The sequence below is a fragment of the Phenylobacterium sp. genome (assembly GCF_036264965.1).
GTDB lineage: Bacteria > Pseudomonadota > Alphaproteobacteria > Caulobacterales > Caulobacteraceae > Phenylobacterium.
The window spans coordinates 1-54,753 of the sequence record NZ_DATAPY010000012.1 but is presented as its reverse complement, the minus strand read 5'-3'; the positions used below and the strand labels follow the sequence as shown (position 1 = coordinate 54,753).

Below are 54,753 nucleotides of genomic sequence, written 5' to 3'. Positions count from 1 at the left end.
GCTCTGGGCGTCCAGCTTGTACGCATAGGACGCCGACAGCTCCATGAAGAGGTCGTGCGGGTGCTGGCGGTCGACGAGCGGGGTCTTGCCGTCGGCGGTTTCGCCGGTGGCCAGCAGCAGCGGATAGCCGGACGGGCCCATTAGCGGGTCGGGGCTCAGCATGGCGCGCAGCTGCAGCGTCCCGGCGTCGCCGACCGGCCGCTGAGCCATGACCATGAACATGCCGGAGGCGAAGCTCTTCTCGTCGCCGCGCGGCCCGTTCTGCTGGTCGTAGACGCCGTTCAGAACGCCGTGGAGCGTCACGCTCCAGTCGCTGAAGACCAACAGATAGCCGTCGATCGGCGAGGCGTCCGGCTGCCAGGCGGTGCCCGAGGCCTCGCGGCTCGTCGCGTAGGGACCGAGGGCTCCGGCCATGCCGTCGCCCAGATACCGGCGCGCCATGTCCATCCCGACCATGCCGTGGCCCATCGTCGCCCGATCCATGGCCGGCGTATCGGCGGAAGGAGTCGCGCCCGCATCGAGGGACAACGGCGCTGCCGGCGCCGGCGCGCTTTCCACCGATTGCGCGTAGGCCGGCGCGGCGGACAGGAGTCCCAGCCAGCAGGCCGTCGCCAGGCGCCGGATCACCGGCCGCGGTATCCGGTCGGGCGCGTCTTCGGGGCCGCGGGCGTCAGGGCAGGAACCGGTGGGGGATCGCCGCGATCTCCTCCGCGCTGAGCCGGGTGAGGGACTTGGCGATCAGGGGTTCGCGGAAGCCTTGGGTGTCGGCCACGCTCAGTTGCAGGTCCAGCGCCGAACAGATGACATCGCTGCCGCGGGTTTCCGAGATGAGATGCATGTCGGACCGCTGCAGGTTCGGCGAGCCCGAGGTGAGATCGACACGGTAGACGTCTCGGCGGTTGATGCGGAGATAGAGGACCATCGGCGAAGGCGACTTCCAGCCCTGCCATTCGTGAATGAAGAAGCAGCTTCTATGATCGGTGTGCGATGGCGGCGCGTCCTGCGCCGCCGCAGTCCCTGACCACAGGCTGATGAGAGCGGCTGCGATCAACTCGAGCCGGCCGACTCCGGACATCTTGAACATGCCGCCCTCCGCTTGCGCGGCCGCCCACCATCCACGGCCGATATCGAACAGGACCCGCTTGGCCGCAGGTTTATTCCCGGGGAACGGCCGCGGAGCGGACGACCCGTCTCGGCGGCTCGGGGCGCGCGAATAAACCGCCTCGCCCAAGTGTCACCTTGGAGCGAGCTGCGAGGCTCAGACGGGAGTGACCCATGCGAAATCACGTCCATCGCGCCCTATTCCCCCGGAGCGGCTCGTCAGGCCCCGCCTCACCCCGATCCGCCGCGACGCACACAGACGCAACGCGCGCGCCCGATGAAGCGTCGTGCGTGATGGTGGCGCGGGAGCAGGCCGCCGAACCGGCGGAAATCATGGGACTTGCCGTCCTCCTGCGCGAGGCCGCCTATGGCCGCGCGTTGCATCGACTGGCCCGCGAACTGGCCGGATGGCTGGCGATCAAGCCGTCTGACGCCGGGACGCGCCTGGATCTCTCGAGCGTCCTGTTGCTTTCTGGAGACCGCAAATCGGGTCTTGAGACGCAGGCCCTGGCCCTGGCGCAGACCCGGGTCTACCGCCGGGTCTTCGGGAGCGGACGCGGGTTGCGCGTGCTGGCCTTCCTGGCCCCGGGTGATCTGACGGCCAACACGCCCTTGGACTACCTGCTCGAGGCGTCGGATGTCGACCTGACCATGGTCTACTGCGACGGGCCGCCGCCGCCGTTCGAGGACCTCCCGGACCACGACGTCGCCATCCTGGCGATCAACCGGACCGAGGAGACCGTGCTTCTTCTGTCGCAACTCCACGGAGCCTTCGACAACTGGCCGCGGCCAGTTGTCAACGGCCGGCCCGAGCGGATCTCCGCCCTGTCCCGCGACAGCCTCTCCGCGATCGTGCCCTGCCATCGGCGATTGGCGGCGGCGGACACCCGCCGGATCTCGCGCCGGCGGCTGCTCGCCGCGATCCGCTCGATGTCGCCGGAGCCGTGGGACGGCCCACTGTTTCCCGTGCTGATCCGTCCCACGGCGGCCGGCTGCGACCGACGGCCAGAGAAGGTCGACGAGATCGGCGGATTGGAGGCCTGCCTCGCCGAGATTCCGGACGGCGACCTCGAGGTCGCCGCCTTCTACGACTACAGCGCAGCCGACGGCCTCTTCCGCAAGTTCCGCATCGCTGTCATCGATGGCAAACCCCACATCAGCCACGTGGCGGTCTCGCCGCATTGGCGTGCGCGCTACTGCAGTTTGGCCAGTATGGATTGGGGCCTCGGCGATCGCACCGAAGAGGCCCGGCTGTTGGCGACGTTCGACGAAACCTTCGCGCTCCGTCACCGCGTCGCCCTCGACATCGTCATCGAGGCGGTCCAGCTCGACTATTTCGACATCGACTGCGCCGAAAGCGTCGACGGGCGCCTGCTGGTCTTCAAGGCCAGCGTGGCCATGCTGACCCACGCGGCCGATCCGCCGAAACTGCACCCCTACCGGGCGCCATTCTCGAGCAGGATTTCGGCGGCGTTCGTAGCGGCCCTGACCGCACGGGCCGCCCGGCCAACCCATCTGACCGCCCCCTCCCAGCGAGCCCGCCAGCCGTCACTTGCCGACGCATCCTCGGGCGCCTTCACCCCGTGAGCGCGTGGAGACCGCGCGGCGCAGGGCCTGTGATGAGGCTCGCGCGTATCTCCCGGCTGGTGGCCACGGCCGCCGTAATGCTGGCCCCGGCCAGCCCAGCGACGTCAAGAATCCGCCTGACCGGTGCCGTCGTGGTCCAAGACGCCTGGGCGCGCCCGGCGCAGGCCGGCGCCAGCGCCGGATATCTGACACTGCGCAACGCCGGCGCCAGGCCCGATCGGCTGATGGGCGCCGCCTCGCCATGGGTTGAGCGGGTGGAGCTGCAAACGATCACCACGACAGGAGCGGTCGTCCGCATGCGGCCGGTGGTCGGCGGCCTGGAGATCGGGCCGGCCGGGACCCTGAAGCTCGCGCCCGGCGGCTATCACTTGATGCTGCTCGGACTGAAGCGACAGCTGGCGCCGGGCGACCGTCTGCCGATGACGCTGCAGTTCGAGACCGCGCGCCCAGTCAAGATCTACCTGGCCGTCGGCGCGCCGCCTGTGGCTCGGGGGGACTGAATGCTGAAATCCAAGAAGGCGGCGGGCGCCCGGAGCAAGGATTCTGGGTTGGAACTGCTGCTCGCCGCAGCCCTTGTGCTTGGCCTACTCGGGGCGGCGGGTTACCTGTTCCTGTCGCACCCCCCGAAGGGCGTCTCGCCCACGGCCAACATCGGCGGCCCGTTTGACCTGGTCGATCAGACGGGCCGGCGCGTGACGAATCGTGACCTGCGCGGAAAGCCCTCGCTGGTCGCTTTCGGCTTCACCACCTGCCCTGATGTCTGTCCCACGACCCTGACCCACATGACAAACTGGCTGCGGGCGCTCGGCCCCGCTGGCGACCGGCTGAACGTGGTCTATGTCACGGTCGATCCGGAGCGTGACACGCCGAAGCAGCTAGGCGCCTACCTAGCGGCCTTCGATCCGCGAATCCGCGGGTTGACCGGATCCCCGGCGAACATCGCCCTGATCGCCCACGAATACCGGGTTTACTATCAGAAGGTCCCGTTGGCGGGCGGCGGCTACACGATGGATCATTCCGCGATCCTCTATCTGATGGACGCCAAGGGCCGCTTCGTTCGACCCCTCGGCTACGACCAGCCGGATGAGGTGGTGTTGCCCTCACTGCGGCGGCTCCTGAATGGTTGAGCGAAACCCAGGCCCGTCCGCGACCTCGAGCTGCGAGGCCGGACGACGAACGCGCGACCCGGCGACTCCATTTCGCCTCGGGAATAAATCCGCGCCCGCCCAGGTCTCCTGATTATGCGGCCTGCCCCGACGGCGGAGCTAAGGACCGCGCCGGAGCCCAGTCCCATGAATGACCTCGCGTGGTCCAAACCGGCCAGCCAGCCGAAGACCGCCGCGCCGCTGCTACGGTTCGACCCGGTTTCTATCGCTCTGCATTGGGCGACGGTCCTGTTGCTGACCGTGATGTTCGCCAGCATCTGGGGCCGGGGCTTCCTCGGCGAGGACACGCCGGCCGGCTCCGGCCTACTAACCCTCCACCGCTCCGCCGGGGTGACGCTTTGGCTCGTCGCCATCGGCCGGCTCGTGTGGCGTCTGACCTTCGGACTGCGGCCGTCTCTGCCGCCGAGCGTCTCGCCCCTCCAGGCGCGCGCCGCCGCCCTGACAGAGGGCGGGCTCTACATCCTGCTGCTGGTTCAGCCGCTCACAGGACTGCTGCAAACCCTCGCGCGCGGCCGACCCTTCGAGCTCTTCATGTTCGAAATCCCCCAGGCCATGGCCCGCGACAAGGGTCTCGCCATGCTCTTCCACCAGGTCCACGAACTCGCGGCCTGGCTGCTCCTCGGCTTGGTCGGCCTGCATGTCGGCGCCGCCCTTCTGCATGGTGTCGTTCTCAAGGATGGCGTGCTGCAGACCATGCTTCCCCGCCGCCGTCCGGAGGGCGCGGCGCGCCGGCGTGCCGCGCCATGACGGCCGCGCCAGGGGCCCGGCCAGGCTGAGGTCACCCCATTCGCCGACGTCCACTGGACGTGGCGTCGGCGAAGAGGGGGCGTCGCTGCCCGGCGTCCCCTCACCCTCCTTCCGAGCGCCCGTTTTGTCGGGCGCGCGGGAAATCTTCGCCGGCCGGGAATAAAGCGCCCGGCTCGCGGGTCAACTTAGCGACAACGAACGGAGAGACCTTCCCATGAGCGACCATGACAACGCCGGCGAAGACCGCCGCGGCTTCCTGAAGTGTATGGCCTGGGCCGGGACCGGCGCGCTGTTCACCGTCAGCGGCGGCCTGATGAGTTCCATCAGCCTCGACCAGGCGATGGCCGCGCCGATGAAGGCCAAGGGCTTCACCTTCCTGCAGATCAGCGACAGCCACGTGGGCTTCAACAAGCCCGCCAATCCGGATTCCAAGGCGACCTATCAGGAGGCGGTGAGCAAGATCATCGCCATGCCGGTGAAGCCGGACTTCATCATCCACACCGGCGACATCACCCAGCTGTCGAAGGACTCAGAGTTCGACGACGCCGACCAGATCATCAAGCAGGCCGGCCTGACGGTCTTCCACGTACCCGGCGAGCACGACATGCTCGACGAGGGCGCCGGCAAGGCCTACCTCGACCGCTACGGCAAGGGGACCAAGGGCGCCGGCTGGTACAGCTTCGACCACAAGGGCGTGCACTTCGTGGCCCTGATCAATGTGGTCAACCTGAAGGCCGGCGGCATGGGCTCGCTCGGCGCCGACCAGCTGGCCTGGCTTGAGAAGGACTTGGCCGGACGGCCGTCGTCGCAGCCGATCGTGGTCTTCGCCCACATCCCGCTGTGGACGGTCTATGCCGACTGGGGCTGGGGCACCGACGACGCGGCCCAGGCGCTCAGCCACCTCAAGCGCTTCGGTTCGGTGACCGTCTTGAACGGCCACATCCACCAGATCACCCAGAAGGTGGAGGGCAACATCGCCTTCCACACCGCCCGCTCCACGGCCTTCCCGCAACCGGTGGGCGGTCAGGGCCCTTCGCCGGGACCGCTGAAGGTGCCGACCGAGCAGCTGCATTCCATGCTGGGGATCACCACGGCGACCTTCGTCCGCGGCTCCCAGCCCATCGCCCTGGTCGACCAGACCCTGGCGACCTGACCCGACACCTGCCTCAGAAACGGATCTACCTATGTTGAAGACCCTAAAGGTGGGCGCGCTGGCGCTCTCCATAAGCCTTGGCGTGGTGGCCGCAGCCGCGATCAGCGGCCCCGGCGCTCATGCCGCGGCGACCGCCGGCCCCACTGTCAACATCGACAACTTCGTCTTCGGGCCGGAGGCGCTCACTGTCACGGTGGGGACCACCGTCACCTGGGTCAACCGGGACGACATCCCCCACACCGTCGTGGCCAACGACAAGAGCTTCAAATCCAAAGTGATGGACACCGACGAGAAGTTCTCCTTCACCTTCACCAAGGCGGGTGAGTTCGGCTACTTCTGTTCGCTGCACCCGCACATGGTGGGCAAGGTGATCGTCAAGGCCGCTTAGCGGCTGTCGGGCGAATGGCGATCTCCGGACGCAAACCCTTCTTCAGACCGCACCTCGCGGTCGGCGGCGCGGCCACGCCTGGCCGCGCCGCCGAAGCGGAGCAGACACGCCAGTTCCGCGAGCTGGTCCTGCCGCACCTCGACAGCGCCTATAACTTCGCCCGCTACCTGACGCGGGACGCCGACGCCGCGGAGGACGTTGTGCAAGACGCCTTCCTTCGCGCCTTCCGCGCCTTTCCGGACTATCGCGGCGGCGCCCCAAAGGCCTGGCTGTTCGCCATTGTCCGGAATTGCTTTTTGAATTCGACGCGCGCCCGCAAGAGCTCAGCGAACGTCCTGGTGGAGGAATGTGAACTGTCGGATGCACAGTCGCTCGCCCTGGCCAATATCTCCGACCCGGATCAGGAGACGCCCGAGGAAGATCTGATCCGTCAGCGCGACGCCACCGCCTTGCGCGCCGTCATCGAGAACCTGCCCGAGCCGTTCCGCGAAACCCTCGTGTTGCGCGAACTCGAGGAGCTGTCCTACCGGGAGATCGCCGCCCTGACGTCGGCGCCGATCGGCACGGTTATGTCGCGCCTCGCACGGGCCCGCCAAATGCTCTGCGACATGTTGCTGCCGGGGGGTGATCCGAGCGCCAGCTCGGGATTCCGGGAGACCCTTCGATGACTGCCTGCCAAGACAAATCCATCCTCCTGCAGGGCCTGGTCGATGCGGAACTCGACGCCGTCAACGCCGCGGCGTTCGAAACCCACCTCAAGACGTGCAATGGTTGCCATGGGGAATATTTGCGGATGCTAGCGCTGCGCGAAGCGGTTACCGCGCCTAGCATCACCTATCGCGCCCCGGAACGTTTGCGCGCCAACATCGAGGCCATGCTCAGCGCCAGCGACAGCCCGAACCTGGCCGACGCGCGACCGACCCGTGCGCGCGTGAGCGCCTGGAACGTCGGCGGGGCCGGCGGTCTGCTAGCGGCCGGCCTTGGCATCATGCTGGTCCTGCCGCAGGTCGCCGACAACGGCCTCGAGCGCCAGCTGGTCGCCAGTCACGTGCGCTCGCTGCTGGCCAACCACCTGACTGATGTCGCGACCGCCGACCAGCACGTCGTACGGCCCTGGTTCAACGGCAAGGTCGATGTGGCCCCGCCGGTGCCGCAGCTTGCAGACCAGGGCTTTCCATTGGTCGGCGGACGGCTGGACTACATAGACGGGCGCGTGGCGCCGGCGATCGTCTACAAGCGCCGCCTGCACACAGTGAATCTGTTCGCCTGGCCGGCCGACGAGCGGCTGTTCAACGGCTCGAAGACGGTACGTCGTGACGGGTACACGGTCGTTGAGTGGACCGCCGGCGGCCTGCGGTATGCGGCGGTCTCGGATATCGATCCAAACGATCTGAAGCTATTCAAGGCCGCCTTCGAGGCCCATTCGCCGGATCCCTCGCACTAGATTTCGGCCGCGGCGCCTCGGACGCGCGACCGGTCACGCGTGAATTGGGGGATCCGATGCGCCGCGCTGCTTCCCGCGAGCGTCGCCGAACTCCAAACCAAATGAGCTCAGGCCTCGCGGCGGATCCTGAACAGCAGACTTGAACCGGAGTCATCCATTTGCGTGCCGTCGGGCTGCAACCCTATCCGCTTCAGCGTGGCGATAGACGGTCGGTTGTCGTGACGCGTCGCACCGACGATCTCCTCGACGTCCAGTTGGCGAAATGCGGTGTCTACTGCGGTGCGGCCGAGTTCCACGGCGAGGCCCTGGCCCCAAACTTGGGGGCGTAGCCGAAAATAGAGATTCAGGACCTCGCGATTCTGCCAGGTCTTCCAGCGCAGGCCGCCGAAGCCGACAACCTCGGCTGGGCCGGCGGCGAGCTCGACGGCCCAATAGCCGATGCCTCGCTCGCTCCAATCGGCTCTCCACCTGTCAAGCAGGCGCGCAGCGCCGGCCAGGTCCCCTAAGGGGCCATCTGGGTTAAATGTATTGGTCTGAGGGTCGCCATGCACGGCGAAAACGGCGTGGAGGTCTGCCGCGTTCGGCTTGCGGAGCCGAAGTCGCAGCGTGCGCAAGTCCGTCCACGTGCTCATAAATCAAGCCTCCGCGGGCTCGCCCCATCGGTCCTCACCCCGGAGTACGATTTTCGCTGATTGAGCATCTGAAGTCTCTAGCCCGCGGCCTTCATAGCCTCGACGCCTCGCGCGCCGGCGGTCGCCTATCGCGTCCGGGCGGAGCGGACGCGGCGCGGGGCCGCTGGGCGGTGCATCTCGGCGGGCTGGTTCGCCATCGCGTCGGGCGTCGCGGTCCCAATCAGCGCCCGGATCGCGTCGAGTTCCTCAAGGGCCTCCTGGCGGCCGTCACTGGCGAATTCGACGAGTTCCTGAACGGCACGCAAAGTGCGCGTCTTGGTCGTCGGTCGTCCGCCAAACCGCCGGTTGAGGCGCCGGGCCCGCTGCTTCAACACGTCGGCGAGATTGGTCTGCTCAAGCCAGATCGCAAGATCCTCGCGCAGGCCCAATTTTGATCCGTTGATCCGCGAAGCGATCCGCTGAACGGCCCCACTCTCGTGGGCGAACTCGATCAGCGCGCGGGCCTCTGAAGCGCACCGCTTGAGAGTAGTGGCCGGGATGCCCCGCTCGACAGCCAGTTCGGCCGTTGCGGCCTCAAGGTAGCCAGCCGGGACAGCGCGCTCCGTCACATCGAGGAACAGCGCGAGTTCAGCGATGTCCTTGGCGAAACTGCGGCTCCGCGGACCCGCGCTGGAATAGATCGCGACGGTCGAGGCCCGCATTGAATGATCGCGCATAACGCGCTGCTCCGGGACGGAAATGCTGCCGTAAAATACCCGCTGAGCCGCTCATCTGTCTTTCAATTTATCTAGTATTTTCATGACTTTATTTCACATTTGCCGGGAATAAATTCTGGAGTGAGCAACGGCCTGTCATCGCCGCTGGCGCCGCGGCGGCGCACCCCCGGCAACGCCCGCGAAAATAGGGGCGGCGGATCGCTCCGCCGCCCCCGTTCCTCTAACGTGTCGTGTGCCTAGAAGTCCGCGCTGAGGCCCACGAAGACGAAGCGGCCGAGCGCGTCGTAGACCTGCGGGAAGGTGTTGCCGCTGCACACCCCCGCGGCGCAGTTGGTGCCCACCAGCGGCGGGTCCTTGTCGAACACATTGTTCACGCCCACCCGGAAGTTCAGGTTGTTGTGGACCGTGAAGTTCGCCGTCAGGTCGATGTAGCTCTGCGAAGGCAGGGTCTGTTCGATGGCGAACGCGTTGCCGGGGTTGACGAGCTGCGGATTGGGGTCGAAGGCGTCCAGCGTCACCTTGGCGAAGTAGCGCCATTGCGCCGAGAAGCTGAGCTGCTTGATCCAGTCGCCATAGCTGTAAGGCGTGCTCCAGGTCACCCGCGAGGTGTGGCGCCAGGCCGGTGACGGCTCACCGCAGGTCAAGCCGTAGAGGCCCTTACAGTCGTGCGACGCGCCGCCCGGCAGGGGCTGGGTGACCAATGTGTCGAGCCAGGTGCCGATCAGCTTGGCGGAAACGGAGCCGTTGTCGCCGAGGCCGATGGCCGCCAGGTCGGTGTGGTAGTCGATACTGAGGTCGACGCCCGTGGTTTTCAGCGAACCGGTGTTCAGCGAGGTGTCCTGCACGAAGCCCTGGTTGGACAGGAACAGCGAGCCGTTCGCATCGCGGTGGACCAGGTTGCAGAAAGTTGGATTGGCGGTGTTGACGCACTGATTGAGGATCAGGTTCTCCCCCAGGCCGGCAATGAACTGCTCGACCCGGATGTTGAAGTAGTCGACCGACATGTTCAGGCCCGGGACGAACTTCGGCTGCCAGACAACGCCACCGGTGTAGGTGTCGGACAGCTCCGGCTTCAGGTTGGGATTGCCGCCGGTCAGGCCGTTGTACTGGTTGGCCGGGTTCTTCTCGATGTTCAGCACCTGCTGGGTGGTCAGGTGGAAGACGTTGGCGCATTGGGCGACCAGCGGGTTGTTGGCCGTCAGGCCCGCGCAGGGGTCCTGGTTGCCGTCGAGGACGACGTTCTGCGGATTGAACAGTTCGTTGATGTTTGGGGCGCGGACGGCGCGGTTGTAGCCGCCGCGGACGCGCAGGCCGTCGATCACTTCCCACTCGCCGGCCACCTTGTAGGTATTGGTGTTGCCGACCGAGGAGTAGTCGGAGAAGCGGTAGCCGAGCTCCAGGGACACGTCTTTGGCGAAAGGCATGTCGCTGATCAGCGGCACGCGGGCTTCGCCGAACAGTTCGTAGACATCGAAGCTGCCGCTGACCGGCGGGTTGGCCGCGCCGTTGCCGTCCACCAGCCCGTTCGTCGACAGGAAATCCGACGAGGAATCCAGGTGCTCGCGGCGGTACTCGGCGCCGAACGCCACGCCCACGCCGTCATTGGCCCAGGCGCTCTTGATCCCGTAGTCGCCGAGCTTGCCGGTGAAGGCCAGGCTGACCACCCGCTCCTGGGTGTTGATATTGCTGAAGCTGGGCGCCTGCAGGAAATTCGCCGCGGCCGAGCTGATGGCCTGGCTGCTGAAGATGTTGATCGGCACACAGCCCGGGTCTGGGTTGGCCGCCGGGTTGCAGATCACTGTCCCGCCCGGACCGGCCACCGCGTTCAGCGACTGGTTCTCGCGCGCCAGATTGAAGTTCCCCGATTGCCGGTTGTTCGCCTGCACGGAGTTGAACAGCATGTAGCCGTCGTAGTTCCAGTTCTTGCCCAGGTCGCCGCGCAGGCCCAGCACGATCCGGTAATCATCGTGACGGAAGGTCTGGAGGCGGCCGGTCCCTTCGCTGGCCAGCAGGCGGCGGGCCACGATCCCGGTGAAGTTGCCGGCCGGGTTGGTGGCGCAGGTGCCACCGCCGACGGCCGGGAGCACGCCGGCTTCCTGGGCGCTCAGGAACGGGTTGGCGCAGTTGACGGTGTGCGTCCCGGCGAAGATGCCGCCCGAGGCGATCTGCTCGGTGGAAGTGTCGTCCAGGAACATGGTGTCCATATAGGCCTCGGCCCAGGGCGCGATTTCGTAGTGGGCGAAGGCGCCCAGGCTGTAGCGCTCGTCAGGACGTACGAAGAAGTTGGTCGGGCCGAAGTTGAAGACGTCGTTGTTCGCGTTGCGCGGCCGCAGCGTGTTGAAGGTGGTGGGGTCCACAGTGAAATTGCCGACCCGCGCCGGGAAGGAGGTTCCGGAGCCTGAGCAGGTGAAGCCGGCCGCCGTCGAGGCGAACGTACAGGCCGAGAAGTCGCGGTCGGCCTGCAGGATCGGGTTGTTCTGACGGTAGGTGGCGTAGGCGGTGATGTTGCCCTTGCCGTCCGGCGCGTTGGCGCCGAGGATGATGGTCACCTGCGAGCCTTCGCCTTCGAACAGGCTCTTCTGCGGAACGGCGAACTCGGACGGGATGATGCCGGTCTTCTGGGCCGCCAGCAGAGCGTTCTGGCCGGTCGCGTTGTTGTTGTCGTGCTGGTAGCCGTTGTACTCGGCGTCGAGGCGCACGCCCTCGAAGTTCTTCAGCATGACGAAGTTGACGACGCCGGCCACGGCGTCGGCGCCGTAGGTGGCCGAAGCGCCGCCGGTCAGCACATCAACCCGCTCAACGAGCGCCGAGGGGATGAAGTTCAGGTCGGCCGGGGTCGGCTGGGCGCGGCGGCCGTCGATCAGCACCAGGGTGCGGGCCGCGCCCAGGTTGCGCAGGTTGACCGTGGCGGTGCCGTTCGCGGCGTTGTTGATCGACGAACCCTGGCCCGCGAACACCTGCGGCAGGGAGTTGGTGAGATCTTCGATCCGCGTGACGCCCTGCGCCTTGATGTCGGCGTTGCCCACCGTCGTGATCGGCGCGATCGAGGTCAGGTTCGGCGACGGGATCCGGGTGCCAGTCACGACGATTTCGGAGACGTCCCCGCCGGCGGCGTCAGCCGCGGCCGCGAAGGCCTGGTTCGCAGACAGGCCCAGGAAGGCCACGCCACAGATCATCGAGGAGGCCAACAGGCGCTCCCGGGTATTTTGCATCTTCAAGATCTACATCCTCCGGCGGCCCGCCCACGACGGCAGGTCCGCTTCCCACAATTTGCCCACCGGAGCCGTGGCGGCGCCAGTTACGCTGTAGGTATCTGCGACTTCAATCGCTCGTCAACGCGCGTTCCTGAGGTCTATCCGCTACAAATTGTAATATGTCGCATATTGGTCACATCAAAATGCCGCATACCCGAAGCATTTTCGCCTCACTCATCCGCGTTTTGCTTATTATGCCGACCCCATTCCATGAATATGAATCTCAATATCTGTTACAATACATAATGTCGAAGTTACATAGGTAACATTTACTTAATTTAACTTCCGCAACATAAAGCCAGTCACCCGCCGCGGCGACAAAAGCAGCGAGGCAGCACTTATTCTACAATATCCAGGTCTCCGACACGTCGATTGAACAATATATTGATTCCGTGACCCGATATTCTTGATATCCAATCATCAAAATAAATATTCCCACACACGGATCAGAACGTTTTCTAATGCCGATGCCGAATAACTCGGGCGCAATAGCCGGCGGGACCAGGGTCAGCCGCGCCGCAACCGCCGATGTGGCGCCGTCGCCGCACCTGCGAGCCTGTCGCGGCCGATGATATCTGGAGGCGCAGGTCGCCGACGGACCGCGATGGCCGGCGTCGGACCACGGCTTATCGAGGACCCGCGCTCACCAGCTCGCGCAGGAGCGACTCATGGCGATCGCGGCTCTCGGCCTGTTCGGCCTCGGTCGCGGCCGGCGCGTGAAGTGGCGGCAGCAAGACGGACCCGACCCGCCGCAGGTATCGTCCCAGGTCCAGCAGCTCGTCGACCCGGCGGGCGGTCAATTCGGGCGAGAGCCGCCGCACCGTCATGGATCGTGCCGCACGCGCGACATGCACCTCGATCGCCCGGAGAAGGTCAATGCATCGGCGCAGCCGCTGGCGGTCAAACCGGTCGAAGCGATCGGGACTGGCCAGTGCAGCGCCGATCAGGCGCGAAAGCACCACCTCCTCCTCAAGACCGGTGGTGGCGGCGAGGCGCTCGAGCAGTCCGACCTGGTGGGCCGACAGGGTGACCTGAACACAGCGGTCCGGCGGGACGGCGTCGTCGCCCAACGCGGCGTCTCCCCTGGCCAAAGCGCCCGACGCGGTTTCGATCCAAAGACGTGACTGCAGCACGATTAGCCTTCGGCCCGTCGGATGTCGGTCATTGGTCTTGGTCCTCCCGCGCGTCCACTCAGGAAAGAGGACTCCCAGAAGGCGCGGGTTATTCCCTATCCACGCCGCCTGAGCTCCCGGTCGGGCCCGTGATCGCCGCGCCTCCGGGGCCGCCAGGGGCCGTCGAGGCGCTCGCCGGGAATAGAACGGCGCGCCCGGCGGTCGTTATGTCAGGCGCCTGGCGGCAGTGTCTGCGGCCTGGTGCGGGCGGTGCTCATCTCCGAGTGAGCCGGCTCGGCCGTCGCAATCCCTGCGCCCGGCCACAAGGAGAAAGGAAACACCATGCGCGTGCTGGACCTCATCAAGATCAAGGGCGACGTCGTCATCACCGTGGTGGAGAGCATCCGCACCCACGACGCGGCGCGGGTCATGCATGAGCACAATGTCGGCGCGCTGGTAGTGACCACCGCGGGCGGCCAGTTGAAGGGCGTTCTCTCTGAGCGCGAAATTGTTGTGGTCGTGGCGGAGCACGGCCGGGACGCGCTTCAACACCCTATCGCGGGACTGATGCTGGCGAACCGGCCCACCGTGGGGCCCACCACCAGCGTTCGTGACGCGATGGCCATCATGACGGAACAACGCGTGCGGCACCTGCCGGTGGTGAATGACGGACGAGTGATTGGCCTGATCAGCCTGGGAGACACGGTGAAGGCGCGACTCAGCGAGAAGATCGCCGAGAACGAAGTGCTGCAGGACATCGCGCGCTGGCCAACCCCCACGGTCGCCTAGACCCTTCCGGCTCAGGCGGAAACACCTGAACCGGATAAGACAGGCCCATCTTCAAAGCCTTAGAGGGCGTCGGACGCCTGAACCGGATCTATTTCAGCCTGAGGCGCACTAGATGTCCCGGCATCGACCCAGGCGCCGGCGCGCTGTGGGCGCCTAGGGTCGTGGCCGTCACCCAAAGACGGCTCCTGCTTACTCGGGCGCACCCTGCCGATCCAAAGGGATCGCCGGGTCTGTGGGGGCAAGAAAAGAGGCGCGGAACTCCCCTGGGGTATCTGGAGTCCCGCGCCAGGCGTCCGGTCCAATAGCTTTGGGGGCAGGCGGACCAGATTGACGGACGATCGGAGGGATCGTCGCAAAGAGATGGCGCAGGACGCCCCGGCGGTTGGCTGGACGGGGGGCGTCCCGCGCCCTACCCGGCCCGAAGGTTGGGACAGGAACGGGCCAGGCGCGGGCTCAGCGATCCGATGGCGGATCGCTCGCGCGCGGCGTCGGGGCGGACCAGCGGAACGCTGACAGGTTGGAAGCGGTCGAAGTCGTCCAAGGTCTCAGCCCCAATGCGATGCTCACTATGCATGACACCCGGCGCGGCGGATTTAGTCCCCACGCCCCGCAATGGTGGCCACCGCGTTCGCCAGACCGTCGTTCCGCCGCCGCCCCGCCTACGCCGGTCCCCCGGGAATAAATCCGCCGCGCCGCGCGTCTAGATGGCGAGGGCGCCTGCAAGGCAGCGCCGCCGCAATCTCCTCGGGAGGGGCAACTTCGACATGAGCGAGCGCAAATCCACCGGTCTTCGTGGCCGCCTCATCTGGGTCGCCGTTGCGGCGATCTTGGTGCTGATGATTCCGGCGGGGCTAGCGCTCTTTGTCTACGGCGGCGTCTATGACATCGGCGCCGACGCGCCGCACACCAAGCCGGTGTTCTGGGCGATCAGCCAGCTACGCGACCGCTCGATCGCGGCTCACGCGCGAGGGATCATCCCGCCGGCGGATCTGACCGCGCCAAGCCGGATCGCCACGGGCGCCGGACTCTACGCCAACCTGTGCACCGGCTGCCATCTCGCGCCGGGCATGAAGAAGACCGACCTGAGCAAGGGCCTCTATCCCAAGCCGCCGCAACTCGCCTACGGCACCGACCAGACGCCGGCCCAGGAATTCTGGATTCTCAAGCACGGCATCAAACTCACCGCCATGCCGTCCTGGGGCCGCACGCACAGTGACGATGAGCTCTGGGCCATCGTGGCGTTCCTAAAAAAGATGCCCGACCTCGACCCGGCGCAGTACCAGGCCGCCGTGGCCAGCGCGGCGCCTGCGAAATAGGTTCAATGGCGGTAGGCTCTCAACCTGGAGCTCAAGACCGACCGCCAGAGGAGCAAATGGCGACACCATGCGCCCGATCTTCCACATTTCGTTTCCTGTCCGCGACCTGTCCGAGGCGGTTTCCTTCTTTCGGGATGAACTTGGCGCCGAGATCGGACGGCATGAGGCTGGATTCGCCGATGTTCTATTGTTCGGCGCCCAGGTCACCCTCCAGAACGACCCTGGCAACGTCCTGAAACCCATGCCCCGAACACGGCATTTTGGCGCGACGATCTCCTGGGCGGATTGGGAAACTCTGGCGCATCGCATGGGTGCGGCCAAAAATCTCGTTGAACCTCCGTGCGTGTCCTATGCGGGCTCGCCGACCGAGCAAGGCAAGCTGATGCTGAGCGACCCCAGCGGCAACCTCATTGAGATCAAGGCGTATCGCCATCCTGAAGTCGTCCTCGGTCAGCTCGCTCGCGAGTGACCGAGATCCAACACCCCCTCAGAACGCGAACTGCATCCTGACGGCGATAGCGCTGTAGGTCTGGCCGATCCGGGCGCCAAAGCCGCCGGATCGGTCGCAAGGGCGGCGAGCGCGAGTGGGCGGACGGGCGCCGCGCGCATGCGCTGGGCTATCTCGGATGACGCCTTCGGGTTCGGCCAAGATCGAAGGGGCGCGCCCTGGCGGACGCGCCCCTGAAGCGTCGAGGATCGACGTGGCTTAGAAGCGGTATTGGAACTCCACGCCGAAGGTGCGCGGCGGGGTCAGCGCGTAGTTGCGCGTGATGCCCTCGGGACCGAAGCCTGTGAGCAGCCCGCTTTGCGACAGGCCGGGGACAGCGCCATTTGTGTTGCCGACGACGGACGGCGCGCCAGGCGTGATGAGCCCCTTCGCCGCGGCGATCGTCGAGAGCGGGAAGACGCCGGTGTTGCGGGTGCCGGTCACACCGCTGTCGTAGCCCAGAGTGTCGAAGAGGTTCTTCACATAGGCGATGACCGTGAAGTGGCTTTCTTTTGCCTTCCAGGTGATGCGCGAGTCGACCTGACTCCAGGATGGAGCGGCGTCGTAATCACGCTTGAAGATGCTTGAGTACTCCTTGTCGCGCCAAACGTAGCTGACCGAAGGGATCAGTGAGCCTCGCTCCATTTCGTAGGTGTAGAGCAGATCCAGCGCCACCTTGTTGCGCGCAGCGTTCGGCAGGACGTTGCCCTTTAGATCCTGGGGACGCTGCACGAAGCCAGTGCTCACGTCGCAAAGGATGTTCGGCTTCGGATTCGCCGCCGTAACGGTTGAGCCGGTGCCCGAGCAGGCCTGCAGCGGCGACAACGGCTTGGCGCCGGCGGCCAAGGCCAGGGGGTCGGTGGGATCGATGATGCCTGAGAGGGTATTGATGCCCGTCGGGTTGAACGAGTAGTTGAGCAGGATGCGCAGGTTGTCGATAGGCGTCCAGGTGGTCTCGAACTCAACGCCCTCGCTGTAGGACTTCGGGACATTCAGGAAGACATTCTGCGAGGGCGCCAAGCCGCCGGTGTTATTGACCACCGTCAGGGGCGCCTGCAGGCCTTGGTAGTCGTAGTAGAAGAGCGCGACATCGGTTTGCAGCGTGCGATTGAAGAAGTCCTTCTTAAAGCCGACTTCGTAATCGTTCAGGTGCTCCGGATTGGTTTCCGGGAACTGGCTGCCGAAGGCCACTGCGCCAACCTGGAAGCCGCCTTGCTTATAGCCGCGATTGTAACGGGCGTAGGCCAAGGTGTCAGGCGCCGGGTTCCACTCGAAACCAAGCGTGCCGGTCGTCGCTGACCAGACGCCGTCGTAGGACCGGTGGCCGAAACCGTCCGGCGTGAAGGTCACGCCGCCAGGCGTGCCCGTCGGCACGACGCCGGCGGGAACGCTGCTCTGGAAAAAGTTCGGACTGGTCACGTCGATAGCGGGGGTGAACTGCCCCAGCAGCTGGGGCGTCACGCCGCAGGCGGTGGTGCCGAAACAGACGTCGCGGCCTGCCTCCGTGCCGAACTCGTGGTCGTGGCTCCAGCGCAGGCCGACCGTGACTTTCAGGGTGTCGGTAAATTTCCAGTCGATCTGACCGAACACCGCGTAGGACTCGTCCTGAATGTCCGGACGGTCGTCGAAGGTCCGGTTCTGGAAGTCCGCGCCGGCGACGGGAAGGCCGGGGATGTTGGCGATCGCGCCGGCCAGTTGCGGCTGCTGCGCCAAGGTCTGGAACACCGGCTGTTGGACGTGTTCCTTATAGTAGTAGAGGCCGCCCAGCCATTGGAACGGGCCGCTGCCGGTCGAGGCGATGTTGATCTCGTGGCTGAAGTTCAGGAAATTTTCCTGATAGGTCTGGATGTTGGTCGGGAACACCGTCAGGCCCGAGCAGCCTCCCGGCGTGCCGAGATTGATCGCCGGGCAGGGCTGCGAGCTGACCGGCAGAAGCGGATTGAAGCTCGCCGGAGTGATCGTGAACGAGCTGATCGAGCCGCCGCCATTATCGGTTTCCAGCTTGTAGTGATAGTTGCTACCGCCGCCGATGTACTTCAGGTCGAAGTTGTCGAAGTGATAGCTGGCCTGGAAGGAAAAATTATAGGCCTCGTCCAGCGACACCGATTGGGCGACGTTCGAGGCGAATTTCCGCGGATCGGTGGAGGCCGGATTGGTACAGCCGAGCGGTGAGGTATTGACCACATTGCTGACCACGCCCCCGGGCGCGCAGGCGAAGCCGGCGGAGGGAATGAGCGCGCCGAACTCGCCGAAGTTGAAGGGCGCGGCCGTATAGCCATTGCGAGCGCCGGGGCCGCCGCCGCCGTTGTTCCAGCCGGTCAGATCGACCTTGCCCCACAGATCCAGCTTGTCGTTGACCTTCGCTTGGAGTTGGCCTTCCAGGAACCACTGGTCGATCACATTGCCTTCCGAGGGCTTCCCCGGAACGACGTTGGTGAAGTAGCCGTCCGTCTGCTTTTCCCAGTTGCCGACTAGGCGGTACTGCAGATTGGGCGCCAGCGGGCCGGAAACGGCGGCTTCCAGCAGGGTCCGTCCATAATTGGCGACGGTCGCGCGCACCTCGGCATAGGGATCTTCCGTCGGCCGTGCGGAGATCACGTTGATCGCGCCACCGATGGAGTTCCGGCCGTAGAGCGTGCCCTGCGGGCCCCGCAGCACTTCCACCCGGTCGGTGAAGATCGGCGTCTTGCCGGCCGGGACCGTCGAGTCGCTGAAGACGCCGTCGTCATAGAGCGCGACGGCGTTGGCGATGGGGTGGGAGTTGGTCAGGCGACCGACGCCGCGGATCGAGTTGCGGTCATTGCCCGAGGAATAGTTCAGGCCCGGGGTGAAGTTGGTCAGGTCCTGAATGGAGTTGATCCCCAGAAGGTCGCGCGTCTTCGAGGAGAAGGCCGTGATGGCGACCGGTACGTCCTGCAGGTTCTGCGACCGCTTTTCGGCGGTCACCACCAACTCCTCGATGGTGCTGCCGCCGCCGGCCGCCGCACCGGCCGCGGCCGATGCGGCGGCGGTGGTGGCGGCCTTCGTCTGGGCCTGAGCCGACGTTCCGAGGGCGGCGGCCAGTAGCACAGCGCCGGACGTCAATAGGCGAATTCTTGTCTGCAACTTGGATCTCCCAAAGGCCATCGAGCCAGGACTCGCTTGATTTTTTCTTTTCCCCTGCCGGAGACCCGGGGAATCGTCAAGCATACAATCATCTCCTTCCGAACTGATATTGTCGACGTTGCAAATTATCCACGATCTCTATCTGTTTTATGTGACATCCGTATTTCATCATGCCGCGCACTATTGGGTTACAACTGGAACTATACTGTAACCTATGTAGGCGCGTGGCGCGGCGAAATCCGGAAAATCGCGGGCCAGAAGGATCGGCGATGCCGAGGCTGGCCTGATGGGTCCCGCTGACGGGCCGGCCTCACCCCTGCCACCGTGACGTCGCGCGTTCGGGAATAAGTCGCGAGCCTGGGGGGTCACACACTCAGGGCCGCACGCCCCCAACCCCAGTTCCGAGACCGAGGTTCGATGACCGCCTTAAGCTTCGCGAACGGCGCAGACCGGAGCGGCTGGTTCGGTTTTGAACGGCCGCAAGGCCGGCAGGTGGTCACCCGGGGCGCGCTCAACGGATACCCGGTCGAAATCACGCTGGACACCGGGGCCGAGCGGACAGTGATCGACGCTGCGCTGGCGGCGCGCTGCGGAATCGCTGCGCTCGGCGACACCGTGAGCGTGGGCCTGACCGGACGCGTCCAGGGCCAGACCAGCGGTCCGGTCCACCTGCAACTGCAGAATCTGGCGATCACGCTCCGCGAAGCGTCCCTGTTCGATCTCGGAGCCTTGAGCGCCGCCAACGGTCGCCCCGTCGGGGTGGTGCTGGGGAACGACCTTTTCGGGCACGCGGCCGTCAGCTTCGACTTCGGCGCCGATCGGATGATGGTGGCGGAGCCGTCGGCCAGGAGGCGGCCCCCGGGCTTCGAGGAAATCCCCCTGACGCGCGAGCCGGAACTTGGCCGGCCGCTGGTCCGGGCCTCCCTTGGGAACGGCGTGGCCCTGGAGGCCGTCGCCGACCTCGGCAACGACGCCCCGCTCTATCTGTCGGCGGAGTTCGCCTCACAGCACCGGCTCCTCGAAGGCCGCCCGGTCTCCCGGTCGATGAGCGCCGGGGCGGAAGGGACCGGCATCGATACCGTCTTCACTATGCCCAGCCTGGAGGTGGGTGGCGTCGTGCTGCGCCAAGTCCCGGCTCGGATTCCCGACAGCTGGACCGCCGGGGCCCCGGCGGTGATCGGCCTGCCGGTTTTCGCCCGGTTCGACCTTACCATCTGCGCGCCGCGCGACCGGCTCTGGATGAAGGCCGCCAAACGGCGGATTGCACGTCCCTTCGGAAAGGATCGCTCCGGACTCGCCCTGACACGGGCTGGGCACAGCCTCGAAATCGCCTTCGTGGCGCCGCGCAGTCCGGCGAGTCGGGCCGGCCTCAGGCCGGGCGATGCAATCACCTCGGTCAACGGCCAGGTCTTCGACAGCGCCGTCTTTACGGACCGTCCCCGGCTGAGCGCGCGCGCCGGAGGCGCCCGGCTGGCGCTCGGCCTGTCCGATGGGCGGGCGGTCTCCCTTACGCTTGCGGACTACTACTGATCCGAGCCGCCGCGCGTCGCTCCTGTGCGGCGTGACGGCCTGGCGGGAATAAACCGGCGAGATCGAGGGTCTAGTCTCCTATGTCCTCGTTTCGCTTCGGCGCAAGCGTCTCCCCTCTCCTGTTGGCGCCCGTTCTCGCGGCCGGTCCAACGTGGGCGCACGATCTGGCGGTTTCGGTGACCGCGCGGGACGGTAAACCCATCGCCGACGCCGTGGTCATGGTCCGGCCGCTCGCCGGCGTCCCCGCCGCGCCCATCAAGTTTTCCTGGACCTACCAAGTGGCGCAGCGCGACCTGAAATTCTCGCCCTACGTCCTCATCGTGCCCGTCGGCGCGGAAGTGTCCTTCCCAAACTTCGACGCCGTCAAGCACACGGTCTATTCCTATTCCGAGGCCAAGACGTTTCGGCTGAAGCTCTATGGCCGCGACATGACGCGGGTCGTGCGGATGGATAAGCCCGGGGTGGTGCCGCTGGGCTGCGATATCCACGACACCATGCTGTCCTACATCCGCGTGGTCGACACTCCCTACGCGGCAAAAACGCTGGCGAGTGGTGCGGCAATCGTCCGCGATCTCCCGCCAGGACCCGCGACCGTCACGGTATGGCATCCCGACAGCCGGGCCGCGAACGGTGAAAGCGTCCGAAGGATCGTCGTGCCGGCCAATGGAACCGCGTCCCTGGCGCTGCAGATGGATGTCCGGCCCTCTCCGATACAGATGAACTGAGGCCCGAGGAGTTCTTCGACATGACAGTCTCCCAGCAACGGACCCCGGGCGCCGGCGACGTCCGGCGGCCCCGTCGCGCGATTTGGCCGACACCCGCCTTCGGGCGGCTGCGCACGCGGCTCACGGTCCTCTACGCGGGGCTGTTCATCGTGACCCTGACCCTGATCCTGGCGGTCATGTACGTAGCGGCGAGCCGCAATGCCCAGCGCACCGTCGGCGCCGAGCTGGGCGCCACAGGCACCGTGTTCGACCGGAACTGGGTCATGCGCACGAATTCTCTCGAAAGCGGCGCGCGTCTGCTGGCGAAGGATTTTGGATTCCGCGGCGCGGTGGCCACTCACGACCGGGCGACGGTCCAATCGGCGCTCGGCAATCTCAACGCCCGCCTGGGCAGCGACGCGGCCTTTCTGGTCGGGCGCGATGGCCTGGTGACCGCCGCGGGGGGCGCGACGCCTCTAACGCTGGACGCCGACGTCGTGTCGGCGATCATGCAGCGGGATCGCGCCTCGGGCGTCTTCACCAGCGCGGGAACCCCCTATGAGGCGGTCGCCGTGCCGATCCTCGCGCCGCAACTGGCCGGGTGGCTTGTGCTGGCCGTCCGACTCGACGATCGGGAAATGGCGGCCTTGCGCCAGCTCTCGGCGATCCCGCTCGAACCCCAGGTCCTCACCCGGTCGGGGAATAGCTGGCGCTCGCGCGCCGGAGTGGCCTCGAGCCAGGAAGGCCAGGCGATCAACCGCTTTCTGAGCGGCCCCGCCGGCGCGCCGGCGGGCCGGTCACAAGGCGTTGTGAGGCTTGGAAAGACCATGGAGGTCTTCCGGTCCTTGCCGTCGATGACCGATGAGAATGCGGTCCTGGTCTTGCGCTATCCGCTGACCAAGGCGCTGGCGTCCTTCCGCGCCCTGGTGGGCGAGATCCTGGCATTGAGCCTGTTGAGCCTTGGCATCATCGCCGTCGGCAGCTGGGCGCTGGCGCGGAGCGTGACCCACCCGCTGCTGGCCCTACGCGACGCCGCACAGCGTATGGAGCGCGGCGAAGACCCCCGGGTGACGGTCGATGGCGCCGACGAGATCGCCGCCCTCGCGCGGTCGTTCAACATCATGGCCCAGAGCATCGGCGAGCGGGAACACGCGCTTGAGCAATCGCGGCGGAAGGCCGAATCGTCGAGCCAGGCGAAGAGCGAGTTCCTCGCCAACATGAGCCACGAGATCCGGACGCCCTTGAACGGCATCCTCGGCATGGCCCAGGTGATGGCCCGCGACGCCCAGGGCGTGCAACGCGACCATCTGAAGGTGCTGCAGACTTCCGGCGAGAGCCTGCTCGGGATTCTCAACAGCCTGCTCGACCTGTCGAAGATCGAAGCGGGACAGATCGAACTCGACAACCATGATTTCGACCTGGCCGAAACGATCGCGACCGCCTGCGATCCCTTGCGCGTCCTGGCGGAGGAAAAGGGCCTGCGGTTCGAAGTGCAGGTCGATCCCGCAGCCGCCGGTCTCTGGTCTGGAGACGCCTTGCGCGTGCGCCAGGTGCTGACCAACCTGATCTCCAACGCCGTGAAGTTCACCCACGCGGGCGGGGTCGCCGTTTCGGTCGAGGGCGTTGCCGATGGAGTCCGCTTCCGGGTGATCGACACAGGCATCGGGATTCCCGCGGCAAAGCTTGAGACCGTTTTCGAGAAATTCTCGCAGGCCGACGGGTCCACCACGCGTCGCTTCGGCGGCACGGGACTGGGACTGGCGATCAGCCGCCATCTGGTCAGTCTGATGGGCGGGCTCCTGAGCCTTGAGAGCCGCGAGGGCGAAGGCTCAACCTTCGCCTTCGAGTTGCCGCTGATCAGACGCGAAGCCCCCTCTGCTAGCAACGTCGCCAGCGTCACGCGAGCGGATTCCGCCGACCTCGGGCGTCCGCTGCGGATCCTGGCGGCGGAGGACAATCCGACCAACCAGTTGATCCTGCGGTCGCTGCTGGCCACACTCGACGTCGACCTGACCCTCGTCGAGACCGGACGAGCCGCGGTCGAAGCCTTCACCTGCGCGCGCTACGACGTGATCCTGATGGACAGCCAGATGCCGGAGATGAACGGGGTCGAGGCGACACTGGCCATCCGGAGGATCGAATCCGATCGCGGCCTCGAACGCACGCCGATCCTGGCGGTGACGGCCAACGTCATGTCGCATCAGGTGGCGGAATACACCGCGGCGGGCATGGACGATGTGATCGCCAAGCCGATCGAAATCCTGGCGCTGCTGAACGCGATCGATCAAGCGTTGGAGCCCCCGGCAGAGCTTGAGGCCGTCGGCTCTGCGGGCTGAGATCAGATCGGCCAAGGCCGCACGGTAGGATCCCGGCCGCCTCGCCCGCGGATGGCAGTCCAAAGCCGAGATCGAGGAAATATGAGCGACTCTCTTGCGACCACGGCGTCGGTTCTGCCCCTGCCCGTCCCTCCCATTGGGATTCTGTCGGTCGCGTCGGAGCTCGGCGCCGACTTGTATGGCAACTTTCTGACGGCCTTTGACCGGCGGCGCGCGACCCGTTTCCGTCGTTCGCGTCGCCGGCCATGATCCGCATCCGCGGCAGACGCGAGACGCGGGCCGCGGTGAACGGAAGTCCCTCATCGAAACCTCGCTCGCCGCCGGCGGTTCTTGGTTCGGTGCGGACTAGAACTGCGCTTCGAGGGTGACGAAGACCTCGGTCGGCGCGATCGGAAAGGCTTGGTAGCCGCCGGCGTTGCTGGTCGTAACCAAGGTCGAAACGCCCTTGATGTTGCCCAAATTGGTCGCGTTCAGGCTGAGCTTGGCCGATTGGACGGGGATGCCGGCGGGAACCGAAAGTTGATAGCTCGCCTCCAGCCCGACCTGGAAGGTGCTGGGGACGGACAGATCGTTCTCATAGGTGGCGAAGCGTTTTCCCACAAAGTCGCCGCTGATCTGGGCCTGGAACGGGCCGAAGTTCGTGCTCAAGATCAGCTTGTTCGACCAATCGGGCTCGCCCGGGACTTCCGTGCCCTTGATCGGCACGATCTGGCCGGCGCTGCTGAAGTTCGAGCTGTAGGTGGAGTGGTTGTACGACAGGGCGTCGTAGAACTGGAAATGCGGCCCGAAGTTCAAGGTGCCCGCGATGTCCACGCCGTTCGTCGCCACCCCGCCCACATTGACCAGAATCGACGGGGGCGGATTGATGAAATTGAACGGAGCGACGTTGAACAGCCGGTTGGAGAAATCCACGTGGTAGACGCTGGCTTGGCCGTCAAATGAGGTCAGCAGGCCCAGATCGAGCGCGTGATGGCTGCGGACGCCAAGCTCGTAGGTCCAATCCATTTCCGGATTGACGGTCTGTTTGAACAGGTTGAAGGCGGCTTGGTTGCCCAGGCTCCAGGGCGAGGCGCCGTAGAAGTTGCCCCCTTGGCTGAAGGGGATGAACTGGCGCACGTTCTGCTGAATATTGGCAAACACCTGCTCGCTGGCGGTCGCGTCCCACACCGCGCCGACCTGCGGCAGGAACCATTTGTTGGTGGTCAGCGAGCCGGTCGGGAACTGGGTCGGATTGGTGTTGGTCAGCGCGTTCCGCTGCTGAATCAGAACCTTGTTGTCGGCGGTCTGCAGACTTGACTTGAAACCGGCTTCTAGCTGCAGCTGCGGCAGGATGCGCCATTGGTCCTGCAGGTGCAGCTGAACTGTGTTGGTATAGAAGTCCACCGCGTCCTGGGTGAAGGCTTGTCCGGTCGGGATATCGTAAGGCGTAGTATCGTTGTTCGCCCCGGAGAACGGATACCAGACCCGGTGCTGGCCCGACTCGTTGTGCTCATACCAGACCCCCGCTTCGATATTGTGCTGACCGAGCGTCCAGTTAAGGGTCGAAATTCCGCCTTCGCGATTGATGTGATATTCGGTGGTCCGCACCGCCAAGCCGGCGCCGCCGAACTGGTTGACGATGTTTTGCAAGGTCGCCTGCTGATTTGCCAAAGGCGTCGCCAGGTTGCTTACCGTCAGACCCGGGAAGTAGACCGAGAACAGAGCGGGTAGGCCGGCTGTGTTCACCGGTCCTGCGACGATGCCGCGACCGTAGTCGTAGTGATAGTAGGCCTGGTTGGACCAGCTTAGGTTGCTGGCGATCTGGTAGTCGTATTTCGCGTAGCTCAGGACGTCATCGCGCTGTTCGGCGCTATGGTAGTTCGAAAAATTGTTGCCCTGGGCCGTCGGCGGGGTGCCCGGCAAATTGCCGTTGGCCGCGCTGGGCGCCAGGCTGGCCTTCTCCTGGGCGAAGTTTGGGAACTGGAACGGCCGGGTATAGGGAATGAAGCCCTGGCCGGCGGCGGTCTGCTGGTTGCCGAAGTTCACCGCGTCTTCGTTCGGATCGATCTTTCTAGACACATCCAGGAAGACGGTCAGCTTGCCGCGCGCATCGTCATGGACATATTTTGCGGTGAACTGATCGCCGCCCTGAAAGCCGTCAAAGTCCCAGGCGCGGGCCGATTGGTGAGCGTAAGAGATGTAAGCTGAATTGCCGTTCCCGAACTCGCCGGTGTCGAGGCGCAGGAAGGTCCGCGTCGCGGCATAGCTGCCGAGGGTCTGACGCACATCGGCGCCAAACACCTTCGACGGATCGCGCGAGAAGGTCTCAATCGCCCCGCCGAGGTTGCTGGTAGACGCCACGCCGAGCGCGCCCGCGCCGGATTCCAGACTGATGCGGCTCACGTCCTCGCTGATCACCGCGCGCGCTGCGCTGAGGCCGTTGTAGTTGCCGTACTGCTGATCGCCCAGCGGTACGCCGTCCAGGGTGTAGCCGAGCTGTTGGGTGCTGAAGCCGTGCACGAACAGAGACTCGTTCTGTTCGTCGTTGCCCCACGGATCGGCCGTTTCGAAAACCACGCCGGGCAGGGTCTCGATCGCCTTCAGCGGGTTGATGCCCGGCAGTGTCCTTTGCACCTCCTGAGCATCCATCGCGACGGACGACTGCGTTGTCTTGGCCATGGTGACGACCACCTCGGACACCTCGGACGCGTCCGCGGCCGACGCATCTTCAGCGGCCTGGGCGGCGGAATATCCTAGCAATGCGGTAAGCGCACAGGTCATCGACAAGGCGGCGCGCGACGCGCCCCTTTTTGAACAGAACATTAAATATCCTCAGCTTCTCGCGCCTGACTTCAGCGCTTGGGGCGGGACCTCTACTTTCGTTTTGTGAAGACGATGCGACAGAAACGCCGACAATCTTAGATTTACAGTGGACGATTATTATATTTATTCGTCACGTGATCGATCTTATGAGACCTGACATCTTTGGAGTGCGGCTCTAGTGTCCGCATTGCAGCGGTCCCCACGTCCTCGACGGGGTACGAACGCTTCGTTGCTGCCATCTTCGGCCCGCGCGAGGGCTGATACGTTAGAGCCCCGCGCTCCACGCCGCCGTGGCTCGGGCGACGGCCGGATCACTGCGCGTCGACAGCGCCATGGCGGCCTGGGCCTACAGGCCCGTGGCCTGGGTCCTGACGCGCGTCCGCGCGACGGGTGGCGCAGGCGGCGGCGCAGTTTCCTGCTGCAGCGCCTCATCCTTTAGGCCTTCCCGGAAGGCTCTCAGGCCCTTCGCCGCGTCGCCCATGGCACCGGATATGCGCCCGCGCCCACCGAAGAGCAGGGTGACGACGGCGGCGACCGCCAGAATATGCCCAATCGAAAGCGCGCCCATGGCGTCGAGGTCTCCAGATTCTGTCGCGGCCGCGGGGGCGGCCGGGTCGAAAAACAGGACGCGGGACACCGGAAGGGTTGTTCGGCGTCCCGCGTCAAGCCGGGTCGGGGCGAGGGACTGCCCGTTACCGACAAGGACCCACATGGGGCAGGTCCGAGGTAGAGCCGCGAGCCCGCCCCGGGGGGGGGATGGCAAGGCTACGCGGTGCTCCTGGCCGGGCGGAGGAGGCCACCCGGGCCAGAAGGCCGTAGGCGGCCGGCGCTTCGCACAGAGCACCTCGGCTCGGGGCGGGCGCGCCGACCGGGCGAGCGCTCAGCCATCCATGTGAAGACCCCGGGCCAGGGCGACGACGACCGGTGGCGGCCCGAGAGGTTGAAGTCGGTTCACGGCATATCCCAAACGCAAGGCTCAGTAGTTGAGACGCCTGAGCCCGCCGACTTATTCCCGCCGGCCGGGCGAACCGTCGCGCCCGAACGCCGGCGTCCCCAAGGGCGCGCGCCGCCGCCGGGAATAAACCGCAGAAAGCCCGGGTCTAATTGCAGTACCCGGACGTTTGGCGCCGGGGCGCCCGATGCGCGGTCCGAGACGCTCGCGCGGACGGGATGGCCATTCCCGGGGCGGGCGCCCGCCGATCGGGCGGCCACCGGGGGACAGAGGAAACAAGGAAATCCATGTTGCAGAAAAAGTACGTGTTCGCCTGCGCTTCGGGGCTGGCCCTGACGATGGCCTCGACCGGGGCGCTCGCGCAGGCCCAGACCTTACCGGGGCTGGCGGCGGCGGCCGACTCCAACGCCGTCAGCGAGCTCGTGGTCACCGCCCAGAAGCGCACGGAACGGCTGCAGGACGTGCCGGTGGTGGTGACGGTGCTGACCGGCGCCAAGCTTGAGGCCAACAACGTCAGGTCAGTGGCCGACCTGGTCACCCTGACGCCGGGCTTCACCTCGACCACCAACGCCAGCGAAGGCACCACCATCGCCCGCATCCGCGGCGTCGGGAACGTGGCCGACAACCCAGGCCTGGAGGACGCCGTCGGCCTCTACATCGACGGGATCTACCGGCCCCGCAACGGCGTCTCGTTCAACGACCTGGGCGAGCTCAGCGACATCGAGATCCTGAAAGGCCCGCAAGGCACGCTGTTCGGCAAGAACACCATCGCCGGCGTGATCCAGATCACCACCAAGCGGCCCAGCTTCACCTACAGCGCCCAGGCCGAGGCGACGGTGCAGAACTTCAACGGTTACGGTGGATCGGTCTCGCTGACCGGTCCGGTGGTCGCCGACAAGGTCGCGATCCGCCTCTACGTCGCCGACCGCGAGCGCGACGGCTACATTCCGGTCGTCCAGGCGCCCACGACGCATATCCCCGACCAGAACGACGAGCACGTCTTCACCACCCGCGACCAGCTACTGGTGAACTTCACCGACGATCTCGACGTCAATTTCATCGCCGACTACGCGCGGCGCCGTGACCACTGCTGCGTGGCGGTGGACTACCAGAACGGCTCGCCGGCCGTCGTGCAGAACGAGGTGTTCCCGGGCACGGTGCCCAATCCGGTCAGCTCCCAGAACAACACCGCCTTCCTGAACCGCTCGACGGTCGACGACATCACCGACCAGGGGATCTCGGCCGAGGCGCACTGGAAGACGCCGTGGCTGGCCAACGCCACCCTGACATCGATCACCGCCTACCGCGACTCGAAGGAAAACACCGGCGGCGACACCGACGGGACCCTGGCCGACATCATCAACAGCGACCCGGCGACCAACTTCACCCGCTTCCGGCAGTTTTCCGAGGAGCTGCAGTACCGTGGCTCGACGCCGCGCCTGAACTGGCAGGTGGGCTTCTTCTATTCCCACGAACTCCTCGACAACGGCGTGTTCCTGCAGAACGGCCCGGCGCTGGGCCCCTACCTCAACGTGTTGAGCGGCGGCGTGCTGCCGGCCAATGGCTTCCCGACGGGCCAGGGCGCCATCGACACCTATCACCAGCGCGAGCACTCCGAGGCGATCTACACCCAGGAAGAATTCAAGCTCACCGACCAGCTCTCCCTGATCGGCGGCCTGCGCTACACCTGGGAGCACAAAGACCTCGAGTCGCTGCACACCAATAACGACACGGCCAACACCTGCGCCAACCTGTTGCAGGGGGCGACCCACAGCCCGACGCCGATCCCGTTCTCGGCGTTCGGTAATTTCTCCAAGGCGATCTTCGGCACCGCCTGCCTGGTGAACCCGGCGTTCAACGGATCGGACACTCATCAGTCCCTCGACGAGGGCGCGCTGACCGGCACCGCCAAGCTGCAGTACAAGTTCAGCGACGAAGCGATGGTCTACGGCTCCTATTCGCGGGGCAATCTGGTGGGCGGCTTCAACCTGGCCGAGGTGACCCTGCCGTTCGGCCCGGGCGGCGCACCCAACACCTCACTGGCGCCGCAGACCGACACCTCCTTCCCGGCGGAAAACGTCAACGCCTATGAGCTGGGCGCCAAGACCCAGTGGCTGGACCGCCGCCTGTCGCTGAACGCGGCGCTGTTCTTCCAGAGCTACCGCGACCACCAACTGAACGCCTTCACCGGGACGCAATTCGTGGAGTTCACCATCCCCGAAGCCCAGACCGGCGGCGTCGAGTTGGAAGGCGTCTTCGCGGTCACACCGGACCTCAGTCTGAACGGCGGCGTCACCTATGCCGAGACCACCTATCCCGACGACGCCAAGAACAAGGCCGTCCTGCAGGCGCCGGGCAGTGAGCTCTTCCTGCTGCCGGGCAGCCGGCTCTCCTACGCCCCCCTGTGGTCGCTCACGCTGGGCGGCAGCTACAAGCACCAGGTGACCGAAGGCTGGGACGGCTTCGTCAATGTCGATGCCAAGTACAGCTCCAGCTACCAGATCGGCTCCGATGAGGACCCGAATAAGAGCCAGCCGGGCTTCGGCCTGGTGAACGGCTCGATCGGCGTCAAAACCCACGACAATCGGCTGGAATTCAGCATCTGGGGCACCAACCTGCTCAACCAGTTCTACAAGCAGACGGCTTTCGACGGGGTGCTGCAGACCTTCTCCACCCCGCCGGCCGCCAATCCCGGGCAGAACAACTACTACGCCTTCCCGGGCGAGCCGCGGTTCTACGGCGCCACCGTGAAAGTCCGCTTCGAGTAGCGGACAGGGCGGTCCGGCGCGCGCCGGACCGCCGCGCCTCGACCCTCAATCCCAGCCGTCACGAGCCCAAGCCTCGAAGCGGCTCCCGATCCCTCTCCCGGAGTCTGTCATGCGAAAAATCCTCCTTGCCGCCCTGGCCCTCGCGGTCGGCGCGGCCGCCCTTGAGGGGAGCGCCCTCGCCCAGCCCGCACCGCCCGCCGGGCCGATGCGGCCCTCGCCGCCCGCGCAAGGGATGGTCGTCGCCTTCAACGGCAAGACCCTGACCGTGAAGGACGCCCATGGCTTGGCCGCGACCTACGCCGTCGCCGACGATGCGCGGATCCTGCGGCTCGTGAAGATCGACGCCGGTGCGATCAAGCCGGGCAGTTTCGTGGCCACGGCCAATGTCAACCAGCCCGACGGCAGCGGCGTGTCTAAGGAATTCCGGGTCTTCGCGCCGGCGCTGAAGGGCCTTGGCGAAGGTCATTTCCCCATGGCCGGCGAGGCGCCCGGGACCATGATGACCAACGGCACCGTGACGGCCGAGGTCGTCTCGACGCCGCGCGGCCGGGAAATGGATGTCATCTACAGCGGTGTCGGCGGGCAAGGCGTGCGGCACGTCGTGCTGCCGGCGGACGTGCCGATCCGCGAGATGAGCCTGGTCGACCGCGCCCAGGTCAAGGCCGGCATCGCCGTCGAGGTCCGCGCCGCGCGCGGACCCGATGGCCTGCTTGTGGCGCGCGCCATCCTGGTCGGGGAAAATGGCCAACCGCCGGCTTCCTGAATGACCCGCGCCGCGCCGGTCCCGTGTCAGGGTCGACGCCGATGCCGGTGACGGCCCCGTCAAGTTCTACTCCCCAGGCGACGCGAGTCGTCCCAAGAGCCAACCTCGACATGACCGAACGTCCCAGCCGGCCCATCCTGCATCTCAAGGGCGCCCGTGTGGCCACCGCAACGCCGGCGGCGGTAGCCGGGTGGCGGTGCAAACCGTGCGGCGCGGCCGTCGACATCGGGGCGGGACTGGAAGATGCCGACGAGGTTCGCTGCCTCGCATGCGGAGCGCTCCTGGGACGCGCCGGCCAATTCCGGAGCGATCCGCCACAGCTCCAGCGGATTCGGGCCCGACGCGTCGGGACCTAGTGGATTGGGAGGCCGACGCGCCATCCGCGCCCGCTGACGGCCGGGCGCGATCAGGGCGCTTTGACGGACGTACGTGCGGTCCAGGGCAGCATTCGGCGCAGCACGCCGTCCCGCAGCCCAAACTCGTGGAACAGCGCCGCGCCGAGATGCAGGCCCAAAAGCGCGAGCAGCGCGACGGCGCCGACCTCGTGGGCGGCCAGGAAAAGGTGTGCGACGGTCTTGCCGGGCGGGAGGATCGCCGGCGCGCGCCAACCGAACAGCACAAACGGCCGGCCGCGAAACAGGGTGTTGGCCAGGCCGGTAAGCGGCTGAAACAGCAGGACGGCATAGAGTCCGAACTCGTTCAGCTTCGCGATCTGTTGCTGGCGATGCGACATGCTCGCCGGAAAGGGTGGCAGATCGGCGAAATGGCGGCGCCACATCAGCCGCGCCAGGACGACCCACCAGATCAGCAGGCCCAGGGACCGATGCGCGGTGAGCGCCGCCATGGCCCCAGGGGGCCCCTGTCCGACCAGCCAGGCCGTGGCGAGCTGGCCCGTGACCAGACCCGCGGTGATCCAGTGCAGAGCGATGCTGACGTGGTCGAAGCGGCCCGCCGGCTCCCGCGTGCGGGATCGTTCGTTCGCCGCCGTCCGATCTTCCATGGATTTGCCCGCACCCTTGCGCGCCGCCTCGCGACACCGCCTAGGATTTGGACACGGCGCGGCGCGCCGTTATTCCCCGGAAACTGCTCTGCCGCGAGCGCCGCCTAGGCTTCCGGATGAAGGCGGCTTACGGCGCCGCAGCCACCGCGACCCGATCTCCGTCGCGCACAAACTGATAATCCACGCCGAATGTAAGGGGGCCGTAGACATCCTGCTTGGCGCGCATGCAGACGAGTTGGATTGACCGGTTTGCGCCGAAGTCCTCACGATAGGCTTTGCCAGGGTGGACGCGCAGATAGGTGCGGGTCATGCCGTCGACGACCATCGTGCACTCGACAATGCGATCGGTGGTGTTGGTCACCCGGAACGTCCCACCGTGCAGGACGGATCGGCGCGGACCGCGCCGGCGGTGAAGATGGCCAGACCGATGAAGAAAGCAGCAATGATTCGCATGGTGGCATCCTCGTCATGTTGCCGGCGGCGCAGGTGGAGCATCTGAAAGAGCGGGTTCCGCAAGTTGACCCCCTGCCAAGACGGCATAGAGGTCGCGTAGGAACTGGCTAGCGACTGACTGCATCGCGCGTCCAAATCCACACGCTGGAGGCTGCCGTTCTCCCTGGTTCTCAATAGTAGTCCGCCAGGGTCAGCTTCCGTATCGAGCCATCGGCGAGGCTCAGCGTGATCTCGGTTCCCGGCGCGCCTTCCGACCAATGCGACAGGGGCGAGCCGAGGTAGCCGGGGCCGATCTTCTGGCCGTCGATCGCGGTGATCTCAGCGCCCGCTTTCCAGCCGGCCTGCGCCGCCGGGCTGCCCGGCGCGACCAGGATCACCTTCAGGCGCTCGCCGTCCTGACTGACCATGAGTCCGGAGCGGCGCTTGGGGAACGGTTCGGCCAGAGCGCTGGCGTCCGGGGTGAGCCAGATCGCGTTGTGCATATAGTCGGTGATCAGCCGGAACCGCCGGAACACCGGCAATCCGATATTGCCGGCGGTACGGTCGGAACTGACGGCGTCATTGCCCGCGTCCGGAAAGGCCGCGGGGACGCTTGCCAATTGCACGCCACCCAGAGTGATGGAGCTGACCGTGGCCATCTTGTCCGACTTGGCGCCCCCCACACCGCTCGTCAGCGTGAGCGACTGGGCCTTGCCGTCGAGCAGATGGGCGCGGTCGCGATAGGCGCCGTAGACGATCAGCGGCGAGCCGTTGCCGAGATCGAAATCGAAGGGCACGGGCGCAGCGCCCTCCACGGAGACAGGCACGGTGTGATTGTCGCCATGCTTGCCCAGCACCAAGCGCACGGCGCCGGGCGAACCTGAAAAACCGTTCGGGTCGCGGAAGGCGATCTTGCGGCGCTGGAAGTCGATGTCGACCACCAGCTCGTTCAGGACCTCCTTGCCAAGGATCAGCGGCAAAGGGCGTCCCATGCTGGCGGCGACCCCGGACAGGTCGATTAGGCCCGCAGTGATGTGGCTGAGCGTGAGGCCGCCCAGCTTGACCTCGATATTCGGCGCCAGCTGCATGGTGCTGGAGCCGCCGACGCCCATGACACCCACCGAGCCGTCGGCCTTGATTCCGGCCTGTTTGGCGAAGCCGCTGTCCAGGGCCGTGATACCCGCGCCGCTGTCGAGGAGGAGTTCGACCGGGCGGCCTTCGACCGTCGCCGGAATGAAGATCCGCTCGTTCTCATAGAGGTCGAAGTCCATCCACCCCGTCGAATGCTGGCCGCCAGCGAAACGCCAGATCCGCACCGACGCCGGCCGAACGAACAGACTCGCCGGCAGGGGCGGATTCACCTGGATCGCGCGGGCCTGAAAGTCCTGGTCGTCCACGTGGTTCGGCCCCCGGTCGTGCTCGCCGAAGGGCATGCGGACACCCGAAACGTGGCGCCAATCGTCGAATTGCGCAAAGCGGGTTCGCTGGTCCTCGGTGATCCGCTCGCCCAACAGTTCGCCCGTCCCGGCGTCGATGAACAGGTCGTATGTGTCGGGACCGCCGAAGCCCACGCGGACCACCGCCCAGGTGCGCCCAGCGCGCAGTTCGGAAGGCAGGAGGGTATAGGTCTTGCCGCCATGAAACTCGACGCCCTGGGCGAAGGCCAGGGCGGCGGCGCGGCGATCGCTCTCCCCCAAATCGCCGATGTCCTCGATCTGCCCGCTGGTGTTGCGGGTCCATTGCAGGTCAGGGGTCACCGCCTCGTCATAGGTAATGAAGTCGAGCTCGCTGCGCTGACGGAACCGCCCATCGCTCCCGAGCCACTGCTCGAAGTCCCCACCTTGTCCGCCGTACCGGATTCGCCCCCGCGCGTGGAAGGTTTGCATCGCCTCGAAGGCGGGCCCGCCGCGCCAAGCGACGTACTTCGCGATGACCGATTGGACATCGTCAGCTCGGGCGGGCGAACCGGTCGCGATCAGGAGAGCGGCGAGCGCGATTTTTCTGATCATGCGAGGGTCCTTGGTGGAAGACTCTGGGCTGGGCGGCCCCCGTTCGGCGCTGGCGAATTCGGCCGCCGGACGGTCAGACGACCCGTGCCGAGCTGACCCGCGCCCCGTAGGTGGCGACCTTCTGGACGAGGTGTGGTTTGGCGCAGTCGGGCATGACCAGGCTTGGAACGGGGTGGCGGAATTGACTGCCGCTTTAGATGACCCTCGGGACCGCCAATCTATTCCCGGCCGTCTGTCCTCGCGCCGGCCTATGGATCACGACCCAACGGCCGTCGCGCCATCTGTGCGAGATCGTGTGCGCGGCCGGTCTGGCTGCTCGCCCGGACACTCTTGGAAGCCAGGACGCGAGGCGAAGGCCCGCCATGGAAGTCGCGCCGGGGGGCGTCAGAATGGGCAGCGGGTGGACGTCACGCTCCAGAGCCAGCCTTCGGCAGGGGTAAGATCGTCAAAGCAAGAGGCGAGCCGCCCGATTGCCCCGGCGCTCCCGGGTTTTTGCCACGCTTGGCCCAGGTCTGCTCCATCGGCCCCGGCGGGATTTCGTCGCGCCAAACCCGCGGTTCATCGGTTGGCCGCGCTGCACGACATGGAACGCCTATGCTGCGTCAAACGGGACGATCCTGGGAGGCAACATCATGTGTGACGCGCATCGTCGGCGGTTTCTGACCGCCAGTTTGGGTCTTGGCGTCATCGGCCTGGTGGTCGCGGCGGGGCCGAGTTTGGCGCAACCGGCTCAAACCCCGGCCCAGCCGGGTCAGAAATGGATCTGCCCGCCGTGCGGTTGTCCGTCCGACGGCAAGGACTTCGACCAGGAGGGTGTCTGCCCGTCCTGCTCGATGCCCCTGATACGCAAGCCGGCGCCTACGGAGCCCGCCCGGACTCCTGAGCCACCGCCAGGACGCCCGTGACCTTAGGCGCTATGCTGCCACCATGACCACGCCCGCGTCCGCGCCGTCGGGGAACCCGCAGCCGCTGAACGAACCACTGCCGCGGGATGTCGAGGCGGGCGGACTGTCGCGGTTTGCGCTTTACCAGCGCTATCCGGCCTTCACCTGGCCGTGGTTCCTGCGCCGGGCCGCCGTGTTCTGGCCCTTCGCGGTCGCCTGGGGCCTGTTCCAGGGGGTGTGGCACGCCTCGTCCATGACCGCCTGGCAGGACGCCCTGCCGCTCGGCCTCCGCGCCGCTGGCGGCAACCTGGTCGAGGTCAGCGCCGGGCCGCTCCTGGCCCTGGCCGTGCGCTACCGCCGTCTGCCCTATCCGGCCGAACGGGTTCTGGTGGTCGCCGCGGTGATCGTGGGCCTGATCATCGCCTCGGACGCAGAGGCCGCGGTCGCCCACTATCACGACATGCTGATGGCCCGGCATATGGGCATGTCGATGTCTGAGCCAGCGGCGGTGACAAACCTCTCCCGAATGCTGGGCGTGACGATGGGCCGGCTGCCCCGGTGGATCGGTCTGATCCTGATCGGCGGCGGCCCGGAGCTGCTGTCCTATATCACCGAGCGTCGCCGTCTCGCCGAGCGGCAAAGGCGGCGCGATGTCGAGGCGTTGCGGCGCGACAAGGCCGACGCCGACCTGAAGATGGCCGTGCTGCAGGCCCAGATCGAACCGCACTTCCTCTTCAACACCCTGGCCTCGGTGAGTTCATTGATCGCCACTTCACCGGACCGCGCCGTCTCGACCATCGACGCCCTGTCCGACTATCTGCGCACGACCCTGCCGAAGCTGCGGCGGGAGGGCGGGGTGGAGGGAGCCACGCTCGGCCATCAGGTCAGCATCTGCGCGCAGTATCTGGAGCTGATGAACCTGCGGATGGGGGGCCGGATCACCGTTGAGATCGACACACCGCCGGAGCTGGCCGAGGCCCCCTTCCCGCCCTTGCTGCTGATCTCGCTCGTCGAGAATGCGGTCAAGCACGGCATCGAACCCAAGCCCGGGCCAGGCGCTATCGCCATCCGGGGGCGGCGGCGGCAGGGGGCGGACGAGACCCGCCTGGAGATCAGTGTCGAAGACGATGGCGCGGGGCTGCACGCCGGCTCGGGGGCCGGCGTGGGCCTGGCCAATGTCCACGCCCAGCTGCAGCATCGCTTCGGGCCGCGCGCCACGCTGGAGGTCGCCGGACGTGACGGCGGCGGCGTCTGCGCGCGGATCAGCGTCCCGTGGGAGCCCGCATGACCGGCCCCACCGCGATCCTTGCGGAAGACGAGGCGCCGCAACGCGAGCAGCTGAAGACCCTGTTGGGCGCGCTCTGGCCGCAACTGCGGATCCTGGCCGAGTGCCCCGACGGCCGCTCGGCGATCGAGGCGATGGCCCGCCTGAACCCCGACGTCGCTTTCCTGGATATCCGAATGCCCGGCGCAGATGGACTTGAGGTCGCCCGCGCGGCCGGGGACCACACCCACGTCGTGCTGATCACCGCCTATGACGAATTCGCGCTCCAGGCGTTCGAGGACGGCGCGGTCGACTATCTTCTGAAACCTGTGAAGCGCGACCGGCTAGCCCTGGCCGTCAGTCGGTTGCAGGCGCGACTGACGACGGGCGAGCCCAGCGATCTGCCCGCCGCCGTCGCCCGATTGGAAAGCTTGTTGGGTCGGCCCCGCGCGATCAAATGGATCACCGCCAGCGTGGGAACGGCGGTGCGCGTCCTGCCGGTGGACGACGTCCACTTCTTTCAGGCCCACGACAAATACACCCGCGTGGTCGCCGCAGGTGACGAGGCTCACATCCGGACCCCGCTGAAGGAGCTGATCGGCCAACTCGATCCCGACCAGTTCTGGCAGGTGCACCGCGGGGCCATTGTGCGGCTCTCGGCCATTCGGCTGGTCAAGCGGGATGAAGACGGCAGGCTGGTGCTGCACCTCCACGGCCGGGTTGAAACCCTGCCGGTGTCCCAAGCCTTCGCGGCGCGATTCAAGAGCCTCTAGCGAGCCGCGGCTCGTCGGCGATTCCGGGACCTTCATCGCAAAGCTTGCGGGGCCCATCGCACCGCCTCCGCCGGCCGCCTTGGACCTCTAGGATCACCTCAACAGCGACGAAGAGGTTCCTCATGCCCATCAAACACCACCTGGCCGCGGTCACAGCCCTCGGCCTGATGCTGGCGGCCGCCACCCCGCAAGCCGCCTCCGCCCAGAGCGGCTCGACCCGGGCCAAGATGCTGGTCTCGGCCGATTGGCTGAAGGCTCATGACGCCGACAAGGGCCTGATCGTCCTCTATGTCGGCGATCGCAAGGACTATGACGCGGGCCACATTCCGGGCGCCGAATATGTGTCGCTGCTGAGCTGGTCGCGGCCCTCGTCCGGACCGGACGCCTTGACGCTGGAATTGCCGTCCGCCGAGGACCTGCGGGCCAAGCTGCAAGGCCTTGGGGTTTCCGACAAGTCGCGGGTCATCGTCTACGCCGGCCGCTACGACACCCAGTCGGCGACGCGAATCCTCTTCACCCTGGAGGCGGCCGGCCTGGGCGATCGCGCGGCGCTGCTCGATGGCGGCATGACCGAATGGCAGCGCCTGGGCTATCCGACCAACACCGCCGAGCCCAAGGTGACGCCCGGCGTGCTGGCCCCCGTTACGTACAAGGCCCGCGTGGTCGACGCCGCCTTCGTCCAGTCCCACGCCAAGGCGCCCGGCTACAGGGTGATCGATGCCCGGGCTCCGGCTTTCTACGATGGGGTGATGGGCATGAACGGGTTGAAGGGCCATGTGCCCGGCGCGGCCAGCCTGCCGTTCTCCTCGGTCACCGGCGTCGACCAGAAGCTCAAGTCCGCCGACGAGCTGACGGCCGAATTCAAGGCGGCGGGCGTCAAGCCGGGCGACCATGTCGTCGCCTATTGCCATGTGGGCCAGCAGGCCACCGCGGTGATCTTCGCCGCCCGCTCCCTGGGCATCGACGCCGTCCTCTATGACGGCTCGTTCGAGGACTGGTCGCGGCGCAAGCTGCCGGTCGAGGCGGCCGCCGTGACAGCCGCCAAATGACCTCCGCCCGTCCCTACGCCAACCCCTATGTCGCGGGCATCGCCCTCGGCCTCGTGCTGCTGGCCGCCTTTGCGCTGACCGGCCAAGGCCTGGGCGCGTCCGGCGCCTTCGCCAACGCGGCCAGCGGTCTGGTCGCCGCGGTGGCGCCCGCCCAAGCGGCGAAGAACAGCTATTTCCAGAGCTACCTCGCGGCCGGCGCGCCTTGGTCGGCCTGGATCGTCCTGGAGATCGCAGGCGTGATCGCGGGCGGCGCGGTCTCGGCCGGCCTGGCCGGACGGTTCGCGCGGCGGATCGAGACGGGCCCGCACCTCAGCAAGGCCGCCCGCCTGGCGACGGCGACCACGGGCGGCATGATCATGGGACTGGGCGCGGTCCTGGCCCGAGGCTGCACCAGCGGCCAGGCGCTGTCCGGCGGCGCCCTGCTCAGCGTCGGCAGTTGGGGCTTCATCATCGCCGTGTTCGCGGCGGGCTATGCCGCCGCCCCGCTGGCCCGGAGGCTGTGGCGATGAGCTTCACCCAAAGTCTGCCGGTCGCGTTCGCCATCGGCGCGGCGTTCGGCTGCACACTGGAGCGGGCCGGGCTCGGGGACGCCAAGAAGTTGGCCGGCCAGTTCTATCTGCAGGACTTCACGGTCCTGAAGGTGATGTTCAGCGCCATCGTCACCGCCATGCTGGGCGCGTTCTGGCTCGGCCGGCTGGGGCTGATCGACCTCGCCGCCATCTATGTGCCGGAGACCTTCCTGGCGCCGCAGATCGCAGGCGGGCTGATCTTCGGTGTGGGATTCGTCCTCGCCGGGCTCTGCCCAGGCACCTCCTGCGTCGCCGCCGCCAGTGGCCGGGGCGACGGGCTGGCGACGGTCGGCGGGCTGCTGGTCGGCGTGCTGCTCACCGGCCTGGCGATGCCGCTGATCGGCGGCTTCTACGCCAGCACCGCCCGCGGTCCCTTCACCCTGCCGCAACTGACCGGGGCGCCCTATGGCGTCGTTGTCGCCGCCATCGTGCTGATCGCATTGGCCGTCTTCGCAGGCGTTGAGCGTCTGGAGCGGCGCGCGTGAGCCTGACCCGCAATCTCGGCCTGGCGGCCTTGATCCTGGGCGCCGCCTCGCCCTTCGCCGGCAGTCCCTTCGCCGCGCCGTCCGCGGACCAGGTGGACCGCCTCTCCAAGGAGATCATCCAGGGCGACGATCACGTCTCGGCCCTGCAGCTGGCCGCCTGGATCAGGGCCCGAAGGCCGGGTCTGCGGGTTATCGACGTCCGCTCCCCCCAGGAGTTCGCCGACTTCAGTCTGCCCGGCGCCAAGAACATCCCGCTGGACCGGTTGAGCCGCGCCCGCTTCGCCCAGGGCGACACCGTGGTCCTTTATTCGGAGGGCGGCGCCCATGCCGGGCAGGCTTGGATGTTGCTGCGGATGATGGGCGTCGCCAACGTCTACTTCATCGCCGGCGGCCTGGCCGACTGGCGCGATGAGGTGATCGCGCCGAACCTGCCCGCCGACGCGTCGCCACAAATCGTGAGGGCCTTCGAACCCGTCGCCGAACTCAGCGCCTATTTCGGCGGAACGCCCCAGGTCGGCCCGGCGGGCTCGCCGCCGACGCGGATGACCCCAAGCCACGCGCCTGCCATCGGCGCCGCCGCCGACCTCGTCGCTTTAAGGCGGCGTGGATGTTAGACGCCCGGAAGCGCCCGGAACCCGACCCGTTCGACGCCCTGCGGGCGCGCGAGTTCGCGCGGCTGGACGAGCAGAACCTCGCCTATCTCGACTATGCCGCCGCCGGCCTCTACGGCGCCTCCCAGGCCCGGCATTACGCCGAGCAGCTGCAAAGCGGGATATTCGGCAATCCCCACTCCCAACATGGCCCCTCCCAGGCCAGCGAGCGCGCCTTGGCTCACGCGCGATCGGCAGCCTTGGACTTTTTCGACGCCGACCCGGCGATGTACGAGGTCTGCTTCACGGCCAACACCAGCGCCGCCATCAAGCTGGTGGCGGAGAGCTACCCATTCTCGCCGCGCCTGGGCTTGGCGCTCTCCGCCGACAACCACAACTCGGTCAACGGCGTGCGGGAGTACGCGCGCAGGGGCGGCGCGCGCGTGGCCGTCCTGCCGCTTACCGAGGACTTGCGGCTGTTCGAGCCCCTGGCCGGCCTTCGGAAGATCGCCAGGGACGGTCCGGGCCTGCTCGCCTTTCCCGCGCAGTCAAATTTCTCCGGCGTGCGTCATCCGCTGGACCTCGTGGAGGCGGCGCAAGCGCTCGGCTTCGATGTATTGCTGGACGCCGCAGGGACGGGTGCGGCCGCCTATGTCAATCTGCGCGACCACCCCGCCGATTTTCTCGCCTTTTCGTTCTACAAGCTGTTCGGCCTGCCCACCGGCGTCGGCGCGCTGATCGTCAAGCGGACCGCCCTGGCCAAGCTTCGCCGCCCCTGGTTCGCCGGCGGCACGGTGGACTATGTGTCAGTCGAGCATGGGCGCCACCGCTTGCGCGACGGGCCGGAATCCTTTGAGGACGGCACACCGAACTTCCTGGACATCGCATCGATCGAAACCGGTTTCGCCTTTCTCAATCAGGTGTCCCAGACCGATCTCCAGGCCCGGCTGGCGATGCTGACGGCGAGCTTTCTCAGCCGCGTCCGGACCCTGTCGCACAGCAATGGCGCGCCGTTGGTGGAGGTCTACGGGCCCAAGACCGTAGCCGCCCGCGGCTGCACTGTGGCCTTCAACGTCCTCGACCCAACGGGCGATTCCTTGCCGTTTGACCGGGTGGAGCAGCAAGCTCACGCCCAGGGCGTCGCCGTGCGAGGCGGTTGCTTCTGCAATCCAGGCGCCGCCGAACGCGCGTTCGGTTTCGCCCGCTACGATGTTGAGAAATCCCTGGACGACCTAGGCGATGGTTTCACGATCAAGGCTTTCCAACGCAGTCTGGGGCCTCAATCGGTCGTCGGCGCCGTCCGGCTGTCCTTGGGCTTGCCGACGAATGCCAACGACCTGGATCGCGCGATCAGCCTAATGAATTCGTTCGCGGTTTAGCGTCGATCTGGATTTCGCTGCCCCCCGGGGGATTGATGTGAATCCGCAGAATCAGCGCCGAACGTGTCCGGCGGCCACCCCCGAGGCCGTCAGGCGGAAGCAGTCACCGCCAGCGCAGGTAGTTGTCCCAGGCGCCGCGGCGCAGCGGCAGGCCCTCGCGCAAGGCGGCCTCGCCGATCTGGATCACCTTGGCGCCGGCGGCCTCGAGATCGGCCACCTCGTCCATGAGAAGCCGGCGCAGACTCTGGATCTGCATCTCACCCCCGAGACTTTGCGCGCGATCCTCCGCCAGGCGTTGGCGGAGTCCCGGACCGCGTCGAAATCCTAGTGCGGGTCCGCGCCTTCCGACGCCGACCGCCAATCGCGGCGGTCGGGCGAAGGTCGGCCGATCCGATCTGACTGAGCCTCGCTGGTGGGCCCGGCAGGACTCGAACCTGCAACCAGACCGTTATGAGCGGCCGGCTCTAACCATTGAGCTACAGGCCCCAGCAGCGACGCGTCCGTGGCGGTTAGCACGCGCCGCGGGGGCCTTAAAGCTTGCGTTCATCCGCGTTCTGCGACGCTTGGCGCGCTGGGCGTGGACGATGGAGACTGAGATGAAGACCTTCCTGCGCACCGGCGCGCTCGGCCTGCTCCTGGCGGGCGCGGCGATATCGTTCGCGCGAGCCGAGCCTACGGCGCCCGGCGCGGAGACCCTGTTCCGCGCCACGACGCTCAATCTGGCCGCGCAGGGCGAGACGAAGGCCGCGCCGGATATGGCCGCCATCGGCCTGGGCGTGACCGCCGAAGGGCCAACCGCGGCCCAGGCGCTCTCCGATAACGCCGCGCGGATGAGCCGGGTGCTGGCCGCGCTCAAGGCCGCCGGCATCGCGGACAAGGACATCCGCACGTCCGGGCTGAACCTCAACGCCCAGTACGCCTATGCGCAGGGCCAGGCGCCGCGACTGACGGGTTATCAGGCGACGAACCAGGTGAGCGTCACCGTGCGCAATCTGGCCCGTCTGGGCGCGGCCGTGGACGCCACGGTGGGCGCCGGCGCGGACCAGGTGAACGGGGTCACATTTGGCTTGGCCGATCCGACGGCTGCGGAGAACACGGCGCGCGAGGCGGCGGTCCGCGCTCTGCAGGCCAAGGCCGAGCTCTATGCACGGGCCACCGGCTACCGGATCGCGCGGCTGGTGTCGCTGAGCGAGGGCGGATCGTCGGACGGTCCGCGCCCGCCCGTCCCGATGATGGCCATGGCGCGCGCCCAGAAGGTCGAGACCCCGGTCGCGCCGGGCGAACTCGATATCCGCATCGAGATCGCTGGGGTCTACGAGCTGACGCGCTAGAGGCCGGCGTCCTTGAAGGCCGAGGCCAGGCGATCGGCCATCATCCGGCCGGGGAAGGCGCGGTCGCCCTCCATCATCGCAGCATAGACCAGGCCCTTGCCGGGGATCGGGCCCGAGGCCCAGCCCACGCCGCGAGAGGCGTCGGAGGTGGAGCTGCAGCTCAAGGTGCGCGGCTGGCCATCCTTCAGGGTCGCTTTCAGGAGCTGGTCGAGGGTCTGCTGCTCCGTCGCACCGGCCCCGGCGCAGGCCGGCAGGGGCCGGGCGCAGGCGGTGTGGGTGTTGTAGCGGTAGACCAGCTTGCCGCTGCCCTGCTCGGCGATCAGCAGGCAGGACGCCGGGTCGCCGATGGCGCGCGAGACCGCCGCGTCCAGCGTATCCTTGTCGACCCCCTTGGGCGCGCCGGGCGAGCAGGCGCCGAGCGCCAGGAGGGACAAGCCGAGGACGGCGACGCGGGGGAACGACATGCCTCCCCAATACGCAGGAAGCGGCGCCGGTTCAACGCGCGGGCCTTTTGCTCCCTAACCGGCGTGGGCGTGCAGGAATTCGCTCATCTGCTGCAGCACCGGGGCGCGGCCGCGGAAGGGGCGCGAGAGCGCCAGCACCATGCGCACATGATCGATGTCGGGGTAGTGCTCCTCCTGCACCTCGACGCCGGCGGCGCGCAGCTTGGCGGCGAGCTTCACCGTGTTCCTGGGGAAGACGATCGTGTCCTGGTCGCCGGTGGCCAGGAAGGCCGGCGGCGAGTCCGACGTGACGAAGCTGGTGGGCTGGGTCTGCGCCAGGTCCGTCGCCTCGCCGAAGGTGCGGATGGCGATCGGATCGGTGAGCGGCAGGAAATCGTAGGGTCCGGACAGGCCCGCCAGCGCCTTGATATGCCTGGGATTGACGCCGGCGGCGGTGAGGTAGCGCCGATCGAGCGCGATCATCGCGGCGTTGTAGGCGCCGGCCGAGTGGCCCACCAGCACAATGCGCCCCGGATCGCCGCCGTACGCCGTGGCGTGATCCTGCGCCCAACGCACGGCTCGCGCCCCGTCCTCCAGGAAGCCCGGATAGCGCACCGCCGGATAGAGGCCGTAGTCGGGGACGACGGTCACAAAGCCGCGCGAGGCCAGCGCCTGGCCCACCCAGCTGTAGTCCTGCCGCCGGCCGGTGTCCCAGGACCCGCCGTAGAAGAACACCGCCACCGGCGTCGCCTGGCCCGCCGATCGCTGCGGCGCGTAGACGTCCAGCCGCTGGTGGGCCGCCGGGCCATAGGCGACGTTGCGCGCGCTGCGCATCGCCGGATCCTTGGGCGTGAAGGTCGCGAACATGCTGAGCGGGGCGCAGGCCGCCGTCAGGGCCGCGCCCACGGCCGCGAGGCTGAGCCGGCGGGTCATTCGTCCAGTGTCCGTCATCGTCCTTGAGCTAGGTCAGGCCCGCTTGCGCGGCAACCATGGTTACGTCCCGGCCCATCTTTGGGACGCGCTTGACGCGGCTGCCGCGCGCCTGACCAATGCCAACCTGAACGCCGATCACCGGCAAGCACAGGGAGTTGAGGCCATGGACGGCGATCAGGCGGATGGCGGCTTTGTGCAGGCAGGGCTCGCGCAGATCGCGCCGGCGCTTCAGGCGGTGGCGGATGCGGGCGACCTCTCCGGCTTCGTCACCCTGATCTGGCGCAAAGGCCAGGTGGTCCAGGTCGACGCCGTCGGCCATCGCGACGTCGAGGCGGGCCTGCCGATGGCCCGCGACACCCTCTTCCGCATCGCCTCGATGACCAAGCCGGTCACCTCGCTCGCGGCGTTGATGCTGTGGGAGGAAGGCAGGCTCAAGCTCGACGACCCGATCACCAGGTGGCTGCCCGAGTTCGCCGACATGGCCGTGCTGAAGGATGCCGGCGGGCCTGTGGACGCGACCTATCCCGCGCCGCGTGACATCACGGTCGAAGACCTGATGACGCACCGCTCGGGCCTGGCCTATGCGTTCACCTCAACAGGGCCGATCGGCGAGGCCTATGAGGCGGCGCTGGGCCCGCCGTTGGGCGGTCACCTGACGCCGGACGAGTGGCTGAAACGGCTGGGAAGCCTGCCGCTCTCCTATCCGCCGGGCGAACGCTTCCACTACAGTCACGCCACCGAAGTGCTGGGCTTCCTGGTCGCCCGCATCGAGGGCAAGCCGCTCGGCCAGGTCCTCAAGGACCGCATCTTCGGACCGCTCGGCATGGCCGACACCGACTTCTGGTGTCCGCCGGAAAAGCGCGACCGGATGGCCAAGCTCTATCGGATCGATCCGGAAACCGATCGGCTGCAGGACGTCTCCTTCCCGCACGTCGACGCCCAGCCGGTGTTCGAGCCGGGCGGCGGCGGCCTGATCTCCACCGCCGACGACTATCTGAAATTCGCCCGCCTCTTGCTTGGCAAGGGCGAGGTCGATGGCGTGCGGCTGGTGAAGGCCTCGACCGTTGAGATGATGCGCGAGAACCGGCTGACCGAGGCTCAGCGGCAGATCCCCTTCATGGGCTTGCCCTTCTGGATGGGTCAGGGCTTCGGCCTGGGGCTGTCGGTGATCCTGGACCCGCAGGCCCAGGCTTGGGCGGGCCCGAGCACCAAAGGGGCGTTCAGCTGGCCGGGCGCCTTCGGCACCTGGTGGCGGGCCGACCCTGAGGAGGACATGGTGGCGATCTACCTGATCCAGAATTCCATGCCGCTCGGGCCGGACGCCGCCGCGCAGGTCGCCGCCAGCCCGCGCCTGGGCGGACGCCTGGCCCTGCTCACCTTCCTGAACCTTCTCTACGGCGCCCTGGGGAGATAGCCGTCGGCCCCTCAGGCCCTCGGGTCAGCCGCTATGCGGCGCCACGCACATCGGCTGGCCATGCCAGGTGGCGCCGACCAGGCTGCCGTTGCTGATCGCCTTCAGGCGGGCCTGGACGTAGTCCATGCTCTCCGGCGGCGCCTTGACGCCCGGCGGGCACAAGGGCGCGGTCACCTGCCGCGTCGCGCCGGGGCAGATGCAGATATCCTGCTGCTGGTTCAGCCGGCTGGCGTCCTGGCCTCGGCAGTGGACTAGTTTCTGGTGGCCGCTGCCGTCCAAGCAGATGCTGGTCGAATTGCGGTCCAGCGTGTCCGCCGAGGCGAGGCCGGCGCTAACGGCCAGGGCGGCCGAAGCGAGAAGGATGGAAAGCCGCATGGCGTGTCTCCGTCTTGGTTCCCCGTACAGCGCTATTGAGCCGCCGATCTGACGCACGCGTCAACCGCCGCCAAATATCGCCGGCGTTCACCACAAATTCTCGCGATAGCTTAACCGTGGGACGGGCAGACTGGCGCTATGGACCCGATCTCCACCGCCCGCTACGGCATGATGGCCGCCGCTCAGCAGCTCACCGCCTCGGCCAGCCGCATCGCGGCCGGCGGCGCCAGCGGCAGCGTCGACTACGCCTCCGAGGCGGTGACTACGATCCAGGCCTCCACGGCCTTCAAGGCCGACGTGGGCGTGATCAAGATCGCCGACCAGATGTGGCAGTCCCTGCTCGATATCCAGTCGAACTGAGCCCGCCTTCGCCCAGTCTTACGGGCGCCAGGGGCTACTGGAAGGCGATCCAGCGCCCAGCTGCCGCGCCCAGCACCCACACCAGCATCGTCGAATAGTCCACCAGCTTGGTCAGCGGCCCACCCTCTTCGCCTCGGCCGCGGAAGAGCGTGATCAGCGCCGTCCCCACGATCCAGACGCCGTACAGCGCCGTGTAGGTCTTGTTGACCGGGTTCAGGTGGTCGTAGTCGTCCGGCTTGAGGATGAAGTGGGTCTGGACGAACTGGGCTGCGATCAGGGCGACCATTCCGGCGATATAGCCCCAGCGCAGCCGGCCGCGCGTCACCGGGATCAGGATCAGCGCCGCCGCCGTGATCACGTGATAGATGCCCACGTCGATCAGGTCTGTCGTCGAGAACATCCACAGATCGATCAGGAAGATGGCGCCGCCGATCGCGAACCAGATCTTGGGCATGAGCCCCACCGCGCCGTTGGCCGCGGCGACCGGACGGCTGACGCCATAGGTCAGGATGATGCCGGACAACAGCGCCATCATCTTCACCGTGAAGGCTGAGCTGTCGTAGAGCTTGGTCGCATTGGCCGCGCCGATCAGGAGGCCGGTAGCGACGATCCCGATCACGCCCACGTTCTGCCAGAACCTCAGATTCCGGTAGATTTCGGCCGGTTCTTCCTCGGTCACCCCGGCGCCCAGCAGGCGCAGGTTCATCAGGATCGTCGTGCCGCCGATCATGATCAGCGACAGGATGTGGCCAACCTCCCAGGAGGCGTAGCCGAACTTCGGACCCTTGACCCAACTCCCTGGCGGGATGTCGCCCAGGGTGTCGACCCACGCCTTCGCCTGGGGGAAGAAATGTTCGAGGTTCATGCTGCTCATGGCTGCGCCTTCCACATCTGCGCGTCGAAGCGCTGCCCGGCCATGTTCTCTTCACCCTTCTCGGAGGTCTTGCACTGCTGCACCCAATTGATGAAATCCGGCTGTGGCTTGCCGCAGTCGTACCAGTTGTAGGGAATGAACCGGCCACAGATGATCACCAGGGTCCAGAGGACCAGCGATGCGGCGGCGGACATCCGCGCTGCCTTCGGCGGCGTCTCGTCGGCGTCCCAGCTCCCCTGCGTCGCCTGCACCCGGCCGTGGAAGACCACGATGTTGAGCAGGGCCAGCGCCAGGAAGACCATTTTCACGAGGAACTGGACGTTGTGGTAGTAATAGATCGGCTTGGCGAAGAGCAGGCCCGTCCCCGTCAGCACCACGAAGACGAAGCTGTAGATGGTCAGCGGCAGGATCGCGTCGCTGATCGTTGAGACCTTGGTCTTGCGGAAGGTCACGCCCAGCAGGCGCAGGTCCACCACCATGATGGTGCCCGCGAACAGCATCAGGGCGATCAGGTGGGTGCCTTCCAGCAGGCTCCAGAAGTTCAGCGAGCCCAGCAAGGCCTCGCTCCACGACTGACCGTCCGGCGATGGTCCCTTGCCGAGCGTATGCTCCAGCCAGTTCAAGAATGCGCCGATCATCGGCGCCGCTCCTGATATCCGTTCATTCCATTCCCCAAGCCTTCGGCGTCAAATCGCCCGGCCAAGCCTTGCGCACACACACCGACGTTAGCCGGCAATCAAGCAGCGTACGGTTCCCGCGCCGTTACGCATCCGTTACAGGGCAGAATTCTAAGCCTTTTCCAAGCGGAACCGTCAGGCCTGCTGAGAAGCCGCATCCGACAGGCTCGGGGCGAAGGCGCGCCCGAAGCGCTCCCTGTAACCTGCCGTAACCCACCACCGAGCCGCCGCTCGCGGCCGAACCCGGCGACAGAAAAAAGGGGGGCGAAACCGCCCCCCTTTTGAATTCCAGCGTCAGCCGACTACGGCTTCTCGGTCGCGTCCGCGCCATCCTTCGGCGCGCCCGTGCCGGACGAGCCCATGAACAGCTTGCGGCCGTCGGGGAAGGTCACGTCGCGGCCGTTGGCCTTGCAGATCGGCGTGCAGGCCTTGTCCTTCGACTGATAGCCGCGCACCACGATCTCGGTGCCGACCTTCAGCGAGTTCCGGTCGATGCCGGCGCGCAGCAGGGTGTTGGGCGTGCCGCCCTCCACCATCCACTCCACCTGGGCGAAGTCCGGGTTGGTGTTCTGCACGTGGACCCAGGCGTGCGGATTGATCCACTCGACCTTGGTCACCTTGCCGCGCAGCAGAACCGGCGACTTGCCGTCAAATTCGGCGGCGAACGCGTGGTGGGCGACGGCCTGGGTCACGCCGATCGAGGCGGCGGCCAGGAGGCCCACGGAAATCACAGTAGGGACAATGTAACGACGGAAGTTCATTTGGGCGTCTCCAGCGGAGGAATGCTGCGTTCTTAGCATCTTCCCGCGCCGCATTCACTGCGACGAAGGAGGACAGGGCGGATCAGATCACTTCAGCGGCTCTTTCCGCAGGTGACCGTACATCAATTCTTCGACGAATTCGACGCACTTGAACTGTTGCAGGCGCGCGTCCTCGCCGACGTGCTTGTAGAGGTTCATGCTCATTTTCCACGGGCGGGTGAAGATCTCCGGATCGGTGATCTCCGCCTCGTAGCGCATCACGCCGGGGCCGGTGGGAGTCCAGCGCTCGACGACCTTCATGTCGCCGGTGTGGTAGTTGCCGGCCCGGTCGAACCAGGTCGAGTCGAGCATGCCCGTGACGACGACGACCAGGGTGTCGCCTTCCCAGTGGGCCACCGATTGGCCCATCCAGCTGTCGACCGGCGCCGGGCCCGGATCCTTGAACTGCAGGTTGCGCACCGCGCCGGCATATTCATAGGCGATCAGGGTCGCGCTCTCGGATTGGAAGATCTGGAACGGCAGCGACATGTAGTTGGCGCGCGGCACGCCGGGCAGGTAGCACTTGATCTCCGGATCCTTGTGGATCCAGTCGGCCTTGTTGGCGTCGCGGGTCTTCAGGGCGTCGGGCTTGTAGGGGATCGCGCCCCCTTCGACCACGCCGAGACCGGCGGGCACCGAGCCCACGGCGCCCAGCGCCAGGACTTCCTTCGCCGGCACCGGCACGACCGGACCCGGGCGCATTTGCAGCGCCGCGCTCGACGCATGCGGCTCGATGTTGAAGTTGGCGGTGTTCATCACCTGCCAGACGCCGTTCAGGTCGGGATGCTTGCCGTCCGGACCGCGCGGCGCGCGATAAGCCACCGTCTTGCCCGCGGACTTCGTCGCCGCCGGCTTGGCCTTCGCCGGCGCAGTCTGCGCCTGGGCTTGGCCGCCAATCACCGCACCGGCCAACGCCAGCGCCAACATGGTTCTGATCATATTCGCTCCCCAGTTCCCCCCTGCCCTCGACGTGGCAGAGTCATATTTCTCAAATTTCTAACGGACGTTTGGACGAAGCGCCAGCCGCCCTGACTTTACAATGTGTCGCTTGCAGATTAGCGCGCCCCCATGACGCCGCGTTCTCTGTTTGCGACTCCGGTCTATGAAGCGTCGCTTAGCACGCACCGGAGTTTCGAAAATTTCAGGTCCGAATTGGAAGACGCCTGTCAGATGCTGGCGGCGGAGGACGCGGCCGGTCGCGCCTGGTGCAAGGCCAACGGCTACGGCGGTTACACCTCTTACGCCTCGCTGGACGACCTGCCGACCCGGGCCAGCGTGTTCGGTGAGCTGAAGACCCTGCTGGACCGCCACGCCAGGACCTTCGCCGAGGCGCTCAGCTTCGACCTGAAGGGCGGGCGGCTGAAGCTGGACAGCCTGTGGGTCAATATCCTGAAGCCCGGCGCCGCGCATTCGGGCCACATCCATCCGCACAGCGCCATCTCCGGCACGGTCTATGTGGCCACCCCGCCGGGCGCCAGCGCGCTGAAGCTTGAGGACCCGCGCCTGCCGCTGATGATGGCGGCGCCGCCGCGACGAACCGACGCGCCGGAAAGCGCCCAGACCTTCGTCTACCTGCAGCCGGAGCCCGGGACGATCCTGATGTGGGAAAGCTGGCTGCGCCACGAAGTGCCCGCCAATCGCGCCAGGGCCGAACGCATCTCCATCAGCTTCAACTACGGCTGGCGTTGAGCCTCAAAAGCAAAAGGCCCCGCCGGAGCGGGGCCTTCGTAATCGCTTAGCTGTCCAGGAAACTCCGCAGCTTCCGGCTCCGGCTCGGGTGCTTCAGCTTGCGCAGGGCCTTGGCTTCGATCTGGCGGATGCGTTCCCGGGTGACGCTGAACTGCTGGCCAACCTCTTCGAGGGTGTGGTCAGTGTTCATGCCGATGCCGAAGCGCATACGCAGCACGCGCTCTTCCCGCGGCGTCAGCGAGGCCAGCACGCGGGTGGTGGTCTCCCGCAGGTTCGACTGGATCGCCGCGTCGATCGGCAGGATCGCGTTCTTGTCCTCGATGAAATCACCCAGGTGCGAGTCTTCCTCATCGCCGATCGGGGTTTCGAGGCTGATCGGCTCCTTGGCGATCTTCAGGACCTTGCGGACCTTTTCCAGCGGCATGGCCAGCTTTTCGGCCAGCTCTTCCGGGGTCGGCTCGCGGCCGATCTCGTGCAGCATCTGGCGCGAGGTGCGGACGATCTTGTTGATCGTCTCGATCATGTGCACCGGGATGCGGATGGTGCGCGCCTGGTCGGCGATCGAGCGGGTGATCGCCTGACGGATCCACCAGGTGGCGTAGGTCGAGAACTTGTAGCCGCGGCGGTATTCGAACTTATCGACCGCCTTCATCAGGCCGATGTTGCCTTCCTGGATCAGGTCCAGGAACTGCAGGCCGCGGTTGGTGTATTTCTTGGCGATCGAGATCACCAGACGCAGGTTCGCCTCGACCATTTCCTTCTTGGCCTGGCGGGCTTCGCGCTCGCCCTTCTGCACGGTCTGGACGATGCGGCGGTAGTCGTCGATCGGCACGCCGGTCTCGGTGGCGAGGGCGGCGATCTCGTGGCGGATGTCGCCGATCTGGCCGTTGTCGTTCTCGGCGAACTTGGTCCAGCGGATGCCGAGCGCCTTGACCTGATCGGTCCAGTCCGGCCGCAGTTCCGAGCCGAAGTAGGCCTTCAGGAACTCGCTGCGGCTGATGCCGTAGCTGTCGGCCAGGCGCAGCAGGCGGCCTTCGAGGCCCATCAGGCGCTTGTTGATCGCGTAGAGCTGCTCGACCAGGGCCTCGATGCGGTTGTTGTTGAGCTTCAGCGTCTTCAGATGCTGGACGATGGCGCCGGTTGCGACCTGGTAGGCGGCGCGGTCCTTGTCGCTCAGGTCCTCGCCCTTCAGGCGCTGGCCGACCAGCTTCTCCTGCAGCAGGCGGAAGGCTTCGAACTCGACGGCGATGGCGTCCAGGGTGGCCATGACCCCTTCGCGGAGCTCGGCCTCCATGGCGCTGATCGTCGGGCCGGCGCCGTCGTCGAAGTCGTCGTCGCTCTCGCCTTCCGGCTGGCCCTCGACGGCCTCGGCTTCTTCCTTCTCTTCCTCGGCCTCGGCCACCGCCTCGACCGGCAGGGCCTCGACGCCGGCGTTCAGGCCGCCGTAGGTCTGCTCGAGGTCGATCACTTCGCGCAGCAGGATGCGGCCGCTTCCCAGCTCCTCGCGCCAGACCATGATGGCTTCAAAGGTCAGCGCGCTTTCGCACAGGCCGCGGATCATGGTGTCGCGGCCGGCCTCGATGCGCTTGGCGATGGCGATTTCGCCCTCGCGCGAGAGCAGCTCCACCGAGCCCATCTCGCGCAGGTACATGCGGACGGGATCGTCGGTGCGGTCGTAGGCGGCTTCCTTGGCGGTCTCGACCACCGCGGACTCCTCGCGCACGGCCACTTCGCCGCCGCCCTCGGCGTCTTCTTCCGCCTCGACGACGTTGACGCCCATCTCGCTCAACATGGCGAGCGTGTCTTCAATGGCTTCGGAGGTGACTTCCTCCGACGGCAGGACCTTGTTCAGCTCGTCCATGGTGACGTAGCCGCGGGCCTTGGCCTGCTTGATGAACTTCTTGACCGCAGCGTCCGTCAGATCGAGCAGCGGCCCGTCGCCACTGGTGGTTTCCGGCGTTTCGGCTTCGGCGGTGGTGGTGCTCATCTAAATCTCCGAGATCGGCGTCGAGCCCACCCCTGCAAGATTGGGGCGAGGCTCGGGCCGAAAATGGTTTACGGCGGTCGCACAGGTCACAGCCTTAGACCCGTCGCCCGCCCAATTCGTTCCCGTTATGATCGCGCTATGCAGTGCGCCGCGTTTGGTTTCCAGACACTGAACGGTTCCGCCACACTTCACCGGCCGCGAAGGAAGCCCCTTCACGGTCGCGTGGCGTCGTCCAGCGCCGCCGGCGAACCGGCGACAAGGCGCGACCACTGGGATCACCGCGCATCGAGGGAGGCATCTCGATCTCTGACGAGGGGCGCGCCCGATAAATCGCGGCGGCCCGAATCGATACCTGTCACAGCGCGCTAAATCCGCACGACGCCAGATGGCGTCGATGGGGCCCTGAGTCAAGGTTGGGCCGTGCGCGGAGGAAGGCGGTGAAGCTCGCCCTGAGAGATAAAATGGCTTAGTATATTGTTTTAGTTTGGATATTTTGTCGCATACGCGGCCAGATCAACTCTTGCGTGGGTCAAGGTCAAACGGGTCGCCGTCCGCTTCGGCCACCCTCCCCAGACGAGGAGGGAAGGCGTAAGCTCACGCCCGCGCCCCCGGGAGATCGCCAGTCATGATCACGCTCACCGTCAACGGCAAACGCCACGACCTCGATGTGGAGCCGGATGCGCCGCTCCTCTGGGTCCTGCGCGACGAGCTCGGCCTGACCGGCACGAAGTTCGGCTGCGGCATCGCCCAGTGCGGCGCCTGCACGGTGCAGGTGGACGGCAAACCGGTGCGCTCCTGCGTCACCCCGACGGGCTCCGTGAAGGGCCAGATCACCACGATCGAGGGCCTGTCTGCGAACCTCAAGCACCCGGTCCAGCAGGCCTGGCTGGCCGAGGACGTCCCGCAGTGCGGCTACTGCCAGTCCGGCCAGATCATGGCCGCCGCCGCGCTCCTGGCCACGACGCCCAACCCGAGCGACGCCGACATTGACGCCAAGATGACCAACATCTGCCGCTGCGGCACCTATCCGCGCATCCGCAAGGCCGTCCACCGGGCGGCGGCGGCTATGGCCAAGGGAGTTAAGGCATGAACGCCATCTCGCTCTCCCGCCGCGCGCTGGTTTTTTCCGGGCTGTCGGTGACCGGCGCCCTGGTGATCGGCGTCCCGATGACCGCCGAGGCGGCGTTGCAGCCGCCGGTGATGGCCGACGGAACCAACCCGGCCAAGGAGATGACCGCCTTCCTGATCATCGAGCGCGACAACGCCGTGACCATCCGCGTGCCGCATCAGGAGATGGGCCAGGGCACCACGACGGCCCTGGCTATGCTGGTGGCCGAGGAGCTGGAGTGCGACTGGGCCAAGGTGAAGGTCGAATACGCCTCGGCCAACCGCAATTCGCGGGCCGGCGGCAACCTCTACGGCCGGATGCAGACGGTGGGATCGAGCGGGCTGCGCACCTCGGTGAGCATGATGCAGCAGGCCGGCGCCAGCGCCCGCGAACGCCTCCGGCTGGCCGCCGCCGAGCAGTGGAAGGTCGACCCCGCCGACTGCGCCGTCTCGGCCGGCAAATGCGTGCACAAGGCCTCCAACCGCAGCCTTGACTATGGCGCCCTGGCCCCTGCCGCCGCCGCGGTGCAGCTGCCCGCGGAGCCGGCGATCAAGACGCCGGACAAGTACCAGTTGGTGGGCAAGTGGACCCCGCGCCTCGACACCGCCGCCAAGCTCGACGGCTCGGCCAAGTTCGGCCTCGACGCCCAGGTTCCGGGGATGGTCTACGCCGCGGTCTGGTCGGCGCCGGTCTACGGCGGGTCGCTGAAATCCGTGGATGACGCCGCGCTCAAGGACCTGCGCGGGATCGTCGGTGTCGTGAAGCTCAAGGACGCCGTCGTAGTGGTCGCGGACCGCTATTGGCGCGCCAAGAAGGGCCTCGATGCGCTGAAGATCGAGTGGGACGACGGCGGCTACGGCGCGGTCGATACCGAAACCCTGGCCAGCGGCTACCGCGCGGCCCTCGATAAGCCCATGGCGAGCGCCGAGAAGAAGGGCGACGCGCAGGCGGCGCTCGCCGTGCCGGGCGCGAAGCTCGTGGAGGCGGTCTACGAGGCCCCGCTCCTGTCACACTCGCCGATGGAGCCGATGAACTGCACGGTGGCCTTGAGCGCCGACCGCGCCGATGTCTGGCTCTCCACCCAGGCGCCGATGGTGGTGCTGCAGACGACGGCCAAGGAAGCCGGCCTCAAGCCCGAGCAGGTCTACGTCCACAACGCCTTCGTCGGCGGCGGCTTCGGGCGGCGCGATGCGAGCGACGAGATCATCCAGGCGATCGCCATCGCCAAGGACGTGCAGCGGCCGGTGAAGCTCATCTGGACGCGCGAGGAGGACACCCGCCACGACAATTTCCGTCCCCATGCCGTGGTGCGGTTCAAGGCCGGCGTCGGAGCCGATGGGGTCCCGACCGCCTGGTCGATGCGCGTCGTGACGTCGTCCATCCTGGCCTCGGCCAAGATGACCTTCCCCGGCCTCAAGGGTCCCGAGCCGATGGCGACCGCGGGGCTGTCCAACAACGGCTACAACGTGCCCAACA

At 66.8% G+C, this 54,753-nt stretch carries 49 protein-coding genes, 1 tRNA gene and 1 pseudogene; 29 read left to right on the top strand and 22 right to left on the bottom strand.

Annotated features, from left to right (window positions below; translation table 11 throughout):
- A pseudogene (locus VHS75_RS01250) lies at nt 1-627 on the bottom strand (hypothetical protein); the annotation flags it as partial.
- A gap of 43 nt (nt 628-670) precedes the next feature.
- A complete protein-coding gene (locus VHS75_RS01245) occupies nt 671-1,231 on the bottom strand; it encodes a hypothetical protein (RefSeq protein ID WP_329636784.1) in 561 nt (186 codons plus the stop codon).
- A 203-nt stretch (nt 1,232-1,434) separates the two neighbouring features.
- On the opposite strand from VHS75_RS01245, the gene VHS75_RS01240 reads away from it, so the two are divergent.
- The 8 genes from VHS75_RS01240 (at nt 1,435) to VHS75_RS01205 (ending at nt 7,586) form a co-directional block, all read left to right on the top strand.
- Nucleotides 1,435-2,688 (top strand): hypothetical protein, encoded by a 1,254-nt coding sequence (locus VHS75_RS01240; protein ID WP_329636783.1) that lies wholly within the window; start codon nt 1,435-1,437, stop codon nt 2,686-2,688.
- Between the two features lie 32 nt (nt 2,689-2,720).
- On the top strand, nt 2,721-3,188 hold the full coding sequence (locus tag VHS75_RS01235; protein ID WP_329636782.1) for a copper chaperone PCu(A)C: 468 nt from the start codon (nt 2,721-2,723) through the stop codon (nt 3,186-3,188).
- Nucleotides 3,189-3,815, top strand: coding sequence for an SCO family protein (locus VHS75_RS01230; RefSeq protein ID WP_329636781.1), 627 nt, complete (start codon nt 3,189-3,191; stop codon nt 3,813-3,815).
- Nucleotides 3,816-3,980: 165 nt separating this feature from the next.
- Nucleotides 3,981-4,601, top strand: a complete 621-nt coding sequence (locus tag VHS75_RS01225) for a cytochrome b (protein WP_329636780.1) — start codon at nt 3,981-3,983, stop codon at nt 4,599-4,601.
- Between the two features lie 214 nt (nt 4,602-4,815).
- The gene (locus tag VHS75_RS01220) at nt 4,816-5,754 is read left to right on the top strand and encodes a metallophosphoesterase family protein (RefSeq protein ID WP_329636779.1); all 939 of its coding nucleotides are present in this window, start codon (nt 4,816-4,818) and stop codon (nt 5,752-5,754) included.
- A gap of 31 nt (nt 5,755-5,785) precedes the next feature.
- The gene (locus VHS75_RS01215; RefSeq protein ID WP_329636778.1) at nt 5,786-6,142 is read left to right on the top strand and encodes a plastocyanin/azurin family copper-binding protein; all 357 of its coding nucleotides are present in this window, start codon (nt 5,786-5,788) and stop codon (nt 6,140-6,142) included.
- A gap of 14 nt (nt 6,143-6,156) precedes the next feature.
- The gene (locus VHS75_RS01210) at nt 6,157-6,810 is read left to right on the top strand and encodes a sigma-70 family RNA polymerase sigma factor (protein ID WP_329636777.1); all 654 of its coding nucleotides are present in this window, start codon (nt 6,157-6,159) and stop codon (nt 6,808-6,810) included.
- Nucleotides 6,807-7,586 (top strand): hypothetical protein, encoded by a 780-nt coding sequence (locus VHS75_RS01205; RefSeq protein ID WP_329636776.1) that lies wholly within the window; start codon nt 6,807-6,809, stop codon nt 7,584-7,586. Before VHS75_RS01210 ends, VHS75_RS01205 begins: the two co-directional genes overlap by 4 nt.
- Nucleotides 7,587-7,693: 107 nt before the next feature.
- Here the strand turns inward: VHS75_RS01205 and VHS75_RS01200 are convergent, their stop codons facing one another.
- From VHS75_RS01200 to VHS75_RS01185, 4 genes are all read right to left on the bottom strand, one after another.
- The gene (locus VHS75_RS01200; protein ID WP_329636775.1) at nt 7,694-8,218 is read right to left on the bottom strand and encodes a GNAT family N-acetyltransferase; all 525 of its coding nucleotides are present in this window, start codon (nt 8,216-8,218) and stop codon (nt 7,694-7,696) included.
- Nucleotides 8,219-8,343: 125 nt separating this feature from the next.
- Nucleotides 8,344-8,934, bottom strand: coding sequence for a hypothetical protein (locus VHS75_RS01195; RefSeq protein ID WP_329636774.1), 591 nt, complete (start codon nt 8,932-8,934; stop codon nt 8,344-8,346).
- A gap of 236 nt (nt 8,935-9,170) precedes the next feature.
- Nucleotides 9,171-12,146, bottom strand: a complete 2,976-nt coding sequence (locus tag VHS75_RS01190; protein WP_329636785.1) for a TonB-dependent receptor domain-containing protein — start codon at nt 12,144-12,146, stop codon at nt 9,171-9,173.
- Between the two features lie 668 nt (nt 12,147-12,814).
- A complete protein-coding gene (locus tag VHS75_RS01185) occupies nt 12,815-13,258 on the bottom strand; it encodes a hypothetical protein (protein ID WP_329636773.1) in 444 nt (147 codons plus the stop codon).
- A 384-nt stretch (nt 13,259-13,642) separates the two neighbouring features.
- Here VHS75_RS01185 and VHS75_RS01180 point away from each other — a divergent pair, with 384 nt between their 5' ends.
- The 3 genes from VHS75_RS01180 (at nt 13,643) to VHS75_RS01170 (ending at nt 15,874) form a co-directional block, all read left to right on the top strand.
- Nucleotides 13,643-14,089, top strand: a complete 447-nt coding sequence (locus tag VHS75_RS01180; RefSeq protein ID WP_329636772.1) for a CBS domain-containing protein — start codon at nt 13,643-13,645, stop codon at nt 14,087-14,089.
- Between the two features lie 764 nt (nt 14,090-14,853).
- Nucleotides 14,854-15,405, top strand: coding sequence for a cytochrome c (locus VHS75_RS01175; RefSeq protein WP_329636771.1), 552 nt, complete (start codon nt 14,854-14,856; stop codon nt 15,403-15,405).
- A 67-nt stretch (nt 15,406-15,472) separates the two neighbouring features.
- Complete coding sequence (locus tag VHS75_RS01170) at nt 15,473-15,874, top strand: VOC family protein (protein ID WP_329636770.1); 402 nt, start codon at nt 15,473-15,475, stop codon at nt 15,872-15,874.
- A 237-nt stretch (nt 15,875-16,111) separates the two neighbouring features.
- Here VHS75_RS01170 and VHS75_RS01165 read toward each other — a convergent pair whose 3' ends face one another.
- Nucleotides 16,112-18,997 carry a TonB-dependent receptor gene (locus VHS75_RS01165; protein WP_329636769.1) on the bottom strand — a complete coding sequence of 962 codons (2,886 nt, stop codon included), beginning with the start codon at nt 18,995-18,997 and terminating at the stop codon, nt 16,112-16,114.
- Between the two features lie 492 nt (nt 18,998-19,489).
- Here VHS75_RS01165 and VHS75_RS01160 point away from each other — a divergent pair, with 492 nt between their 5' ends.
- The 3 genes from VHS75_RS01160 to VHS75_RS01150 all read left to right on the top strand — a co-directional run bounded on the left by VHS75_RS01160 (nt 19,490) and on the right by VHS75_RS01150 (nt 23,567).
- A complete protein-coding gene (locus VHS75_RS01160) occupies nt 19,490-20,527 on the top strand; it encodes a retroviral-like aspartic protease family protein (protein WP_329636768.1) in 1,038 nt (345 codons plus the stop codon).
- 176 nt (nt 20,528-20,703) lie between these two features.
- Nucleotides 20,704-21,252 carry a methylamine utilization protein gene (locus tag VHS75_RS01155; protein WP_329636767.1) on the top strand — a complete coding sequence of 183 codons (549 nt, stop codon included), beginning with the start codon at nt 20,704-20,706 and terminating at the stop codon, nt 21,250-21,252.
- A 20-nt stretch (nt 21,253-21,272) separates the two neighbouring features.
- Nucleotides 21,273-23,567 (top strand): ATP-binding protein, encoded by a 2,295-nt coding sequence (locus tag VHS75_RS01150; protein ID WP_329636766.1) that lies wholly within the window; start codon nt 21,273-21,275, stop codon nt 23,565-23,567.
- 345 nt (nt 23,568-23,912) lie between these two features.
- Here the strand turns inward: VHS75_RS01150 and VHS75_RS01145 are convergent, their stop codons facing one another.
- Together VHS75_RS01145 and VHS75_RS01140 are read right to left on the bottom strand one after the other, a co-directional pair.
- Nucleotides 23,913-26,246 carry a TonB-dependent receptor gene (locus VHS75_RS01145; protein WP_329636765.1) on the bottom strand — a complete coding sequence of 778 codons (2,334 nt, stop codon included), beginning with the start codon at nt 26,244-26,246 and terminating at the stop codon, nt 23,913-23,915.
- A gap of 469 nt (nt 26,247-26,715) precedes the next feature.
- On the bottom strand, nt 26,716-26,937 hold the full coding sequence (locus VHS75_RS01140; RefSeq protein ID WP_329636764.1) for a twin-arginine translocase TatA/TatE family subunit: 222 nt from the start codon (nt 26,935-26,937) through the stop codon (nt 26,716-26,718).
- A 671-nt stretch (nt 26,938-27,608) separates the two neighbouring features.
- On the opposite strand from VHS75_RS01140, the gene VHS75_RS01135 reads away from it, so the two are divergent.
- Complete coding sequence (locus VHS75_RS01135) at nt 27,609-30,089, top strand: TonB-dependent receptor (RefSeq protein WP_329636763.1); 2,481 nt, start codon at nt 27,609-27,611, stop codon at nt 30,087-30,089.
- A gap of 109 nt (nt 30,090-30,198) precedes the next feature.
- Nucleotides 30,199-30,852 carry a hypothetical protein gene (locus VHS75_RS01130; protein ID WP_329636762.1) on the top strand — a complete coding sequence of 218 codons (654 nt, stop codon included), beginning with the start codon at nt 30,199-30,201 and terminating at the stop codon, nt 30,850-30,852.
- A 406-nt stretch (nt 30,853-31,258) separates the two neighbouring features.
- On the opposite strand, the gene VHS75_RS01125 is transcribed toward VHS75_RS01130, so the two are convergent.
- The 3 genes from VHS75_RS01125 to VHS75_RS01115 form a co-directional block, all read right to left on the bottom strand.
- The gene (locus VHS75_RS01125; RefSeq protein WP_329636761.1) at nt 31,259-31,852 is read right to left on the bottom strand and encodes a cytochrome b; all 594 of its coding nucleotides are present in this window, start codon (nt 31,850-31,852) and stop codon (nt 31,259-31,261) included.
- A 127-nt stretch (nt 31,853-31,979) separates the two neighbouring features.
- Nucleotides 31,980-32,213 carry a hypothetical protein gene (locus VHS75_RS01120; protein WP_329636760.1) on the bottom strand — a complete coding sequence of 78 codons (234 nt, stop codon included), beginning with the start codon at nt 32,211-32,213 and terminating at the stop codon, nt 31,980-31,982.
- A gap of 262 nt (nt 32,214-32,475) precedes the next feature.
- On the bottom strand, nt 32,476-34,293 hold the full coding sequence (locus VHS75_RS01115; RefSeq protein WP_329636759.1) for an aspartyl protease family protein: 1,818 nt from the start codon (nt 34,291-34,293) through the stop codon (nt 32,476-32,478).
- A 927-nt stretch (nt 34,294-35,220) separates the two neighbouring features.
- Between VHS75_RS01115 and VHS75_RS01110 the strand changes: the two genes are divergently transcribed.
- From VHS75_RS01110 to VHS75_RS01080, 7 genes are all read left to right on the top strand, one after another.
- A complete protein-coding gene (locus VHS75_RS01110; protein ID WP_329636758.1) occupies nt 35,221-36,465 on the top strand; it encodes a sensor histidine kinase in 1,245 nt (414 codons plus the stop codon).
- Nucleotides 36,462-37,214 carry a LytTR family DNA-binding domain-containing protein gene (locus VHS75_RS01105; protein WP_329636757.1) on the top strand — a complete coding sequence of 251 codons (753 nt, stop codon included), beginning with the start codon at nt 36,462-36,464 and terminating at the stop codon, nt 37,212-37,214. Before VHS75_RS01110 ends, VHS75_RS01105 begins: the two co-directional genes overlap by 4 nt.
- Nucleotides 37,215-37,336: 122 nt before the next feature.
- Nucleotides 37,337-38,263 (top strand): sulfurtransferase, encoded by a 927-nt coding sequence (locus VHS75_RS01100; protein WP_329636756.1) that lies wholly within the window; start codon nt 37,337-37,339, stop codon nt 38,261-38,263.
- Nucleotides 38,260-38,772, top strand: a complete 513-nt coding sequence (locus VHS75_RS01095; protein WP_329636755.1) for a YeeE/YedE thiosulfate transporter family protein — start codon at nt 38,260-38,262, stop codon at nt 38,770-38,772. Before VHS75_RS01100 ends, VHS75_RS01095 begins: the two co-directional genes overlap by 4 nt.
- Nucleotides 38,769-39,317, top strand: coding sequence for a YeeE/YedE thiosulfate transporter family protein (locus tag VHS75_RS01090; protein WP_329636754.1), 549 nt, complete (start codon nt 38,769-38,771; stop codon nt 39,315-39,317). Before VHS75_RS01095 ends, VHS75_RS01090 begins: the two co-directional genes overlap by 4 nt.
- The gene (locus VHS75_RS01085) at nt 39,314-39,931 is read left to right on the top strand and encodes a rhodanese-like domain-containing protein (protein ID WP_329636753.1); all 618 of its coding nucleotides are present in this window, start codon (nt 39,314-39,316) and stop codon (nt 39,929-39,931) included. Before VHS75_RS01090 ends, VHS75_RS01085 begins: the two co-directional genes overlap by 4 nt.
- The gene (locus VHS75_RS01080; protein ID WP_329636752.1) at nt 39,925-41,286 is read left to right on the top strand and encodes an aminotransferase class V-fold PLP-dependent enzyme; all 1,362 of its coding nucleotides are present in this window, start codon (nt 39,925-39,927) and stop codon (nt 41,284-41,286) included. The genes VHS75_RS01085 and VHS75_RS01080 overlap by 7 nt, the downstream gene beginning before the upstream one ends.
- A 103-nt stretch (nt 41,287-41,389) precedes the next feature.
- Here VHS75_RS01080 and VHS75_RS01075 read toward each other — a convergent pair whose 3' ends face one another.
- Together VHS75_RS01075 and VHS75_RS01070 are read right to left on the bottom strand one after the other, a co-directional pair.
- A complete protein-coding gene (locus VHS75_RS01075) occupies nt 41,390-41,542 on the bottom strand; it encodes a hypothetical protein (RefSeq protein WP_414694237.1) in 153 nt (50 codons plus the stop codon).
- Nucleotides 41,543-41,696: 154 nt separating this feature from the next.
- Nucleotides 41,697-41,772, bottom strand: a tRNA-Ile gene (locus VHS75_RS01070).
- Between the two features lie 110 nt (nt 41,773-41,882).
- On the opposite strand from VHS75_RS01070, the gene VHS75_RS01065 reads away from it, so the two are divergent.
- A complete protein-coding gene (locus VHS75_RS01065) occupies nt 41,883-42,617 on the top strand; it encodes an SIMPL domain-containing protein (protein ID WP_329636751.1) in 735 nt (244 codons plus the stop codon).
- Here VHS75_RS01065 and VHS75_RS01060 read toward each other — a convergent pair.
- The gene (locus tag VHS75_RS01060) at nt 42,614-43,081 is read right to left on the bottom strand and encodes a hypothetical protein (protein WP_329636750.1); all 468 of its coding nucleotides are present in this window, start codon (nt 43,079-43,081) and stop codon (nt 42,614-42,616) included. The genes VHS75_RS01065 and VHS75_RS01060 overlap by 4 nt on opposite strands.
- 54 nt (nt 43,082-43,135) lie before the next feature.
- A complete protein-coding gene (locus VHS75_RS01055) occupies nt 43,136-43,993 on the bottom strand; it encodes an alpha/beta hydrolase (protein WP_329636749.1) in 858 nt (285 codons plus the stop codon).
- A gap of 163 nt (nt 43,994-44,156) precedes the next feature.
- Here VHS75_RS01055 and VHS75_RS01050 point away from each other — a divergent pair, with 163 nt between their 5' ends.
- A complete protein-coding gene (locus VHS75_RS01050) occupies nt 44,157-45,407 on the top strand; it encodes a serine hydrolase domain-containing protein (protein ID WP_329636748.1) in 1,251 nt (416 codons plus the stop codon).
- 24 nt (nt 45,408-45,431) lie between these two features.
- On the opposite strand, the gene VHS75_RS01045 is transcribed toward VHS75_RS01050, so the two are convergent.
- Nucleotides 45,432-45,782, bottom strand: coding sequence for a hypothetical protein (locus VHS75_RS01045; RefSeq protein WP_329636747.1), 351 nt, complete (start codon nt 45,780-45,782; stop codon nt 45,432-45,434).
- A 138-nt stretch (nt 45,783-45,920) separates the two neighbouring features.
- Between VHS75_RS01045 and VHS75_RS01040 the strand changes: the two genes are divergently transcribed.
- Nucleotides 45,921-46,142, top strand: a complete 222-nt coding sequence (locus VHS75_RS01040; protein WP_329636746.1) for a flagellar basal body rod C-terminal domain-containing protein — start codon at nt 45,921-45,923, stop codon at nt 46,140-46,142.
- Nucleotides 46,143-46,176: 34 nt separating this feature from the next.
- Here the strand turns inward: VHS75_RS01040 and VHS75_RS01035 are convergent, their stop codons facing one another.
- From VHS75_RS01035 to VHS75_RS01020, 4 genes are all read right to left on the bottom strand, one after another.
- Nucleotides 46,177-47,016 (bottom strand): DUF6644 family protein, encoded by an 840-nt coding sequence (locus VHS75_RS01035; protein ID WP_329636745.1) that lies wholly within the window; start codon nt 47,014-47,016, stop codon nt 46,177-46,179.
- A complete protein-coding gene (locus VHS75_RS01030) occupies nt 47,013-47,654 on the bottom strand; it encodes a DUF6644 family protein (RefSeq protein ID WP_329636744.1) in 642 nt (213 codons plus the stop codon). The genes VHS75_RS01035 and VHS75_RS01030 overlap by 4 nt, the downstream gene beginning before the upstream one ends.
- Nucleotides 47,655-47,995: 341 nt before the next feature.
- Nucleotides 47,996-48,454, bottom strand: coding sequence for a DUF6152 family protein (locus tag VHS75_RS01025; RefSeq protein WP_329636743.1), 459 nt, complete (start codon nt 48,452-48,454; stop codon nt 47,996-47,998).
- Between the two features lie 87 nt (nt 48,455-48,541).
- A complete protein-coding gene (locus VHS75_RS01020; RefSeq protein ID WP_329636742.1) occupies nt 48,542-49,432 on the bottom strand; it encodes a hypothetical protein in 891 nt (296 codons plus the stop codon).
- A 129-nt stretch (nt 49,433-49,561) separates the two neighbouring features.
- On the opposite strand from VHS75_RS01020, the gene VHS75_RS01015 reads away from it, so the two are divergent.
- Nucleotides 49,562-50,182, top strand: coding sequence for a TIGR02466 family protein (locus tag VHS75_RS01015; RefSeq protein WP_329636741.1), 621 nt, complete (start codon nt 49,562-49,564; stop codon nt 50,180-50,182).
- Between the two features lie 46 nt (nt 50,183-50,228).
- Here the strand turns inward: VHS75_RS01015 and rpoD are convergent, their stop codons facing one another.
- Complete coding sequence (rpoD, locus tag VHS75_RS01010; protein ID WP_329636740.1) at nt 50,229-52,169, bottom strand: RNA polymerase sigma factor RpoD; 1,941 nt, start codon at nt 52,167-52,169, stop codon at nt 50,229-50,231.
- A 625-nt stretch (nt 52,170-52,794) separates the two neighbouring features.
- Here rpoD and VHS75_RS01005 point away from each other — a divergent pair.
- Entirely contained in the window at nt 52,795-53,259 is a 465-nt protein-coding gene (locus VHS75_RS01005) for a (2Fe-2S)-binding protein (protein ID WP_329636739.1), read from the top strand.
- A partial coding sequence (locus VHS75_RS01000; RefSeq protein ID WP_329636738.1) for a xanthine dehydrogenase family protein molybdopterin-binding subunit occupies nt 53,256-54,753 on the top strand: 1,498 nt, incomplete at its 3' end. The genes VHS75_RS01005 and VHS75_RS01000, both read left to right, overlap by 4 nt.

Coding starts and splice junctions, on each gene's coding strand:
- VHS75_RS01190 (WP_329636785.1), bottom strand. CDS start 12,146: ATGCAAAATACCCGGGAGCGCCTGTTGGCCTCCTCGATGATCTGTGGC.
- VHS75_RS01235 (WP_329636782.1), top strand. CDS start 2,721: ATGAGGCTCGCGCGTATCTCCCGGCTGGTGGCCACGGCCGCCGTAATG.
- VHS75_RS01180 (WP_329636772.1), top strand. CDS start 13,643: ATGCGCGTGCTGGACCTCATCAAGATCAAGGGCGACGTCGTCATCACC.
- VHS75_RS01205 (WP_329636776.1), top strand. CDS start 6,807: ATGACTGCCTGCCAAGACAAATCCATCCTCCTGCAGGGCCTGGTCGAT.
- VHS75_RS01135 (WP_329636763.1), top strand. CDS start 27,609: ATGTTGCAGAAAAAGTACGTGTTCGCCTGCGCTTCGGGGCTGGCCCTG.
- VHS75_RS01195 (WP_329636774.1), bottom strand. CDS start 8,934: ATGCGCGATCATTCAATGCGGGCCTCGACCGTCGCGATCTATTCCAGC.
- VHS75_RS01240 (WP_329636783.1), top strand. CDS start 1,435: ATGGGACTTGCCGTCCTCCTGCGCGAGGCCGCCTATGGCCGCGCGTTG.
- VHS75_RS01130 (WP_329636762.1), top strand. CDS start 30,199: ATGCGAAAAATCCTCCTTGCCGCCCTGGCCCTCGCGGTCGGCGCGGCC.
- VHS75_RS01150 (WP_329636766.1), top strand. CDS start 21,273: ATGACAGTCTCCCAGCAACGGACCCCGGGCGCCGGCGACGTCCGGCGG.
- VHS75_RS01095 (WP_329636755.1), top strand. CDS start 38,260: ATGACCTCCGCCCGTCCCTACGCCAACCCCTATGTCGCGGGCATCGCC.
- VHS75_RS01115 (WP_329636759.1), bottom strand. CDS start 34,293: ATGATCAGAAAAATCGCGCTCGCCGCTCTCCTGATCGCGACCGGTTCG.
- VHS75_RS01025 (WP_329636743.1), bottom strand. CDS start 48,454: ATGAACTTCCGTCGTTACATTGTCCCTACTGTGATTTCCGTGGGCCTC.
- VHS75_RS01100 (WP_329636756.1), top strand. CDS start 37,337: ATGCCCATCAAACACCACCTGGCCGCGGTCACAGCCCTCGGCCTGATG.
- VHS75_RS01170 (WP_329636770.1), top strand. CDS start 15,473: ATGCGCCCGATCTTCCACATTTCGTTTCCTGTCCGCGACCTGTCCGAG.
- VHS75_RS01105 (WP_329636757.1), top strand. CDS start 36,462: ATGACCGGCCCCACCGCGATCCTTGCGGAAGACGAGGCGCCGCAACGC.
- VHS75_RS01230 (WP_329636781.1), top strand. CDS start 3,189: ATGCTGAAATCCAAGAAGGCGGCGGGCGCCCGGAGCAAGGATTCTGGG.
- rpoD (WP_329636740.1), bottom strand. CDS start 52,169: ATGAGCACCACCACCGCCGAAGCCGAAACGCCGGAAACCACCAGTGGC.
- VHS75_RS01140 (WP_329636764.1), bottom strand. CDS start 26,937: ATGGGCGCGCTTTCGATTGGGCATATTCTGGCGGTCGCCGCCGTCGTC.
- VHS75_RS01050 (WP_329636748.1), top strand. CDS start 44,157: ATGGACGGCGATCAGGCGGATGGCGGCTTTGTGCAGGCAGGGCTCGCG.
- VHS75_RS01200 (WP_329636775.1), bottom strand. CDS start 8,218: ATGAGCACGTGGACGGACTTGCGCACGCTGCGACTTCGGCTCCGCAAG.
- VHS75_RS01075 (WP_414694237.1), bottom strand. CDS start 41,542: ATGCAGATCCAGAGTCTGCGCCGGCTTCTCATGGACGAGGTGGCCGAT.
- VHS75_RS01055 (WP_329636749.1), bottom strand. CDS start 43,993: ATGACCCGCCGGCTCAGCCTCGCGGCCGTGGGCGCGGCCCTGACGGCG.
- VHS75_RS01220 (WP_329636779.1), top strand. CDS start 4,816: ATGAGCGACCATGACAACGCCGGCGAAGACCGCCGCGGCTTCCTGAAG.
- VHS75_RS01030 (WP_329636744.1), bottom strand. CDS start 47,654: ATGATCGGCGCATTCTTGAACTGGCTGGAGCATACGCTCGGCAAGGGA.
- VHS75_RS01060 (WP_329636750.1), bottom strand. CDS start 43,081: ATGTCGTTCCCCCGCGTCGCCGTCCTCGGCTTGTCCCTCCTGGCGCTC.
- VHS75_RS01210 (WP_329636777.1), top strand. CDS start 6,157: ATGGCGATCTCCGGACGCAAACCCTTCTTCAGACCGCACCTCGCGGTC.
- VHS75_RS01045 (WP_329636747.1), bottom strand. CDS start 45,782: ATGCGGCTTTCCATCCTTCTCGCTTCGGCCGCCCTGGCCGTTAGCGCC.
- VHS75_RS01015 (WP_329636741.1), top strand. CDS start 49,562: ATGACGCCGCGTTCTCTGTTTGCGACTCCGGTCTATGAAGCGTCGCTT.
- VHS75_RS01035 (WP_329636745.1), bottom strand. CDS start 47,016: ATGAGCAGCATGAACCTCGAACATTTCTTCCCCCAGGCGAAGGCGTGG.
- VHS75_RS01110 (WP_329636758.1), top strand. CDS start 35,221: ATGACCACGCCCGCGTCCGCGCCGTCGGGGAACCCGCAGCCGCTGAAC.
- VHS75_RS01065 (WP_329636751.1), top strand. CDS start 41,883: ATGAAGACCTTCCTGCGCACCGGCGCGCTCGGCCTGCTCCTGGCGGGC.
- VHS75_RS01175 (WP_329636771.1), top strand. CDS start 14,854: ATGAGCGAGCGCAAATCCACCGGTCTTCGTGGCCGCCTCATCTGGGTC.
- VHS75_RS01080 (WP_329636752.1), top strand. CDS start 39,925: ATGTTAGACGCCCGGAAGCGCCCGGAACCCGACCCGTTCGACGCCCTG.
- VHS75_RS01225 (WP_329636780.1), top strand. CDS start 3,981: ATGAATGACCTCGCGTGGTCCAAACCGGCCAGCCAGCCGAAGACCGCC.
- VHS75_RS01020 (WP_329636742.1), bottom strand. CDS start 49,432: ATGATCAGAACCATGTTGGCGCTGGCGTTGGCCGGTGCGGTGATTGGC.
- VHS75_RS01125 (WP_329636761.1), bottom strand. CDS start 31,852: ATGGAAGATCGGACGGCGGCGAACGAACGATCCCGCACGCGGGAGCCG.
- VHS75_RS01040 (WP_329636746.1), top strand. CDS start 45,921: ATGGACCCGATCTCCACCGCCCGCTACGGCATGATGGCCGCCGCTCAG.
- VHS75_RS01005 (WP_329636739.1), top strand. CDS start 52,795: ATGATCACGCTCACCGTCAACGGCAAACGCCACGACCTCGATGTGGAG.
- VHS75_RS01090 (WP_329636754.1), top strand. CDS start 38,769: ATGAGCTTCACCCAAAGTCTGCCGGTCGCGTTCGCCATCGGCGCGGCG.
- VHS75_RS01215 (WP_329636778.1), top strand. CDS start 5,786: ATGTTGAAGACCCTAAAGGTGGGCGCGCTGGCGCTCTCCATAAGCCTT.